The following is a 57,671-nucleotide window of genomic DNA, read 5'->3' as shown; positions in this document are numbered from 1 at the left end:
CTAAGTTTGGCGCAATATGCGCTAATTTTGCTGGATGAACCGACAAACCACCTTGATCTTGAAGGTAAGGAAGCGCTGAGTGAGCAAATTTCCCAATTCGAAGGGGCGCTGTTAGTCGTTAGTCATGATAAATGGTTAATTGAAAATAGTTGCCAGCGTTATTGGTATATTCATAATAATCGCTTGGAAGAGTATCTGGATCTGGAAGAAATTTACCAGAAGATAGAGAAACAATCCGCCTTCTCAGAGAACGAGTTGGAAGAGAGCCAAACCCGTTTAATTTCTGAAAATACACAAGGGGTCATGCCTCATTCTCATGAAGATGACCTACTTGAGCAGCTGTTGGAGCTGGAAGAAAAGTTAGCAGCAGATAAACAACGTAAAGTTGCGCATCAGAAGCCTCTTCTTCAGCAACAGTGGATTGAGGAAATGAAGCGAATTCAAACTTTGCTAGAGATCTAAAATAATAAAGCCCCTAGATGCCAACGTGCACTAGGGGCTTTTCATTGCTTCAATAACAAAACAATACCGTGATAAAATAATACCGTGACAAAATAATTATTAATAAAGTAACGCAAATCCTTATCGGTGAAATGGGGTCAATCACCCTATTTACTCTCATTTTATGAATAACTGTTTTGCCACCTGTGTTACATCTAACTTAATATTTCTGTTTTTTTGCTCGCTTAAAGTATGACATTGGCACACTAGGACAAACTACCTCTTTAAATTTAACCTTACTCTTCGGCACGGAATCTGCCTGTTCTTCTTTTGGCTCAGTTTGCTTATTTTCTTCCGGCTGCATCACTTGTTCTGGCTGCATGGTCTCTTTCATATGAATTTGCTCTTTAACTTGGATAATATGACGGGTTTTTGCCATGTTATTTTCCTTCTACTGCGTTCTTCTCTAAAACGGCATTATTTTCCGAGACTACGTTATTTTCAGAAACTAATAGCGCCTCATTCACTTGCTCAATTCGTTTTACGGCTTGGTTGATAATATCCACCACTTGAGCCGATTCTTGCTTTGATAACTGCTGTAATACAATTTTATGCCGGAGTAATGATTTGAATTTATCTACCGCTAACTCAATTTCATTGGCAAATTGGTTACCCGCTTTCAGCTCTTGCGCATAATTTAGCTTCATTTTAACTTCAGCCAGAATGTCCGCTTTCAAAAGTAAAAAGCAGCGGCCTTCCGGCGTGATAGCAAAGCATTTACGCCCTTTACCCGTTTCTTTACTGGTTGAAATAAAATTCAGTTCTTCCAGTAATGTCAGTGTCGGATAAATCACGCCAGGGCTTGGGCAATAAAATCCAGCTGTTTCCTCACTGATTTTTTTTATCAGTTCATAACCATAATTCGCGCCATCTACGAGTAAATGCAAAATATAAATACGCAGCTGTTTTGGATTAAACATGCGCCGAACACTTTTACCCCCACATAGACATGTATCGAGGGTTTTTGGATTGTCCATTTGGTCTCTCAGTAAATGTGCAAAAAATAAAAACCGATATATCTAATATCATAATCGGTTTTCTGAATAATGCCAGAATTAGATATATCTGTTTTTATCATTGTGTGCTAATGATAACTATTATCATTATGATAGCGAGAAAATTAGCGTCTTAGAGTACAAAAAGTGTTTTTAGTGATCCAAGTAAATGAAAAAAGCCAGTTCTGCGAGAGAACTGGCTTTCTAAATCAAAACAATAACTCGTTAGTGTTAGCCAATATCCGGCAGAACTTTGAAGACAATACCGAGCTGGATGCCGATAACTGCGATACCACACAGGAATACAATCACTAATGCTGGCTTACCACCAAGTACTTGGTATTTGCGAGGGTTAACATGGCGAGATTTCAGAGCCATCGCACTTGGCAGTAATAACGCTAAGATAGACAGCGCGATTGCCGCATAACCCAACGCCATCACGAAACCTTTCGGGTAAAACAATGCGAAAACAAGCGGAGGTAAAAAGGTAATCAGCCCGGTTTGGATACGCCCAGATGCATTATCTTGGCGCTTAAACAAGTCAGCTAAGAAGTCAAACAAGCCTAACGCAACCCCAAGGAATGATGTGGCTAATGCAAGGCTCATAAACATTTGCGCGACGAATTCAGTTTTACCTGACTGCGCAACCGCTTTAATGGCTTCCAATAGTCCATTTAACCCAGAATTCTCAGCTAAAATACCCACAAAGGTATTCATGCCAATACTGCCCAGCGTAGCGATTTGCCATAAAATGTAAGCAACTAGCGGAATCGCACTTCCTAACACAAAGATAATTCGCAGTTTTTTGACATCACCGCCCATATATTTCACAACACTTGGCACACTTCCGTGGAAACCAAATGAGGTAAAGAAGACTGGGATAGCCGCGAGGATCAAAATTTTATCGGTTGGTGCTGATAGTAAATTTAACTGTTCCACATGCGGGAACATCATTGCCAGAATGATCACTAAAAAGACGATTTTCGCAGTAAACAAGATGCGGTTAATAAAATCGACGGATGAGGTACCAAAGCAAACAACCCCACCACCAATGATGGTAAAGACGACAATGCCCATCCAGTCTGCCATTTCAATGGCAAAACTACCTTTCAGATTGGAGGTAATGATTTGCCCTGCTCCCGTCACATAGGCGGCGGTTAAGGCATACATTAAAAACATCATACTAAAACCCGTGATGAACTTCCCACTCGAGCCTAAATAGCGCTGAGCAACGCTACCTATCCCTGTTTCATGGGATTCATGCTGGTAAACTTCCACCAGCAATAACGCGGTGTAGCACATTAGCGCCCACAGACCAAACAACATCACCAAACTGACTGAAAACCCATTACTTCCCGCTGCAATTGGCATTGCCAACATTCCAGCGCCGATCGTAGTACCTGCAACAATAAAAACACTACCAAGTGTGCGATTTTTCATATTGAGATCCTAACAAAATTAATTAAACACTAACTTTTTGAATGGAATGATTACGTTTATTTTCTTCATCAATGAGCTGTTGTAGTTTGTCTTCAAAGATGTTTCTTAATTCATTCCAGTAGTTATCGAAGTGCTGTTTATCGCGCAGGCAATGGGTCATAATTGCGGCCCTTAATACATAAATTGAATGGACTTTGTGCCATTCCTCTTCCTTGAAATTCGCCTCTAGACACAGATTCTGAGGATTATCACCGTACTCTTCATGGGTTAGTGATGTTGACGACGTTAAAAAATCATTTGCATAAGTGCGTCCTGCTGCATAAGAGCAGAGTTCATACAAACGTTTATTTAACTGGTTTTGTTTCTCTAGTGAGGTGTTTCCCGTTTCCCTGAACATAAAGTTGATCATGTGGAAATCCGGTGCAGGCATCGCTGCCAATGTAAACTCACGCCCATCAATCACAAACGGCTCGCTGGCATTGATTTTTTCAATCATCCAATTGGCGGTTGTTACCCCAGCCGCAATGACTTTGCCATACCCCAATAAGTTCAGCGGAACTAACCGATGTGCAGCCCATACCGCCGCTGCCGTCGCACCAGCTTTTGAGCCTTCCATAATCGATGAACCCAGTAATACATTCTGTTGTTTATCGGTTTTACGACTACTTTCTTTCACTTCTTCAAACACATAGGCAGCATGATAGGAAATCAAATCGACAATGCGTTTGTCCTTCATACAAATCGCCCCAGCAGCATAAGGGATAAAACCGACTTTATGCGGATCGACTGTGATGGAGTCAGCTTGGTTTAAAGCTCGGAAACTCTGATAAACATCAGGCTTTGGCCAAACGATATCTGGCGGGAAAACACCTTCGTCATGGTAACGAGCAATAAGCGCATCATATTCAAGGAATTGGTTGTTTTCATCACGGAACATTGCGCAGGCATAACCTGCATACGCCGCATCAATATGCACATAGAATGAAACGCCAAAGCGTTGCTCACATTCCTCGCGTAATTTAATGACTTCAGCGACGTTATCAATAGCACCTGTTTCAGTGGTACCTACAACAGCGACCACTGCAAGAATAGGCTCGCCTTTTTCAATCAATGAGAAAACAATGTCACGCATTTGCGAAACATCCGTGCGATAACGTTTATCAACGGGAAGTTGAACAATGTTTTGCTGCCCTAACCCTAAGATATCCATCGCTTTCATCCACGAATAATGCTTGGATTGCGGCACTAACAATTTACCGAGTTTACCTTGTTCAACACCGGTGCCTCGGCAGGTCAGATTGCGAATTTCTTCAAACAACCCTTGCTTTTTCAACTCATCAATCAGATCCAATACATCACTAGTACGCATATTCAGTAACGCGTTTTCTGAAACATCCGTTAAGAGTTGTTTGGCTTGAGGGTGGGATGCCATGGCTAAAGGTAAGGTTTTAATGTTTCTCGCGACCCATAACCCTTCGTAGTTAGCTACTGTGCCACCCGAGGTAATGTGCCCCCAAGATTTTTGCACGTCATACCCAAACATACCGCATAAATCTAACCCCGCTTCGATTTCTAATACCGTCGTTGTCGGTGAAGATTCTTGTGCGCAGTTATTTGGGTTGTACATCATAGCCATGACATACGCGAGATTGGAGATCATCAAAGTATCCGCGTTCATATGCCCCATGTAACGCGGTGAAAACCAAGGCACTGACGTAGTTTTTAACTTTGAGGAAAGCTGATTAAGGATACCTTCGGTGCGATATAACGTATCCCGATATTCCGGTGCATATCTATCGACGGTAGTAATTAAATCGGGATCTTCAGGATGATAACCAGAACGCCAATGCATATGCTCAGTCACCGCATATTCCATCATTTCTCTGAAAAATACCGCATTTTCAGATTTAGGTCCGAGGAACAATGCATCTACGTTCATGCTTTTATTTTTAAAATTATTCATTATCACTACACCTTCAAACTACAGCTGGCTGGCACCAGCTGCATTAAGTTACTCAACTCATTATCATTGGAAAGTGCAATAACGGGGGGATGTCTGTGTCGAATGACAACTTGTTAATGATATGACTAGACTTATATCCTTAACCTATATTCAGTAGTAGACAAGCCGTTAATGAGCCAACTTGTCTATAGATATAATCCATCTTCATTAAAACATTAACAAACTCATCTTAATTTTGTTCGGATTTGTGGACAGGCACAAAAATTCAAAAATTAATCATCTGTAAAGAGATATTTACGCTCAAAAGACTTGATAATGTAAATTATTTGTTATAAATAACAAATAATACCCTACGTAATTATTATCTAATTATATAAAGATTAAAAAATAGTTAGGTCGTAGCTACCTGTTTACTAAAATAATTTTACCAATCAAATCCCCTGACTCCATATGGTGATGTGCACGTTCCACCTGACACAATGTATATATTTTGTTAATTATTGGTTTTATCTTACCATTCTGTAACATTCCCCAAACTTGCTGATGCAGCTCTTTTGCGATTTGCGCTTTCTCTTCATTGCTTCGAGAGCGCATTGTCGATCCAGTGTGGGTTAAACGTTTTACCATCATTGGCATCATGTTCAGCTGAGTTGGGTTTCCTTTCATCATGCCAATTTGGATAATCCGTCCAAATTTTGCGGCTACTACGTAATTTTTACTGACATAGTCTCCACCAATAATATCGACGACCATATTCACACCATGATGATTTGTATACTCCTGAGTCACTTTAACAAAATCGTCTGTTCGGTAATTAATCACACAATCCGCACCAAGTGATTTCGCCGCTATCGCTTTATCTTCTGAGCCAACCGTCGTTATCACCGTGGCACCAAAGGCTTTTGCTAACATGATGGCGACACTACCAATACCCGAGGTACCACCATGAATAAGTACTGTTTCCCCTTTTTTCAACTGCCCAATCTGGAACATATTCGCCCAAACAGTAAAAAGGTTTTCTGGGATAGCAGCCCCTTCTTCAAAGGATAAATTTCCTAATGGCAAAGCAATATCCTGATGCACTAAGCAGTACTCTGCGTAACCACCACCTGCTACAAGTGCACAAATTCGGTCGCCTATCGCCCACGTTGTTACATCATCAGCTTTAGCCACAACTGTACCTGATACCTCAAGTCCCATGATTGGTGAAGCATCTGGCGGTGGTGGGTATGAGCCTTTGCGTTGGAAAATGTCAGGACGGTTAACACCTGAGGCTTCCACTTTAACGATTAAATGACCAGGAAGGAGTTTAGGGAGCGGAATTTCTATTAGCTGCAGTTCATCCGAAACGCTTGGATCAATAATGTCGACAGCTGTCATTAATGGGGGCAACGACATCAAATTGTTATTCATTATGACCTCTTTTTATAAGTTAATAGGAAAAAATGATATTTTTCTGTTTATTCTTGTGTTAATTTAATGCTAATAAATGACGTAAAATAAAACGTGTTTTTATTAAGTTTTTTGTCCCTCTTTTTATATATTAAATTTATGTATTTAATATATGTCAAATCATGAAATTGCGAATATCCCGTAAATTAGCATGATCTGCTGAATCTATTAGATTGGTAAATTTAGCATTCTTTGCTTTTTTATTTAATAACTCGTTTCTGTCTTATATAGCCCTTACCTGATCAATTATCTTATGCTAAAATTGACTCATATCAATAATTTTAACCTGATTGAGCATTTAATATGATCCCAGAAAAAAGAGTTGTTCGTCGCATCCAGTCTGGTGGTTGTGCTATTCATTGCCAGGATTGCAGTATTAGTCAGCTGTGTATTCCTTTTACTCTGAATGAACACGAACTGGATCAACTCGATAATATTATCGAACGTAAAAAACCTATTCAAAAAGGCCAAGCTTTATTTAAAGCCGGCGATGAATTACGTTCTTTATACGCTATTCGCTCTGGCACAATTAAAAGCTACACCATTACTGAAGAAGGCGATGAGCAAATTACCGGTTTCCACTTAGCGGGCGACCTCGTTGGTTTTGATGCCATTATTCATACACAGCACCCAAGTTTTGCTCAAGCGCTAGAAACTTCAATGGTTTGTGAAATTCCATTTGAAACGCTGGACGATTTATCTGGCAAAATGCCTAACCTGCGCCAGCAAATTATGCGCCTGATGAGCGGTGAAATTAAAGGGGACCAAGAAATGATCCTCTTATTATCTAAGAAAAATGCGGAAGAGCGTTTAGCTGCATTTATTCTTAACCTATCTCATCGTTTTGCTGAGCGTGGTTTCTCACCAAGAGAATTCAGACTCACCATGACTCGTGGCGATATTGGTAATTACCTTGGCTTAACCGTTGAGACAATTAGCCGTCTGTTAGGCCGCTTCCAAAAAAGCGGTATGCTCAGCGTTAAAGGTAAATATATTACCATCGACGATATGGCGAAACTGACTGATATCGCTGGTAAAGTATCCCCTGTTTCTTGCTAGTATTCCTATAAACGGGTCACAAACTTTGTGATCCGTTGTTACTTTTTAATCACATTTCTTGCGTATTTATCCCCAATAACATAGTTTAGAGAGATGGAACTATCCGTTTATTGAGAGGATGTCAGCATGGCTAACTATAAAAATCTTTTAGTAGCAATCGACCCAAATCAGGATGATCAACCGGCATTAAGGCGTGCAGTTTATATCGTGCAGCGTAATGGCGGACGGATAAAAGCCTTCCTGCCTATCTACGACCTATCTTATGACATGACCACCCTGCTTTCTCCTGAAGAACGCAATGCGATGCGCAAAGGGGTGATCAGCCAAAAAGCTGCTTGGATCAAACAGCAAGCCCATTTTTATTTAGAAGCGGGTATTGAGATAGAAATTAAAGTCATTTGGCACAACAAGCCTTATGAAGCCATCATTCAGGAAGTGATCAGCGGTCAACATGACCTTCTACTGAAAATGGCGCATCAAACTGACAACTTAGAGTCCATCATTTTTACCCCGCTAGACTGGCATTTATTAAGAAAATGCCCGTGTCCTGTTTGGATGGTAAAAGATAAAGTTTGGCCAGATCACGGTTCTGTTGTGGTTGCAGTGAATCTTTCTAATGAAGAATCTTACCATGATGACCTAAATATCAAATTGGTTGAGAAAACCCAAGATCTCGCGCGACGGGTTATTAAAGAGCAGGAAATTCATTTAGTTAGCGCTTACCCGATTGCGCCAATGAACATTGCCATTGAGCTGCCTGATTTTGACCCAAGCTTGTATAACAATGCCCTACGCGGTCAGCATCTGATAGCCATGAAAAGCCTGCGGCAGAAATTTGCGATTGATGAGAAATACACCCATGTTCGTGAAGGGTTACCTGAAAAAATCATTCCTGACATGTGTGAAGAGTTACACGCAGGTGTCGTGGTACTCGGTATATTAGGTCGTACTGGGCTTTCAGCTGCATTCTTAGGTAATACTGCTGAACATGTTATTGATAAGCTAAAATGCGATTTATTAGCGATTAAACCTGATGGTTTTGTCTGCCCTATTAGTGCCGCAGATGATTAGTTAAACTGGCAGTAACAATCAAATTTAGAGGCTCATAAATGGAAATATTTATGAGCTTTTTCTATTATCTTTTTAATGACCATTCTTAATTACTCATGATTCGATTAATAATAAAAAACAAAATATTCAGATATAAAAACGCCCTGAATTCAGGGCGTTTTATTTTATATTGTCAATGATAAGCAATTACAGCGCTTTTAAAATTGCATCCACGCTTGCTTTCGCATCACCAAATAACATTTGAGTATTTTCTTTAAAGAACAGTGGGTTTTGTACCCCTGCATACCCTGTATTCATTGAGCGCTTAAACACAACGACATTATTTGCTTTCCAAACTTCTAACACAGGCATACCCGCAATTGGGCTGTTTGGATCTTCTTGTGCCGCTGGGTTCACGGTATCATTCGCGCCGATAACCAGCACCGTATCTGTTTCGGCGAAATCATCATTGATTTCATCCATTTCTAATACGATGTCATAAGGAACTTTCGCTTCCGCTAACAGTACGTTCATGTGCCCCGGTAAGCGCCCTGCAACTGGGTGAATACCGAAACGAACATTGATACCACGTTCACGCAGTTTTGCCGTAATATCATGCACCGGATACTGCGCCTGAGCTACCGCCAGACCATAGCCCGGAGTGATGATCACTGAAGTGGAGTTTTTCAACATTTCAGCCACTTCTTCCGCTGTCGTTTCGCGGTATTCGCCCATCTCTTCTTCAGAACCTGTTGATGAACCATCAGTACCAAACCCGCCAGCAATAACACTGATAAACGAACGGTTCATTGCTTTACACATGATATAAGAAAGGATAGCACCCGATGAACCAACTAAGGCCCCTGTCACGATAAGTAAGTCATTACTGAGCATGAAGCCTGCCGCTGCCGCTGCCCATCCTGAATATGAGTTCAGCATGGAAACAACCACTGGCATATCTGCACCACCGATAGAGGCAACTAAATGCCAACCGAAGGCTAATGCAATCGCGGTCATGATCAACATGACAAACACTTGTAAGCCAACGCTGTCAGTTTTAACGAAAATAACCAGCAAAATAAATGAAACGACTAAGGCTGCAAGGTTAAGCTTATGGCGATTTGGTAGCATCATCGGCTTCGATGACATTTTTCCTGACAGTTTGCCATAAGCCACAATTGAGCCTGTAAACGTGACCGCACCGATGAAAATGCCCAAGAAAACTTCCGTTAAATGAATATTTTCCATCACGCTACTGGCATGACCTTCACTTGCAATAAAGCTGTTGAAGCCCACAAGTACCGCTGCCAAACCCACAAAGCTGTGCAAAATAGCAACCAGCTCAGGCATTTCGGTCATTTCAACTTTTTTGGCTAAACGAATACCAATTACGGCACCGATCACCATTGCCACAATCATCCAACCCACATTCGCGCTATGAGGTCCTAAGATGGTTGCAATCAGGGCAATCCCCATACCGATAATGCCGTATGTGTTCCCTCGTTGAGAACTTTCATGGCGAGATAGCCCCGCAAGGCTGAAAATAAATAGGATAGCAGCAACGATGTAGGCTGCTGTCACAACTCCACTTGACAACATAAGTTACTCCTTATCCCTTACGAAACATTTTTAACATACGTTGAGTTACTGTGAACCCACCGAAAATATTGATGCTTGCGATCAAGATCGCAATAAAGGATAAGAAACTTACCCAGCCACCGCTGCCAATTTGCAGCAATGCACCAACAACAATAATCCCTGAGATGGCGTTAGTGACCGACATCAACGGGGTATGCAGCGCATGGGTGACGTTCCACACCACGTAGTATCCCACCACACAAGCCAGCGCAAAGACGGTAAAGTGCGATAAAAACTCGGCTGGAGCTGAGTTGGCGAACCATCCAAACAAGATGATAGCCAGTGCCATCAGCGCCATTTTGGTTACCGGTGACATCTTTTTCTCTGGCGCTTTCACCTTTTCAACGGCTTTCGGCTTCGCTTGTGGCTGAGCTGAAACTTGAATTGGCGGTGCTGGCCAGGTGATTTCGCCTTGCTTGATAACCGTAACGCCGCGAATGACTAAATCATCAAAATCAATCGTGATTTCGCCATCTTTTTCTTTGCATAACAGCTTCATCAAGTTAACAAGGTTAGTACCATATAGCTGAGATGATTGCGTTGGTAAACGGCTTGGTAAATCGGTGTAACCGATGATTTTGACACCATTATCGGTGACAACCAATTTATCCGCTTGAGTCAGCTCACAGTTACCGCCCGTTTGTGCAGCAAGATCAACCACCACACTGCCTGGCTTCATTGATTCAACCATCTCTTTGGTGATCAATTTTGGCGCAGGTTTACCCGGAATAAGCGCTGTCGTTACAATGATATCCACGTCTTTTGCTTGTGCAGCAAATAGCGCCATTTCTGCCTTAATAAAGGCTTCAGACATCACTTTCGCGTAACCATCTCCACTCCCCGCATCCTCTTTAAAATCTAATTCGAGGAACTCAGCACCCATACTTTGAACTTGCTCTTTCACTTCAGGGCGAGTATCAAATGCGCGAACAATTGCGCCTAAGCTACCTGCTGCACCTATCGCAGCCAGGCCCGCCACACCCGCACCGATGATCATCACTTTTGCTGGCGGTACTTTACCAGCAGCAGTAATTTGTCCGGTGAAGAAGCGTCCAAACTCATGAGCTGCTTCCACAATCGCGCGGTAACCGGCGATATTTGCCATTGAGCTCAATGCATCAAGCGATTGCGCCCTAGAGATACGCGGCACTGCATCCATTGCCATTACGTTGATATTACGGGCTTTTAATGCCTCCATTAACTCAGGGTTCTGCGCCGGCCAAATAAAGCTGACTAAAGTCGCCCCTTCTTTTAATAAAGGAATTTCGTCCGACAATGGTGCATTCACTTTAAACACAATATCCGCAGAAAATGCGCTCTCACGAGAGACAATTTCTGCACCAGCTTGCTCATAAGCTGCATCATCAAAACTTGCTAAATGTCCCGCATTTTGCTCAACACACACCGAAAAACCCAATTTTAACAATTGGGTGACTGTTGATGGTGTAGCGGCAACACGCGCTTCATTGGCAAGTCGTTCTCTTGGTATACCAATTCGCATAATATTCCCTTTTTAAAGCTCGAAGTAATCTATGTTGTAGGTTATTCGCCAAAAAAATGACTGCCTTATCAAAAGGAAAAGTCCTATTTTGTCGTTGAACAGATGTAAAATGTTCTAATAACCTACTGAAATTAGCCTTATTGATCCATAATTGATCACGATTCTAAGACAGTAAATGGAATTCACCGTGGAAATCTTAGTTTTAGGTCAATAAAATACTGGATACTTTAAAAAAACTGGTAAATTTGACTAGTCAATCATTATTTGTGTCTTATAAAAATAAAATAGTGCGACAACATGGGCAGTTACGTGTAATAATCACCGCCATGTGTTACAACTATTATTCAGCATGTTTATAATAAATTGCGCAAGGCGGAAGGATTTTGTATGAAGCTGAAAACTACGGTCATCGCAGCCGCGGTGCTATCATTAACTAGTATAACCGCTACACAGGCGGCTGTTGAATTAACGCCAAAACAGGCTACCGAATTACAACCTTATGAGCGTATAACCGTCACTGGGCGTTTTAATGCTATCTATGAAGCATCCGATGCAGTTTCCCGTAGGGCTGATAAGATGGGGGCTTATGCCTTTTACATTCAAAGCCTTGATGATATAGGTGACAGTGGCAACATGCGTGTTGTTGCTGATGTGTACGCAAAAGATGCATCAAAACGTGAAGAATCTGCTCGCCGAGTTTTCGGTGGTGTTGAAGAAATGTCTAAAGCGGACGCAAAAGTGTATCAGCCTTTTGATGCCGTCACTGTAAGTGGTTTCTACCCATCTGAACCGGACTTATACGAAGCAATCGCGAAAAAAGCCAAAGAAAAAGATGCAGCCTCATTTTATGTGGTTCGCAACGTAGCCATGAATGACGGTGGTAACACTTTAGCAACCGCATATATCTATAAGAAAGATGCACCTAAGCGCCAAATTCAAAAAGAAGAAGCAGTTGTTCCTGCTGATTCAGAGGCGGGTCGTGCGTTATTAGCGCAGGGTGGTGAAGCTGCTGATAAAGTTCTGATCCCTGGCGTTGCAAGCTCAGAAGAACCAACCGAAGCTGTTGGTCGTTTCTTCGAAACGTCCTCAAGCCAGCCGGGTCGTACTAGCGTGACATTACCAAGTGGTTATGTCATTGAAGAAGTGAACAAAACAGCAGCAGCCATGATGGTTCCATTTGATTCCATTACTTTCTCCGGTTATTACACTAATACCCCAGAAGTTCGTTATCAAATCGCCAAACGTGCAGAAGCTAAAGGTGCAAAATACTACCATATCACTCGTGAATGGCAGTCGAATGGTGGCAGCGTCACCATCAGTGCAGACCTGTTCAAATAGTCGATAGCTCTACTTTATTATGAAAGCCAGCTTAAATATTAAGCTGGCTTTTTTTGTTTGCATTGCCCTACTTCCTGATACCTATTCCTGAACAGCTCAAATTAGCACTTTATAAAATGTGAGCCTATTTACCATAAATAGCGAAAGTGAATAAAACATCTTGTTCTGTGCATATTTTCCCATTGCATCTGGCGCATTTCATTCGTAGAATCCACACTCTAATTTAGCAGGTGATCCAACTGGATTTAAAAGCTGTGACAGTGAATCCATTTATAGCATTGCTATCTTAACGTGATTTTAACTTTTGATTGCACAACAACCAGGATATACATTGAAAAATACATTAAGCCTTACTGCACTCACCGCGCTAGTTCTTAGCTCAATGGTTGGTGCTGGTGTATTTAGCCTTCCTCAGAATATGGCTGAAGTGGCAAGCCCATTAGCATTAATCATCGGCTGGTCCATCACGGGCGTAGGGATCTTATTTCTTGCATTCTCTCTTTTACTCCTTTCCAGAATTCGTCCTGACCTGGATGGCGGAATATTTACTTATGCAAAAGTAGGATTTGGTGAGTTTATTGGCTTTTGTTCTGCATGGGGCTATTGGTTGTGTGCTGTTGTCGCCAACGTTTCCTATTTAGTGATTGTCTTTGCCGCGATCAGCTTCTTCACCGATACACCGGATAACATTGTGTTTGGCGATGGTAATACTTGGCAAGCTCTAATCGGTGAATCTATCTTACTGTGGGTTGTGCATTACTTAGTTCTTCGCGGTGTGCAAACTGCGGCGGGGATCAACAAACTCGCCACGATGGCGAAATTAGTCCCTCTTGGGTTATTTATCGTACTCGCATTCTTTGCCTTCAAGCTCGATATTTTTGATGCCGATTTTAGCGGTATTGACCTTGGCATTCCCGTTTGGGAACAAGTAAAAGACACCATGCTGATCACTCTGTGGGTCTTTATTGGTATTGAAGGGGCGGTCGTCGTCTCCGCTCGGGCGAAAAACCGCCGAGATGTCGGTCTAGCTACCATTTTTGCGGTAAGCTCCGCATTAATTATCTATATTCTTGTCACCCTACTATCTCTTGGGATCATGCCTCGTGCCGATCTGGCTGAGATTAAAAACCCGTCGATGGCGACTTTAATGGTCTCTTTAATTGGCTCTAGCGGTGACATCATTATTGCCGCAGGTTTGATTATCTCTGTTTGTGGCGCGTATTTGAGCTGGACAATTATGGCCGCTGAAGTTCCGTATATTGCCGCACAATACCAATCATTCCCTAAAATTTTCAATAAATTAAATAAGAATGATGCACCATCTTCCTCGTTATGGTTCACCAACGGTGCAGTTCAACTATCATTAGTGCTAATTTGGTTAAGTGGCAGTAACTACAATACTCTGCTGACTATCGCTTCAGAGATGATTTTGGTTCCTTACTTTTTAGTCGGTGCCTTTTTAGTCAAAGTTGCTTATCAACGTCATAGCAAAGCCCTGCTCGCGGTTGGTTTTGTTGCTGCTGTCTATGGATTATGGCTGTTGTACGCATCTGGATTGATTAACTTAATGCTCTCTGTAGTGCTGTATGCGCCGGGGATCATTATTTTTCTGTATGCCCGTTCACAGCAAACAGCAAAAGCCCCACTGAAGTTAATAGAGAAAATCTTAGCATTTGGAATTGCAATAGCCTCAGTGCCAGCGTTATATTCCCTATTAGCTTAATCCCGCTCTTTAGTCGCGAGCTAAATTTAACGTATTGAATTTAGCTCGCTTTGTATTATCTTCTTTTCCCCTGACCAACCTCCTCGCTTTTTACAATTATCATCCTTTTGGTGATGTAGTTTTTGAATGACTATTCACCAATACAGAAATTCAAAAAACGATAAGCCCCAAACCACGCTAGCAAGGCAAATATATTGCAGACAACTCAGTTGTTAATGTAGGCATGGTAAAAACCATTAGTATGTTGTAACTAAAATGAGATTGGGTAGTAAAGCTTATCCGTAATTAATAATTTCACAATAAAAAATGCGCGAGCGGTACCGTTACCACATCGCACATTTTTATCTTATTAAACAATAAATTATCCCAGCCTAACGCTATCATTGACCCCTAGCTATAGTTGCTGCGTTAAACTTTCCATGGTTTGAATGATCCGTTTATCCGATATCGGGTATGGCGTTCCAAGCTGTTGAGCGAATAAACTCACTCGTAACTCTTCAATCATCCAGCGAACTTCCTGTACTTCCGGTAACTGCTTTTGTAGTGGCGTTAGTTTACTCATCCACTGCTGCCACATGGTTTGTACGTGTTCAACTTTGCTCATCTGAGCACGGTCACGATTTGGATCGATGGCTAACTTTTCCAATCGACGTTCAATTCCGTTTAAGTAACGCAAAATATCCGGTAATCGCTTCCAGCCCTGCTCTGTCACAAACCCTTTAAATACCAATCCTGACATTTGAGCTTTGAGATCAGACAATGCGAGCGCCATCGAAAAATCAACGCGGCCTTTCAACCGTTTATTGATAGCAAATACAGCCGTTAAGATTTGCTCAACTTGCTTGGCGATATTCACAACCACATCGTTCAATTCCGCTCTCGCATACTCTTTCAATGATTCGAACTGCTCTTCAGTCCATACCGCGCCGCCATAAGTTGCAATCAGCTGATCAATACCGCACGCGATACAGTCATCAATTAGCTCAAGCACTTTACCGTAAGGGTTAAAATAGAGCCCCAATTTGGATTTATTCGGCAGCTTTTCATGCAAATATTTGATTGGCGATGGAATATTCAAGAGTAATAATCGCCGAATTCCGCCCCACATTGCTTGCTGTTGTTCAAATTCGGTTTCAAAAACACGGATCCCCACACTGTTCTTTTCATCCACTAACGCTGGATAGGCTTTAACTGAATATCCTCCGCGTTTTTGTTCATAACGTTGTGGCAACTCTCCGAAACTCCAAATATGCAAGCCACTTTGTTCAATACCATCATCCACAACCTCGGACAGTGTTTCTTGCACTTTTTCCTTAAGGCTATCTTTTAAGACATCCAGATCTTGCCCTTCCGCGACAGTTTTATTTTTGTCATTCACCACTCGGTAGGTCATTTTTAAATGTACTGGAAGTTGGTCTAACTGCCAAGCTTCACGCTCGACCGTAACCCCCGTCATTCGGCGCAGTTCACGTTCTAGTTTATCTAACACGCTGCCTTCTGGGGTCGGAACTCGCTCCAAAAATGCAGATGCATAGTTTGGTGCAGGCACAAAATTACGACGGATAGGTTTAGGCAATGATTTGATTAACGCAACGATTAATTCATGGCGCAGACCCGGTACTTGCCAGTCAAAGCCCACATTTTGCACCTGATTCAAAATAGCTAATGGGATATGAACGGTGACTCCATCGGCATCAGTGCCTGGTTCAAACTGGTAGCTTAAACGGAATTTAAGATCGCCTTGATGCCAATAATTCGGGTAATCAAGCGCCGATACATTTCCTGCATCTTCTTTGATCAGCATATTTTTTTCGAAACTGAGCAAATCCGGTTGCTGTTTTGATACAGTCTTCCACCATTTATCAAAATGGCGAGAGGAAATCACATCATTCGGGATACGCTGGTCATAAAATGCAAATAGCGTTTCGTCATCCACTAAAATGTCACGGCGACGTGATTTGTGTTCCAGATCTTCTACTTCTGATAACAGTTTTAGGTTAGCTCTAAAGAACGCGTGACGGGTATTCCAGTCACCTTCCACCAGTGCATGACGAATAAAGAGTTCGCGGCATAATAATGGATCAATAGAGCCATAATTGACTTGGCGTGAAGCAACAATCGGTAACCCGTATAAAGTCACTTTTTCCGATGCTGTGACAGCACCTTCTGATTTTGACCAATGGGGTTCGCTATAGTGGTGTTTCACTAAATGCTCAGCTAGAGGTTCAATCCATTCAGGATCAATCGAAGCCGCAATCCGCCCCCACAACTTTGATGTTTCAACCAGTTCAGCAACCATCGTCCACTTCGGTGGTTTTTTGAATAAACCAGAACCTGGGAAAATAGTAAATCGCGCATTTCGCGCTCCCGTAAACTCGTGTTTTTCAGCGTCTTTCTGGCCGATATGTGAGAGCAACCCTGCCAATAGCGAGACATGAATACTGCGAAAATCTGCTGGAGCACTGTTGATAGCAAACCCTTGTTCTTTCACGACTTGACGCAACTGCGTGTAGAGATCTTGCCACTCGCGAATTCGCAAATAATTAAGGAAATCCTGACGGCACATTTTTCTAAATTGTGCGTTAGATAATTCTTCTTGCTGCTGTTTTAAATAATCCCACAGATTTAAAAATGCCAGAAAATCCGATTGCTTATCATGGAAACGTCGATGTTTTTCATCAGAAGCTTGCTGTTTATCAAGCGGTCTTTCGCGGGGATCTTGAATCGATAATGCCGAAACGATCACCATTGTTTCGCGTACCGCGCCATACTTTCTGGCTTCAATCACCATTCGCGCTAAACGCGGGTCAACGGGGAGCTGTGCTAGCTGGCGTCCGATATCGGTTAATCGATAACCTTTATCTGCATCTTTGTGAGGTTGGATCCCACCAAGCTCTTCCAGTAATTTGACACCATCTTGAATATTACGCTTATCCGGTGCTTCAACGAATGGAAATGCCGCAATATCCCCAAGTCCGATTGAGGTCATCTGTAAAATGACCGACGCCAGGTTGGTTCTTAGGATTTCAGGATCGGTGAACTCCGGTCGAGATAAGAAATCCTCTTCAGAATACAAGCGGATACAGATACCGTCCGAAACACGGCCACATCGCCCTTTACGCTGATTGGCAGAGGCTTGTGAAATCGCTTCGACCGGTAAGCGTTGTACCTTGGTGCGATAACTATAACGGCTGATACGTGCATAACCCGTATCAATCACATACTTGATCCCCGGAACCGTCAGTGAGGTTTCTGCCACGTTCGTTGCGAGAATAATTCGGCGACCACCATGAGGATGGAAAATTCGGTTTTGCTCACTGTTAGATAACCGTGCAAATAGCGGTAAGACTTCCGTATGGCGCAGCTGTAGTTTGGATAGTGCATCAGCGGTGTCACGAATTTCTCGCTCACCACTCATAAAAATCAGAATATCGCCGGCACTTTCACGCCCTAGCTCATTAACTGCATCGATAATACCGTCAATTTGGTCGCGTTCGCTGTCATTATCGTCCCCCATAATTGGGCGATAACGCACTTCAACTGGGTATGTTCGCCCTGAAACTTCAACAATTGGCGCATGACCGAAGTGTCGAGAGAATCGCTCTGGATCAATCGTCGCTGATGTAATAATGACTTTTAAATCAGGGCGCTTAGGCAATAATTGACGTAAATAACCTAAAATAAAATCAATATTTAAACTGCGCTCATGGGCTTCATCGATAATAATTGTGTCATATTGCAATAGCAATTTATCATTCTGCAATTCCGCCAGTAAAATACCATCCGTCATTAATTTAACTTGGGTGGTATCGCTCACTTGGTCACTAAAGCGGACTTTATAACCGACATTTGTACCTAGCTCACACTCTAACTCTTGTGCAAGTCGCGAAGCCACTGAGCGAGCCGCTAATCTTCTTGGCTGAGTATGACCAATAAAGCCCTTCACGCCACGGCCCAGCTCCAAGCAAATTTTAGGGATCTGCGTGGTTTTACCTGACCCCGTTTCACCAGCAATGATCACCACTTGATGCTGATTAATCGCATCAAAAATAGCTTGTTTTCTTTGGCTAACTGGTAAGTTTTCAGGGTAAACAATTTTCGGCATATTCAGACGTTTTTTCTCAACCTTCTGTTTTGCCTTTTCAATATCCCCTTTGATGACTTCGATAACTGCCATACGAGATTTTTGATCTTGTATTTTTGAGATGCCGTGAAGGCGTTTCTTCAGTTGCCATTGATCACGCAGTGATGTTTGTTCAATGTCAGCATGTAATGCTGATAGAATGGAATCCATTCTTAAATCCTTATTTTTCAATTCATTATAACGCCACTCATCAACCTATAATCATGTGGTGGCTAAAGATAATATTTAGGTTTATTTTATGATTTTAGTTATTTCATACAAATACCATCAGTTTTTTTGAAGTATGACTTCTAAATTTCTTCCTATTAATCTGCCACATACCGAGTATCATCATTATCTGATGAGATAGACACATGAGTTTCGAGGAAAATAATGAGTAAAGTACTACTATTGAAATCAAGCATTTTGGCAGATTATTCACACAGCAATAAAATGGCTGATTATTTTGTACAACAGTGGCAAGAAAAAAATCCCGATGATGAATTTATAGTTCGAGATTTAGTTAACCAGCCGATCCCTGCGATTGATGGCGAAATTTTAGCAGCTTTTGCACCTACTGACACTAAAACTGAGCAGCAACAAGCACATTTAAACCTATCAAATCAACTCATTGATGAGATTAAACAAAGCGATGTTTTAGTGATCACCGCACCGATGTACAATTTTTCAGTGCCTTCTCAGCTGAAACATTACTTTGATTTTATCGCTCGATCTGGTCATACCTTTAAATATACCGAACAAGGTGCTGTGGGGCTATTAACCAATAAGCGTGCATATGTTCTGACTAGCCGAGGCGGGATTTATAAAGATACACCAACGGATATCATGGTGCCTTACATCACCCTATTTTTGAATTTCATTGGCATTAAAAACATTGAGTTTGTTTTCGCGGAAGGCACCTCGTTAGGCGCTGAATCAGCAGAGAAAGCGCAATCACATGCGAAAAACCATATTGATTCACTGATTGCTTAACAGTATGCCTCGTTAAATAACGCTTTACTGCTGGTTCTTAATTTAGCATCGAAAATAATGCGCACTTATTTCATCTAAAATTAAAAATAGTGCGCATTTTTATTTTTTCAGCATCCATTGCCCATTAATACCGCGTACATATTCTCCCGCGGGTGCACGTTCAACCAATTTTTGCCCTGCCATTCTTGCGACATCGTTGGTTTTAAGCCCATTTTTATCTGCAATTTCTGTATATCGGTTTTTTCTTTCAGTATTGATATGTTCAACCAATTGCTTTGCATCTGCACTACTTTGGTCAATTACCGCCAAATATCCTGATAAGGTTTCCCCTATCAGACCGTGAGTTTTACCTTCTTCCACAGTCAGAGCAAATGCAGAAAATATGCTTAATGTGGAACATAACGTGACGACTTTAAACCAGTTCATCATTTTGCAGGTACCTCACCGAATAGATCGCTGTTTTCTTTCAATAACTCTTCGACTTGTCGGTCAGCTTTAATTTGGATTTCATGTTCAATCTTAACATTCATATTGATGTTAATTGGCTTATCTGGCGTAGCGACTTCTACGCGTAAACATGCCGTTAATAGCGATGCCATTGCCATCATCATGATCAATTTTAATGTTTTCACGTTAGTCCTTTTCTCTTCTATATATTCTTTTCAAGCCATTCTTCTAAGCCAGTGCCAAAACGTAAGCTACGCCATAACTGAAAAATATTCTCTTCATGGTGATAATTTAAGTGAACTTCACGTTTCTTGGCTTCTTTGGTGTTATATCCTTCAAGAATAGTCGACATGGTGAGTAATCCCAAGTTGGTAACATTCACATCCGTACGACTGCGTTGAATTTCAAGATATTGTAGCCAACCAATTGCCGATCCCGCTGAAATATTATCTTTGGCGATAGACTCCACAAAATTGGTATCTAAGCGTAATGTCAAAGGCCCACTATTTTCCATCCATCCCCCTTTAATAATCCAATCAGGGTTATTCAGGTAAAATGGCAACTCGCCATTTACTCGACCAGAAACAGCAAATTGTGAGACTTTTAGTTTTGTGAATAATTCGCTAAGTTCCACTTGGTGGACACTTATCGTCGCGGGTTTATTTTGTGGCCAACGAAGTAAATCGAGATTAATTTCACCACCTAACATTTTAAATCCAACATTACTCAGTTGGATCGGATGCGTTTCCGTTGGAGGATATGTTCCCGATAAATCCGCTTTGATATCGGTGAATTCGAATAAGTTCGAGACATGTTTTATTCGTAATTCAACGGGCGATTTTTCACCTAATGTCCACGTACTATTATGTAATTTCCACGGCAAGACAAAATCCAAACCATTAAGCTCACCATCCTTCATCCATAAGCTCGTATTTTGCACTCGCCAATGCCCACCAGCAATAAAACCATTTTCTGGAGTCATGGAAAAAGCGGCTTGAGAAAATAGTTTACCCTCCCGTAATTCAATATTTAGGTCTTTCGGAATTAATGTTTGAAATGCTTTCACTGACTGCTCTGGCCAACGTGCTTCACCACGCAGACGTTCACCGTCCCAGCGCCCAAATATCACGATAGGTCCTACTTGCCTAGTACTTAAATCCCCTTTTAACTGAAAACTGGCTGGGGATGTACCTTTAAGTTCTGCATTCGCCGTAATTTTAGGTAAATAGCTGTCAGCACCAAATAACATTCGATTACTAGTTAATTGCAATGCGCCATAAAAATCAGCTTTTGCTGGGTCTCTCTGCCAAACCAGTGGCGATGTCAATTTAAGGCGTGGAGCAGACATGGAGAGTAAACCATATTTAATTTGGTCAAATCCCGTATTTAAACTATTGAGCGTTAATTGTGTATCTTGCCAATTACCGTTACCTTTCACATCCCAACGAGCGGCTAACGCGGGTAGCTGAGCATTTCCCCAGTAATTCCAGAACCATTTACCTTTATCAATATTAAACTTATTCGCGCTACCATCGAGGTGAATATCAAAATCCCCCCAGTACTGTTCTTTTACTTTTAAAATCGCTTGTAAGCGCCCCGAAATTCCGTCGGCATTTAAACGCGTACCCGCCAAAGGTAAGCGTATTTCCCGTAACAGAATTGTCGGTGAAACCTGCCCATAGGCTCTCATTAATGAGCCGGGCATAAATACAACGGTGGGTGAAACCAACTGACCTGCAATTTTTGCTGGCAAATTGATATCCAGCACCATGTCATCGTATTTCACTTGACCGTTGAGTCTAAAATCAATATTTGCATCGAGGAGATTGATACGGCTAGGTTCAAGGGTAAGAACTAAGTTAGCTTTTCCTTTTTTTGCATCAGTCAACATATTCAAACGTCCTGAAACCACAAACTCACTCAGGGCTTGATTCCAGTTATCAATTTGAAATGCAATTCCACCATGAAGTGGAACTTGTGCATCATCCCAGCGCCATTGACCATCCGTTACGATCACTTGTGATGATGAAACCTGCCATGGAAGATGGAATAATTCTTGTTGCTGCTCAAGATCCGTCACAGTCAGCAATCCTTGGTCGCGCTGCCAATGCAATTTTGTATTTAAGCGTTTATTTAACTCAATAAGCTTAAATTGCGCTTCGATATCTCCCGTTTCGGGCAGTTGAGCCGTCGTCAGAGGTAAAGCCAATTGCGCGGTTAATTCAATATGTTGAGGCTCTTCTTGTGGCTTACGTTGATCCAGTGTTTGCAACTCTTCTAACGCTAATGTGCTCTGAGGTAATGTTGCCGAAAATTGCTGCACAATCAGTTGATTTTGTGAATTAACAAAAGAAGAAACCCGTACATTTTCCCCCTGATAATCCAACATAAGTGGAGAATCAGCGGTACTGCGTAACCATAAACTCCCTTGATATTGTTCCCAAGAATGCAGTGTGATTTTATCAATGACGAGTGAAAATTGAGGGAGTGCATCCAGTATCTCGGTGATATTGATAGGAGAACTTGGTGACTCCTCACTCGTTTTGATGCTATCCAAACATTCCGCATTAACATCAAGCCCATCAATTTTGGCTCTAATCGGGAAAAAAGAGATTCTGGCATCCGTTACTGTGACAAGAGAACAATTATTTGCACTTAATCCCACACTCGGGAATCTAATTTGATGATTAACAAGTTGTGGCTCAGAAAGTGACAGCGTCACTGGCGGCGGTAAAAAATGACTCGCAACAATGGGCGCCCAACGGGTTAATGTTGACCATAATATGATTAGGAGCACAACACTCACCCCTAATAAGAAAAACAGTATTTTTATTGCCCGTTTCATGAATATTCTCTGAGCATCATCTTCATGAAGCAGCGATAAATATCATTGATGATATGGATGAAAATAAAGCGAAAGGATGCATTGGAACGAGCAGTTCAACGACTTGCATTGCGATGTAGGTCATTTCCATAATAACTATCTCCATTCAGATAAATATATTCTAATCTTTTAAAGCAGAAATGAACAACTTAACCCTATGTGTTCACTCCGTTACTTCATTATTTTCAGTCAGTTCTTAGTGAATATGTGATGCTGTATAGTTGGCAATTTCACGAAAACATGATGGTGTATCATGTGCAAATTTCACTTTCTCGGCAAATATCGGATTAGCTGCAAAAAACTCATCCAATCGCTGATCAAAGTGTTTAGCAAAACGCAGCAGTTCTAACGTATTCATCAAGGTTTCTTTTGGTCGCATGCCCTTTAATTGCGATATTAAAAAGCGTTTAATGATCCGAAAAGCGCAAACTCGGTAAGGAATGTTGAGCCGAATGATTAATGAGCAATCGACAAAAAAAGGCGCTAAACGCTTGTCATAAGAGCCTTCCATTATCCACCTTTCTTTAGATTTTATCTCCGAAATCAGTGAGTTCATGGTTTCCGGCGTATTTTTAACGTACTCCATTTGGGTTTTATTCCAATAAATGTCATCGTAGCCATATGCAGGGAGATTAAATTCTTCCGATAACTTTTGAGCGAGCGTTGTTTTCCCTGCTCCTGATATACCAATAATGCAAATTTTCACGCTGCTCCTTAACGTTCTTTGTTCTTTAAAACCAATCTATTCTGTAAAAGAAGAAAAATAAAACTTAACAATGGCATTATTTTAACACTAAAAATGGCCGTCTTTGTTAAAGATAGTGAGCAAACGAAAATCAAACGTAAACAGTAAGATATTTTCTTAATTTAGAGGTGATTTACATCACTAATTGTCTTATTCTGAACGCATATTTTTGTAGGTTTGTTTATTTTACCTACACTTTGTCATTTATTGGTTCCTATAAATTATGGAGTTCCTCTGATGAAAATTGTTTCCTATAGCACCAAACAGTATGATCGCAAACATATGGAACAGGTCAACCAACAATCAGAGTTTAATTTTAATATTGAATACTTTGATTTTCCATTAACGGTTCAGACAGCTAAAAATGCCGTCGGTGCTGACGCAGTTTGCATTTTCGTTAATGATGAAGCAAACCGTGCTGTGCTGGAAGAGCTCGCGGCTCTCGATGTGCATATTCTCGCGTTACGCTGCGCTGGCTTTAATAATGTTGATTTAGATGCAGCCCATGAGTTGGGAATTCAAGTCGTTCGCGTTCCTGCTTATTCTCCTGAAGCTGTTGCAGAACATGCTGTTGGCATGATGCTATGCTTGAATCGCCGTATTCATCGCGCGTATCAACGTACTCGAGATGCTAACTTTTCTCTCGAAGGCCTAACTGGCTTTAACATGCATAACCGCACTGCGGGCATTATTGGTACAGGTAAAATTGGTCAAGCCACATTACGAATTTTAAAAGGGTTTGGAATGCGCCTACTGGCTCATGACCCATACCCAAGCCAAGCCGTCCTTGATCTGGGTGCCGAATATGTCGATTTAGACACCTTGTATCGAGAATCCGATGTTATCTCTCTGCACTGTCCTTTAACACCGGAAAACCACCATTTGCTGGATGAAAACGCGTTTAATCGCATGAAATCAGGCGTAATGATCATCAATACCAGCCGTGGAGCTTTAGTCGATTCGGCTGCCGCGATTAATGCGCTCAAATCCCAAAAAATTGGCGCATTAGGTATGGATGTGTATGAGAATGAAAGAGATCTATTCTTTGAAGATAAATCTAATGATGTAATTCAAGATGATATCTTCCGCCGATTATCTTCTTGTCATAACGTATTATTTACCGGCCATCAGGCGTTTTTAACCGAAGAAGCCTTAACAAGTATCAGCTTAACAACACTGAGTAATATTCAACAAACCAGTCGTGGCGAAAATTGCCCGAACGTTGTGAAGCCTTAGCAGGATCTCGCATCATGAAAAGATTGATCCCTCTAACGCTCTTTGGGTTGTTACTTGCAGCTTGCCAAACCCATCAGGTAAAGGCAGGTAGTAGTCAGCAATCCCTTGAGCAGCAGCTGATGCATCATAATTTTGTCTTAACTGAAGTGGATGGTCAGCGCATTGCCAAAAAACAGACCGCACCGTCCATTTCATTCGGTGAAAAAATGTTTGTCTCTGCCTCTATGTGTAATGACTTTAACGGAATGGGTGCAATTAATAATGCAACACTAAAAGTTAAAACATTAAGTAAAACAGAATTAGAGTGCGTAGATGAAGATCTTTCACGATGGGATACCTTAATTAACCGTATGCTGACAAATGGTGCAACAGTAACATTAACCAAAGATCATTTAACGTTGACACAAGGCCATTATAAACTTGTTTATATCTTGAGTGATTATATGCAGTAATTCTGCTTTTATTGCAAAATAAAAAACCGCCATTCTTAATTTGGCGGTTTTTTTATCTTCCTATATTAGTATTGCTTAAATATTATTTGGCTTGGCTGAATAACAAATTAATTCCTGTCGCTTTTGATGTGCGGTCCATATAGTCATGAATTGTGGTGCTAAAACCTATTTCTTTCACAATACTTAAGCTACGCAACACAGGGAAGATAATAAAATCATTAATATCTACAAGTGCTTTGTTACGCTTTTCTAGCCATACATCTAATAGATCCATATGCGGCTCTAACTCAATCAACAGCGTGTGCGTTTCTTTACGCAGTACAGATAAATCATCTCCATGAAACTTGCTAACACGCTGGATATACGCGGTTTTAGCCGCTTCCGTCGCTATTTCAGGAAACTCAGATTCAGTAAAACGTGGTGTCACTAATTTAGATACCGTCGACGAAACTGCTTTATACCAACTATCAATTTCAGGGCTAATTTCCCCTGCGGCTAAACGAGGCTCACTTAATTGGTCAATATAGCGCACAATATCTAAACTCTCAGGTAAATAGCTACCATCTTCTTTCTCTAGAATAGGTACCATTTTACGCCCTATCATACGTGTTGGGGTTTCGATATCGTTATCCAACAAAATCACTTCTTCTACCGCAACTTTTTTTAAGCCAAAAATCATTCTGGCGCGAACACAAAATGGACAATGATCATAGATATACAGTTTCATATTACCCTCACACACTCAGTGATAAAGCGAATTAAGTTAACTTAAGTATACTTGATATTTATACTTAGTGTAGTGCTAAAGAAATTTCTTTTTTATTATTTAATATAATAAATCTAGTTATATTTAATTATAAAAACAAAAATAAATAAAATTAATTGAAGTTTAATTCACAAAAAAAGTAATACATTGCATTTTAAATTCCTGATTTTATATTTTAATTTAGAATTAAAATGAATAAATTATAGGATAACAAAAATGAAAACCATCCAAAATCAACCCCAACGTTTCATAATGAAACGGTTCAACTAATCTAATTAACATATTAAACAATTAACTAACAAATAAGATAAATGTTGATTTTATTAAACAGACAGGTTTAACCGCGTAATTCTAGCGGGATATTCTTATTGTTATTTTAATTCGGAATATTCAAAATGGCACTACAGAAACAAACGTCGAATTTTTGAATGTGACTATCACAAAATGAAAGACCATCATTGAAAGTTAAATACTTTAATTTGACGTTAATTTTAATTATTAGCTTTTAAACCAGCTTGTAATTTAATATAATATATAGTGAAAACGACTGATAATAACCTTAATAATAAGTTGAGTATGTCATATGGACATTCATAGTGTCATTGGTCTTAGAATAAAAAACCGGAGAAAAGAGCTAGGCTTGTCAGGTGCAAATCTAGCAAATAAGTTACATTTAAGTCAGCAGCAAATATCGCGGTATGAAAATGGTGTTAACAAGATCCCAATTGACCATCTGCTTGATATTTCTGAAATTTTAATGTGTCCTATTGAATGGTTCTTTAACGGTTATAAAAGTGAAATTAATAATAACGATGACCATTCATTCGACATTCCGAATAGAGAATTACAATACGCAGCAGAAAGTGTAATTATTCCATCTAAACATCACGCATAATAATCTTTTTTCGATTATCTAAAAATACCCAGTTAACGCTAATGTAGACCATTAATCTTCATCGATTAAAATTAGCTTTCTGGGTATTTTTTTATTTCTTTTAAAAAATTAAAGCTGCATATTATATATATAATAAAACATCCGACCTCACACCACTGACCAGCATTAATTTAAAAACAAAAAAATCGCATATGTTTTATTAAAAATATGCGATTTCCTATTGAAGTTGAATATGATTTTTAATCGTAAGTGACATTGAAAACTAAGTGTGACCGAACATCACCTGCCGAAATGGCTCTCTCATAAGGAAAATATCGAGCGGTTAAAGGAAAAATCAATAAGTCATCCTGATTATTCACTACCGTACCGACTTTATAACTACGAGTAAAACTTAATGGTGCTTTACTACTTCTTTCTATTACTTGAATACCAACACCCTTTGCACCATTAGTTCCAGCTTCTTCATTTCTTAGTACGCCATTAACATCACTCGCCGACGCATTTCCACGAAAATCAATATTAAATGTAGTTAATCCTGAAGAGGTAATTCCACCGTTACACTCCATGGTAATATCAAAATCAATATCTCCTACAGGCGCTTGATAAGCGGTCAATTGATTACGCTTTATCGGCGCGAGTGTCACATTCTGTTCTCGTCCACCATTGATTAAGCAAGATGGCGATACAATCGTGATCGCATTTCCTTGTAGATACGTTCGAATTAATGGATCCGTATTATGTTTATAACCATATTCGGTGTACTGCCCATTGGCAATTGTGCCAGAACCTGTTTTTCTTGCGGTTTTTATCAACGTTAATGTGAACGTTGAGTTTTCAAGGTATACGCTTACGCCATTTCGTCCGCCATAAATCGTATGAGTACCGGGATAGAGAATATTGACTTGGTTTCCACCTCGTTCAAATTTCATACCTATTCCTGGAATACTGGATTGATAAACGCCATCACCTAAATGACGCAGACCACCCATCACCACTTCAGCTTGAAGCGTATTCGTTCCATAACATGTTAAATACGATTGATAGCCATTAGTACGCATAGGCCATTGTTTTCTCATAATAACCCCTCCAACAGGAAGGTTTGGATCAACAACAACATTGCCTAAGGTCATATTGAGATCTATGGGTCTTACATTCTTGCGATAACAAACATCTGCATACCCGAAAGCTAATGCATACTGAGTAGCAAGGAGAACACCAGCACCAATTAGCCAGCGCCATTTTTTGATCATTGACATAGACTCTCCTGACTATTTTCCGTCGTTAATGGGAACGAACACTCTCCGCCTTCCCACTTCACTGTCGCAAGTTTAGATTCATTATTACTGATAAAGACTGTCCCACCTTGCCCTACAACACCAATGTAATTCCCTTGAGGATCCAACACATTGGCACCGAATGGCAGCGCTTTACTGTTCGGTCGAACGACGCTATACACTGCGTTTTTCTCAACTTTCGTATCAAAAACAACTTTTACAACGCTACCTTCATACGGTACAACTTGCGCTGTGGTACTGTTAAACACGATATCTTCAGGGCTACCTTTCGGGTCAATGTCGACATTATTAATACGATAAGGGCGAACATAAGGCGCTAACGCATACCCATGGCTATCAATTTTGGTGTTCTGTGACCCCATGACAGAAGCCCCTTCGGCCCCCTTCGCTTCTATTAATGCAATCGTTGAAGAGGTATTCGGCGAGAATGTGACTCCACCCTCATGCACCACCATTGATCCATTAGCAGAAGCACCATATTGACGATAACCATTACCTTGGCTGTAGTTAGCATTCGTATTCACAACCGAAGTTTGATATCCCGTATTCAGTGCAAAATTACTATTACCATGTTCTTCAAACGACGTATTTAAACCATAAGTCCAATTATTATCTGTATCAATTGACCCATTAACTCCCACTTGTGAAGAACCAAATTTATCATTATTAAAGATGGTGTTTGAGGTAATGGCAGCGTAATTGCGATCCCCGAAATAGAGAGGGAAGTTCACATTTAAACTCACACGGTCATCTTGCGTTCTTTGCGTATTATCTGAATAGACTCGCATAAATGAGATGCCATACGAAAAACGTTCAAATTGGTTGTTGTAATTTAATTGGTACTGTTTTTCGATACCGCTACGGTTCCAATAACTTGAAATACGTCCAGTGAAATAGAAACTACCTAAGTCGTACGGTAAATTTTGGTTAATTGTGTAGCTAAAACCGTTTTTCTCACGCCCTAATGAACTATCTATTCCTTTCTTATCCGCATCAATCGTGTAAATCGCATTAGAAAGACTGTAATAATCTTCTGTTGAATAACGGTATGCCGCTAATACAAGGTTTGTGTCAGTATCAGAAAATAACTTATTGAAAGTAAATCGATAACTCTGCCCCATATCCGTTTTTTGATTGAATACCGTTCTTGATTGGGTAACATCGACGGCAACCGCACCAATAACCGTATTCACACCCGCACCTAGCAAATAAGCCTGATAGTCATCAAATGCCGTGATTCCACCATACAGTGTGAACGTGTTATTTAAACCGTGCTGCAAAGTACCTTGCATAATGAACGGTTGGTTACTGATGCCTTTAGCATCTGATTTACCACCTGACAGTTGATAACGGGTATAACCGGGACGTAGTAACTGTGCCATAGACGTGTAAGGCACACTAAAAGAAGATTCACTTCCATCTGCCTCTTTGATAGTCACAACAAGGTCATTACCATAACCAGATGGGTACACATCATTGAGGTTAAATGGCCCGGGGGAAACCGAGGTTTGATAAATAACGACGTCATTTTGTTTGACGGTAACAAGGGCATTACTTTGTGCAACACCTCGAATTTCAGGTACAAAAGAACTCATGCTATCAGGATACATTGTATCGTCAGTGGCAATTTTAGCCCCTAATAAACTGATACTGTCGAACATATCCCCGTCAGTATAAAACTGACCTGCGGTTGCTTTAGATTTCAATCTAACAATAGGACGTTGTAAATAGGTTTGGTTACTATGCCAATTAGCACCCTCTTTACGTTGCCAATTTAAATTTCCAATATGCTTTAATAACCAACCGTCATAGCTTAATCCTGCATTTAATCCGAGATAAGCACTCGCATTATTGTTACCATTTGAGCGACTATCATAATAGTTACTCATATACCCCAGATTCAACGCAGGGACTCCAGTTTCCCAAAATTGTTCAGAGACATAGCCACGAGATGATTTCTGCTCATAAATTTGAGGAACAGAAATATCAACTCGTAATGTTGATGAGTGAAATGTGTCACTAACATCAGGATCACTATTCCACTGAGTTAAAAAGAGACACTCTTTGCTATCGGGTTTCGCCGTCGGGGCAAACTTTTCGACATTAATACCCAAGTCAGATAACAGGGCTGGGGTATAGCAGGTTCCTAACTGTCCATTTTCTTTGGCGACGAAATCAAGGTCGTATCGCCCTTTCCAACTCCCATTGGTATATACATCAACGGAATATTTTCCTGGGCCAATCCCTGTTGTATTAAATCTGTCAAAATCAACGTTTTCTTGGCTACCTATAATGAAACCGCTGTTAAATTCATACGTGGTATCTTCTTCACTCCAAGCATAAAACGACGGTAAAGCACAGACTGTGACTAAACCTGTCACTGAGAGTAAGTTTGTATATTTATTTTTTAACTCTCTCTGCTTCATTCTAAATCCTATTTAACGGTAGTTTTTACCGCTACATCTGAGCCGTAATCGTTGATATTGTTGATAATAATTTTAGTTCCTGACGTCAGTGCTCGCTTGAGTGTCACTGTCGACTGGCTTTTAGGCTCTAAAAAAATTGTTTCATTATTCAATCCGTTAGAACCATCAGTAGAAATTTTTGTAATAGTAATAAAGTATGGCGACGGGTTGCCGATATTAAGTTTGCTGCCATCTGCTTTAACAACGAGTTGCTCAGGAGCAAGCTCTCGGCTACCTAGGCCTGATGGGCGATAGAAAAATTTAAAACGAGAACGGATAGCCAATTGCAGCACATTTTGATTTTCTTCTGCTTTATTTTTGACCATTGGTGGAATGTCTAACAAATTCAGCCACCATAAGGATTCTCTGTCTTGTGGTAAGGCGGATTTATCCATCAGCTTAATGCGGATAGTTTGTCCACCTTTTGCTTCAATTCGGGAAATCGGTGGCGTGAGTTGAAATGGCGTTTTAATCGTATCAGGTGTTTCAGATGCATCACCTGTATCAAGCCATGCCTGGGCCATAGCCGGGCGGTCAGCCGTATTATTTAATTGGATAGTGATTTCTTTCTCATCGCTAGGATAAACAAAACGAGTACCGTTAACGATGATGTTATTTGCAAATGCTGTCATACTCGACAGTAAGCAAAGGCTAAATAGAATGGCTTTCATGTAGGCCTCAAAGCAAAAAGCGGCAGTTAGCCCACCGCTTACTAACTCATGCTTTTATCGAAAATGTCGATAAAAACTGACTGAAAAATTAGTTATAAGTAATTTCGTAAGTCGCGTAGCTTTGGATTTCACCCGCGCTTACAGTGTCAGGAGTTGCTGTTGAGTAACCAACATAGTAAGTGAAACGGGTATTGCTACCGTTTTTCTCACCAACTGCTTTTGGTTGGCTTGCTTGACCTGGGAAAATTTTAGTGGTTTTTTCACCGTCAATAGACAGTGCTAATTGGATGTTTTTAGCGCCATTAACAACAGTGTTAGCTAAGCTACCGTTAGTATTAGCAGCTAAGTTACCACCAGTCCAACGCACGCCTAAGGCTGCAGTATCAGTAACAGGTTTGCCGCTTTGTGCACAATCACTGATTTCGATAGCGAAAGTTTTTGGTTTTAGAATAGTATTAGCGCCACCGTTTTTAACTTCTTGTAAAGAAACAGGTGCTAAATACACAGTTGCATCGCTGCCTTGACCATCAACAGAAACGTTACAAGAAACATCCATAACTTTACCGTTAAAGTTAACTTGGCCACCGCCAACTGAAGTTGCTGCATTTGCTGTTGTGAAACCAAGAACTGTTGCTGCGATAGCAGTCAGTAAAACTTTTTTCATTTTCAATTCCTAAGATGAGTTTTTTATTTATTGCTTATACAAATTATTAAGAGGTCTTTTATTCAGTCTTGGGTAACAGCAAAAACAGAGCTCGACCGTATTAAAATACAGCCAGAAGTCAGCATATTTAAAGCTTCTAACAGATCCCTGTAATGCACAAATCAAAAGTAGCTCAGTGCATTCTGTTTTTGACCAACAACTTGTATGACCATCTAATTCGAAGCAAAGAATACATAAAAACTTATGTGTCATTAAATCGTTTTTACCTTAGCTTATTAACATTTTGATAGGCATAGACTATTGCAAATGATCTATTAATCGAAATGGTCAATATATTAATTACACTTAATAAGTCATATTTAGAGGCTGAATAAGCATATTCAAAAATAAATATTTAAATTTATAAAATTTAATTTCGATTTTATAAGATATAAAAGATTTTTGTGAATATTTTAAATTTGAGATATAAGTTAAATTTTGTATTTTTATTTACATTTAGACACTTTTTCTAGTCTTTTGATTACAAAATAGAGTCACGCTATACGTGTTAAAAATACGTAATTGATAAATTTTTCTTATTAAAATAACCCATGTTCATATTGAAACATTTGCCAATAAATAAAATTAAATATCGAATTATTATTCCAACCCACAAATTAACTCTCATTGAGAGTAAACGAATTATCTATAACTTTATTGCGCATTAGGGCAAAGTAAAAAGTTATATAACAACAATTTTTTAGTGACTACCACTATCGTAGAGGGAATAGAAAAAACACAGTAAAGAAGCGGGGAGAATATTTATGATAAAAAATCATAAATACCGCAAGATAATGCTCCTGTCATATAATAAGACTTTGACAATTTAATCTTATTAAGAGTATCAGGGTGTGAGGCTATGTAAGCGGAAATAATCATTTCTGATCTAACAATACTAAATAAGTGGTACTTTTTAACCAAAAACTTGATCTGTATCAAAATTTGGCGAATTTGCGTAATTCAGTGATATATAAGGTTATTTGCCAATAATAACAGTTCGACCAAATTTATAAAAATTGCCTAAAAAATGCATATTAGGAATATTCCTAAAAACGCATTTTGTGAGTTTTTGATTTGTCTTATGTCTTCATTTTGAACAAAAAAGCATTTAAAGCTAAGTGCTAATCGATTTTAACACTACCTATTCTACCCATCTTTTCAGTGAACTAACGTGACAATAACGTTAATAATAGTTCTATTTAGATAACATTGACTCATTAAATTAGCTCTTGAATGACAATATGATATTTGAGTGAAATAAGACAGAAAAAGTATATTATTTCAATATGCTATGAAATATCACTTAAAATCACCATGTGTGTGAATTAGGCTGACTGAATATTATTTAAATATCACTCTACTTTTTATTAAAGAATATTTAACATTTGAACATTACTAAATATAAACCAAGTTTGTTCTCATTTATAAGTAATCTATTTCAATAGGTTCCACAAAGTACAAATATCTTCTTTGTAATAAAAAATCTTGACAGGTGATTAAGAGTGGTTGTTTTTTGTTCGATTTGTCATTTTTAATCGAATTGATGGCGTTGGATCTAATGAGGGCGTAAGGATAAAAAACCCGCTCAGTGTAAATGAAGCGGGTTTTTAGAAGAGTCGATTAGTGATGCATTATCTGTCGTTTGGTCGGTTCATAATATGATCTTCCCACTCTACCACATCAATTTCTCGTACTGCGATATGGCGAACTGAAATACCTTCATTATGCATTGCAGCTTTTGAACCAGTTTTCAATGGATGCCATGCAGGAAGCGGCTTTCCTTCCATTAACAAACGGTATGCACAGGTACTTGGTAACCAAGCGAATGTTTCCAGATTATCCCGAGTCAGTTTTATGCAATCCGCTTCATATTTGAAACGATCTGCATAATGTCTGCACTGACAGGTTTTAATATTTAACTGGTTGCAAGCCACATTAGTGAAATAGATCTCATCGGTGTCTTCATCCATTAATTTATGCAAGCAGCATTGCCCACATCCATCACAGAGAGATTCCCACTCTTCATCGGTCATTTCATCTAAGGTTTTAACCTGCCAGAAAAACTGAGACATAATACTGCAAAATCCTATACTTAAATGACTCTAGTGGTCAGTGAATTATCATTAATCGTTAGCTTTAACATATCCCCAGAAGCCAATGGCCCCACACCTTCCGGTGTGCCGGTTAAGATAACGTCTCCAGGACGTAGGGTAAAGAAACGGGACATATAGCTAATGAGCGGTAAAACAGGCGTGATCATATCACGGGTCGAGCCAGACTGACGAATCTCGCCGTTGATTTCTAAACTCAGTGACATATTTTGCAGGTCACTGGTACCACTAACGGGAATAAATCCTGAAATTGGACATGAACCATCAAAAGCTTTGCTTTTTTCCCATGGCTGCCCTGCTTTCTTAAATTTCGCCTGTAAATCCCTTAGGGTTAAATCAAGTGCGACTGCATAACCGGCAATTGCACGAGCAACCCTATCTTCATCCGCATTTTTAAGAGGCATACCGATCAAAATCGCCATCTCAACTTCATGGTGAACCGAGCCTAATTCTTTAGGAATAACAATTGGCTGGTTTACATCACACAGGGCAGTTTCCGGTTTAATAAATAAGACAGGTTCCTCAGGTAATGCTGAACCCATTTCTTTAATATGTTTGGCATAGTTACTGCCCACACAAACTACTTTATTGGCAGGGAAATCTAATAAAGCACCTTGCCAGTCGCGATGTTGATACATATCGGTAACTCCTATTATCGTTATTGTATTTTTGCAGCGATACCATCCGCCATCATACAAACACTTAATGCGAAATAATATGAACGATTCCAATGCATAATCGTGCGGAAGTTTTGGGTCACTAAGAACGTTCGACCTTCAGGGTCATCAGGAATAACCACCCATGTTTTTAAATCTGGCGATAGTCGAGAAAATGCAGGTAATTTAACCCCTAATTTTTCCCACTCCTGAACGGTTTTTCCTTGTTCCGTTTTAACCCCTTCTAAGCTACGGTTAAAATCAGCTGGTAGTGAAACTTGATAGCCCCATGGTAATGCAGATTGCCATCCTTCCGTGGATAAATAGTTGGCAACTGAAGCAAAGACATCGGCTTTGTTATTCCAAATGTCCATTTTGCCGTCACCATCGCCATCTGCGGCATAGGATAAATAAGACGTTGGCATAAATTGGCTCTGCCCCATCGCCCCAGCCCATGAACCTTTCAGTTGCTGATCTTCAGGAATATAACCTTTATCCATGATTTCCAAGGCTGCTAATAATTGCTTACTAAACAGTGCTTCACGACGCCCTTCAAAAGAGAGTGTGGCAAGCGCTGAAATTACATCTTCTTTACCCTGTGAACGACCAAAACCACTTTCGAGTCCCCATAAAGAGACAATGTACTGTGGCGGTACACCATATTTCTGGCTAATTGCGTTCAATACCGCTTGGTTTTCATAGTACTTTTCAACACCCGCATTAATGCGAGATTGTGGTAAGACATTTTTTAAATAGCTGGCTAACGTCACTGTTGCGCGTTTTTCAGGTTGCCCTTTATCCGCTTTTACGACACGTTCAAGGAAATAAATGTTAGCAAAGCCACGATCAATCGTAGACTGTTTGATACCTTGAGCCGCAGCATGTTGTTTCAGCAATTCCACATAGGCAGGAAATTGTGAAGGCTCACGTTGTTCAATTGGAAAAGCTTTATCTAGTGCGATAACTTCTTTCTCAATCGCAGCTTCTTGTGCCGTTGTCAGAATTCGAGTTTCGTTTGCTTGAGTTGCAGCTTTTTGGGTTTGCGGAGCACTGCAACTTGCTAAAAGTACACCAGCGACTAAGGTATATAATAACGTTGGCTTCATTTTTATCCTCCTGACGATAATGGCTTTTTAAGGATCATCCTAAATTGTCTTAGTCGTTTAATTCGCGATATTCAGAAAGTAAATTTTCAACCGGAGGTGGAAATTGCAAGTAGTAGCCAACGTCTTGAAGATCAGCTCGAACTCGCTCAATGTCCGCATTTGCTAGCTTTTCACGTTTATCCAATGAAATTAACATTGAAAACTGTGGTTTGCCAAATTGCTTCAGGAGTTCTTCTGGTACGCGTGAAAAGTCATCTTTCTTTTCGACATATAAATAAGTTTGATCACGGTTCGGGCTTCTATAAATTGCACAAATCATTATATTTAACTCTTTTTCTTAGTTCGTAAGCTTGCTTGAAGTATGCAGTAACTATAACATGCTATTGTTTTACTGAGTATCTTCACCCGAGGATTGTTTCGGAAATTTTAATTTGCTGAGTCTAGATAGATGCCACAATCGCCAATAGAACTTAAAGGCAGCAGTTTTACTCTTTCAGTCATTCACTTACACAGTGAAGAGCCTAAACTCATCAAAAAAGCGCTGCAAGACAAGGTCAATCAGGCTCCTGATTTTCTTAAAAATGCCCCAGTTGTTATTAATGTTGCGGAATTAACTCACCATGCGGATATGTACAGTATCCACAAAGCGATTGTCTCTGCAGGTCTTCGAATTGTGGGTGTCAGCGGCTGTACTGATCCACTGTTAAGACAAAAGATCAATGAAGCGGGCTTACCAGTGCTTATTGAAGGTAAAAGCAAAAAAGCGCCAGAACCATCAACGGATGACGTTACTTTTGCGAAATCGGATATTGCCCCACAACCTGCTCCAATTGAATCTGCTTATCGCAAAACCCGTATTATCAATACTCCTGTTCGTTCAGGTCAGCGTATTTATGCGCCAAATAGTGATCTCATCGTCACAAGTAATGTTAGTGCAGGTGCAGAATTATTAGCAGATGGTAATATTCATATCTATGGCGTTATGAGAGGTCGTGCCCTTGCTGGTGCCTCAGGTGATATGGAAAGCCAGATTTATTGTACTCATTTGCAAGCAGAGCTAGTGTCCATTGCAGGCGAGTATTGGTTGAGTGATCAGATACCTACTGAATTTCTCGCCAAAGCAGCTAAACTTTGTTTAGTTGATAACAAACTTAATATTGAATACTTAAATTAGACCTTATTTACAAGGAATTATTCATGGCACGCATAATTGTTGTTACTTCTGGTAAAGGTGGCGTTGGTAAAACCACTTCAAGCGCGGCCATAGCTACCGGCCTAGCTCAAAAAGGGAAGAAAACCGTAGTTATCGATTTCGATATCGGTCTGCGTAACCTTGACCTAATCATGGGGTGTGAACGTCGAGTAGTCTATGACTTCGTTAACGTTATCCAAGGTGATGCAACTCTTAATCAGGCGTTAATCAAAGATAAACGTACTGAAAACCTTTATATTCTTCCTGCATCACAAACTCGTGATAAAGACGCGCTGACTCGTGAAGGCGTTGAAAAAATTCTTGATGAACTCAGCAACGAAATGGCGTTTGACTTTATTATCTGTGACTCTCCTGCCGGTATTGAAAGTGGCGCATTAATGGCGCTTTATTTTGCTGATGAAGCCATTATCACAACTAACCCAGAAGTCTCTTCTGTTCGTGACTCAGACCGTATTTTAGGGATCTTATCCTCTAAATCTCGTCGCGCAGAACAAGGTCAAGACCCAATTAAAGAGCGTTTATTATTAACTCGCTACAACCCAGGTCGAGTGACTCGTGGTGATATGCTGAGTATGGAAGACGTTTTAGAAATTCTGTGCATTCCATTAGTGGGTGTGATCCCAGAAGATCAGTCTGTTTTACGTTCATCTAACCAAGGTGAACCTGTCATTCTGGACTCTGACTCTGAAGCAGGACAAGCATATAGCGACTGTGTAGAACGTATTTTAGGTGAAGATCGCCCTATGCGTTTCATTGAAGAAGAGAAAAAAGGCTTCTTAAAGCGTCTATTTGGGGGATAAATAATGGCTTTATTGGATTTCTTTCTGTCGAGAAAAAAGACGACAGCAAATATCGCAAAAGAGCGACTGCAGATCATCGTTGCTGAACGTCGCCGCGGTGATAGTGAGCCAGCTTATCTTGCTGATATGAAGCGAGATATTTTGCAAGTTATTTGCAAGTATGTTCAAGTTGACCCAGAAATGTTATCCGTACAATTTGAACAAAAAGATGATGATATTTCTGTTCTCGAATTAAACGTCACCCTTCCTGAAGCGGAAGAAGGTAAAGACGTTAAAGAAGCAAAACCAGCAGAACAGTAATATTGTACAATGCCGCTATATCGCTATATTTATATAACGCCATAGCGGCTTGATTTTGTTAGCGATTTCAGTATTAGTCTAACTTGAAGTTAATTTTTAATATCATTTTTCTGTTCATATTTTCAGGCGGCTTACCGAGTGGCTTGCAACGCTTAATCGCATCCAATATTGCCTGCTCGAAAAATTGGCTCTTTTCTGAATCCACCACTTTCGCATTGACCAACTCACCTTTCTCTGTGACATCAAACTGAACTTGAATATCCCCTTGTATACGCATTTTGCGTGCTCGTCGCGGGTACTGTTTATGTCTATCAATTTCCCGTTTGATCTGGTCTAAATAGCGCTGTTTGGCATTGATGCTATTTTCACCATCAGAAAAATGAGCGAGATCACCTTGCTGCCCTGCTGCTAAAGAATTTGCTGTGTTTTCTCCTTCTTTAGCTCTTTGGGTTTGCAAATCATCTCGAAGGCTTTCTTTCTTGGTTTTTTCTTCCGGCTTAGCCTTATTTTTTACAGAACTACGTTTTTCAGATTTCACTTCTTTGGGTGTTCTTTCAGCGACGGTATTTGAGGTATTATCTTGCTGGTTACGCTGCTTTCTGACCTTGATATTGGCGTACTCAAGCTCCTCAATAACATTGAGTTCACCGCCAGTTACCGATTGGCTTTCTTGGGGGATGCTCACTTGTTGCTCAACTAAAAACTGGGTTAACGCGACGGTCACTACTGGCGAAATTAACGGTGCTGTCATTTTGAATGACAATGAATTGAATGCAAAAAAACAGAAATAAATAATGGTGCCGTGTAATAAGCCAGAAAGCGGTAATCCATAATAAATTCGAAAATAATTCATGGCGATATTCCTAATCAGCCCCAGCAAATGTGCTTTGCTGGGGCTGAGCCTTAGAAGTGACTGGTCACACTTAAACGAAGGGATCTCCCCGGTGCTGGCATCATGCTACGTGTCAGCGGGTCAATGTAATATTCGTTTAATACGTTAGAGGCTAACAATTCCACTAACAGGTTCTTATTCACTTGATAAGTGACATAGGCATCCGTGACAAATACCGCATTCCAACTCATCGGATTATTGTTTAAAGGTGAATAGGAAGGGCCAAACTTGCTCGCCATCTGTGCTTCATCTTTATTTTCTGTTTTGGCGTGATATCGCACCCGCCCGCCAACTTCCAAACTTTCATTAAAGAAGCGCATACCAAGATTAGTATGGATACTGTATTTAGGTTGCAACTGGGTTCGGAGATAACCGAGTGGAAAGCCACCTTCAGTACAAATTGACCCTTTGAACTTGTTCAACGGGTCTAAGAGAACCATCGAAGCATCATCACAAACTTCATTTTTCAGTCGGAAATCTACCCCTAAATCGCCAAAGAAACGCCCATTATCATAGCGGGCTAACACTTCTAAACCGGCGGTTCGGTGCTGATCCATTTGCGCAAAAACCAAATTACCATCACGATCAAACGCATTATCGATAATATTATGGTAGTAATTGATTCTAAAATCGGCGGCATTTTCTGCTTTCAACCAACTTTGCAAATTACGTACATAACCGATTTCAAAAGTATGGCTACGTTCTGGCTTAAAGGGGTGATGCCCTATAGTGACTTTACCTCCGCCAGAAAAACCGATGGTATCTTCAAAAATACTTGGCATTCTAACGGTTTCAGCATAACGAGCAAAAACGCGATCATTTTCTGAAAGGTAAATTGAACCTCCCAGTGATGGGCTCCACGCTGAGTTAATACGTTTACCCGGTTTTTTATACTTTTCATTCTCACTGACTAAAATATAGTCCCATTCTTTATTTGGAGCACGATAGGCTATAATTGCTTTCACTTTTTTCTGGCTAATCGGGTCAATCACTTCTTCTGATAGGTCAATTTTCCCATTATAGAATGGGTTTTTCTCTGTAGTGAGTTTGCCATCTTCATCCACCCGCCATTTGATATAGTCGAATCCGGTAATACGAAATCCCTCATACTCTTCATGGATTGTAGAATAGTGCTCGGCTTTTTTTAGGGAATACTTAGGAAGTGATAATGCTTCTGCGACAAACCACTCAATTTTAGAAACACCAATGGTACTATCCGGCCAGAGCCCTGTCTTATTGTAACCATCAAAAGTACGTCCTTTGTTATCCACATACTCTCTCACTTTACGCGCTTCCTCTTCCGTTAACGGCCGAGAGTATTCAAAGTTCATAGCTGTCTCAATTTGATGCATAGCAAAGCACTCATCTTTTACTTTTAATCGGCGTTCTCTTAATAAATCTCGCGACCAATAATTTTGATACTGAATACCTGCATTGACATTTAGCCAATCCGTTGGTCGCCAATCCAATCTAATTGCTCCACTGTACTCTTGGCGCTTTCCTTCACGTGGGATAGCCCGAAATGAGCTGTATTTAGGTATTTCTGCGTTAGGGTCATAAATATCATCATGACTGTGAATTTTCTCATTTGTAAAGTTACCAATGAAAGTCACATCAAAGCTAGGCAGTAATTGGGTCTTATTAGATAAGGAAATACCTTGCCTATCATTGAGTTGACTCAGTTTTATTCCATCTACTAATTTCCCGTTAACATGTGGATTTCTACGATTACCATTTACATACCAGTCATACTCCATCGCTTGCCTAGGCAAGTCACCCGCCGTATTAGAATTTAAATCCATTTTTGTTAGCCAATAACTTAACTGAAAATCAAAAAACGGCTGGTCGCTGGGTTTAAATCCATAGTTAACATAGAGAGAGCCTAAACTAAGATTTGCCAACGGCCATTGGGGAATTTCCCCTGCCAAATCATGAAAGCGAATTTGCGAGGGCATAATTTCCCCATAATGGCTTTTGGTATGCACATAGCCGAAGGAGACACTCTGGGATTCAGAGAGCTGCACATTCATTTTTTGCAGAAAAGTTTCGATATTACTGGAAGTATTACCTACTTCTTTAGTTGGCAAGTAAACATTGGCAACAAAAGGGATATTAGGATCTAACGTTTTTTCTGAGTATTTATTGTCTCGAGGAATAATTGGTTCTCGGAAATAGTTTGCGCCATGACGCCCCGCAAAATAGTTACCTTGGTTTCGGTGGCTATATGCAAATAACAAGTCAAATTTGTCTTGCCGTAACCCCAGTGCTACTCGCATTGCACTGTCTTTTAAATTAAAGAAATTGGAACTTCCTGGTTGGTCTGGCTCTACCGTTGTCTCTGGGTCTCGGAACCTCACTAACGACAGAGAGTCATCATAGTGATTAAGCAAACTATCCATGAGCATAGGGTTATCTCTATAATCGCTTCCAAGATGTAATTGATTGATTCGAGGCTTTGTTGAATTAGTTCGTGTTTCAAGTTTAAGATCGACAGAAAAACGTTCATCTGATGGGACAATATCATCAATGCTGAGGGTTTTTACTGCCACGCCACCACCAATAGAGGTACGAATATCACGATCTAACATCGGGCTTTTTACTACGGTGATACTGCTGATCATATTGGGGTCTACATAGTTTCGGTTATTAGCTCCGTTGTAGCCACGCCACACGGTGATGGCTTGCTCCGTACCATCCACCGTAACAGGTACACGCCCTTGACCTTGAATGCCTCGAATATTTGGGTCTAACGCCCCACTATTACGTGCATCACCGCTATAAACACCAATGCCATGATTCAAAATATCGGCGGGGTTAGTGCCTTTATAACGCTCGACCGCTTCTTTGCTGATATAGATATTTGATTCGTCTTTATCATATTGGTCATCAGCACCCTTTTGATCCCGTATTTTAATCGTATCAGTCTGGTCTTTTACTTGTATATTGCCCACCTGTTCCCTTGAGCTGGCATAAGACGAAAGTGAAATGACACCCATCGTTAACCCTGTGGCAATTTTCATTGCTACCACTGCTGTTACTTTCATATTAAATCTCAATACGAACTAAAACGTTTTACTTAAATTTAAACCCACTTCGCTTTTATTATAGGAATAGCTTATTTTTGCACTGCTATCATTGAATTTATAATTAACATACAGTGTTGGTGTTAATGATAAAAATGTGTGGCCTAATAGGGTTATTTGGCTATTTAACTCCCATGATTCATCGTGTCGCTTTGTATTAAGTGCACTGTCAAAATCAAAAAACTTATGATTACTACTTGTTAATTTATTGACTAACTTATTCGAGCTAAATACATTGATTGAGCCCACAGTTAACCCTGACACTTGATAACTGTCACTTTTATATTGCTCAATGTTTTTACCACCATATAAATTTGAAAATAAGCTCCATTGTGGATTGACCGAATAAATTGCCGTTATACTATAATTAATATCATAACCTGATCGCGATACTCGTTTCCCAAAGAAAGCTTGATTTTTATACGTTAGATTGGATAGCAAATAAAGCTTATTACTAGGGGAGTATGCCCCTGTAATGCTCGCGCCGACACTGTAATGGTCAAACAAATGCCCTCGCCAATTAATATCTACAATCGGTGAAAAAGCGATCTTTTTATTCCCATAAAGATACTGATAGCTTACTGATGAATAACTTGAAAAACGCCTTTTTACTGAGCGATGTGGGTATTCCCATACGTATCCACCAAGGCTGGCCAACAGTGAATGTCCTCGATTCTGCCAAAGGACTTTATTGGCATTTCCTGAAAAGCCATACACCAAACCGGATTTGATTTCGCTACCTTGCATACACCACATCGAATTACATTGCTGTTCCTTGTTACCGTGAGCCTCGGTATAGTTTGTGTCATACTTTAAATCCGCATTGAAATTTCCCTGCCAATTAGCTCGATTTTCTAATGCTGTAATTTCACTGTCTATCTGTTTTATTCGCTCTTCAGGTAAACCTACTCGATATTTATTCTTTATTTTTCCGTATAAAACTAATGCTTCACGATAATAACTATTCTTTATATAGATATGAGCCAATTTCATTTCAGCAAACACTGAGTTAGGGTTTCCATTAACTATTTTTAAATATAATTTTAGCGCTAATGGATAATCACCATTAAAATAAGCCCTCTCTGCTGAAATATAATCCACCATACCTTTGTCGTGATTTTTATCATTTAGATATTCAGGCAATATTTCATCGATTTTTTGGAATTGCTGCCGATTGACTAAATCATAAAGAATAAAACCAAGGTCGTCGACATTTTTGTTTATTTTAAGTGGAATTATATTTGACGAATTATTTCTTGTGTTATTTATTTCAGTTAAAAATCCGATTATTTGTTCATATTGTTTTTGCCCATATTGTTGACCGCCATAGCTTTGCTCAGAAAATGAATTTACAGAAAACAATAATAGAATTAATACCTCAATCTTGCTGATTGTTTTTTTCATCCGTCTTCCTTTTTTTTCCCATAAAAATACAGGTAGGCAAAATAACTTTTGCCTACCTGATAACAATCATATTGCTAAACAAAGAGTGTTAAATAAAGAAATTACTCTTCGGTTTGGCTACCACCAAAGGCAGTATCATGTTTGTGATTATCATTAAATACCAACACACCACCAACATGTTCCGCATTCTCACCAAAGAAGCGCCCATAACTCAAACCTGTATTCTGCTGAGTGTTTTCGAGATTTTTAACAATGGCATCCCCAGAAAACGAACCTCCATCCATTATTTTTCCTTTAAAATCATAACTATGTGCAGTTCCTTGTAATGACCCAGTATAATCTTTATCCCCAAAGTTCGCCTCAAAACTACCTGGAAGCTTTTTCTCACCATCATATTGGTTAATTCCTGCAATGGTGTAAGTGGCTTTACCTTCGGTTGGTACCGCTGTTGTTGCATCTTGGCCAGAGAAGAAAGCGGTATGCTTAGCATCGTCTTCCGTTCCAGTTTGTGACCAATCCCCATAATAAACTTCTGCATCCGCGATTTTAGAAAATTGGAATTTTCCCATATCGACTTCATGCTGTGGAGTTCCAGGGACAATATAAACATTACCTTCTTTAGGGAGCATCACAATTCTCGCTAAACTCGAGAATGATATTTTTTTCCCATTAGCTTTATCACGATGACCAATACCCGGAGCACCTATAGAACCACCATATGGCCCATGAGCGCCTTGTGTTCCCCCAATTGTTACATCCGACCTTTCTGTTTCATACGTTTGGCTTTGTGCAGATTCCGTTACCGCACTCGCACAAGTAGAAACCCCCACCAACATAGCAATTAATGTAAATTTAGTGCTTTTATTCATATTCAATTTCCTTATTTTGAAAATAAAAAATTAAAAGGAGATGATGCTTTTTGCTCTGTGATCTTGGACGTATTTGCGGGCCCACAAACTGGAAATGATTTTATGAGAATGAGTTTTATTTACAAATGGAGATTTTATAATTCAATTAAAAATCATTGTATTAGAATGATTTTTTCTTTTTATTTTTCAATAAACTATAAAATAACCCTCCCCATACAAATGTTAATCATCGCTGTAATGGGTTATTTTAAGTTCGATTTTTATTTATATTGGCTATTTTTTAAGAGTAATTACAGAATTGAAATGCATTAAAGTGAGGCATTAATATTAGAAAGAAACATTATTTTTAGATTGGCGATAAATAATAATCTTCATTATTTAAAGAATAATAAATATTGAATATTGGCAGAATGAGAATAAAACTTATTGATATGAGTAACAAATTACCGAAGAAAAAAGTACTTTAAAAATGGGATAAAGGCACAAAATCATCGCTATTTTGTGCCTTTATCATAATTATGCTTGGCTAAGTAATTGGGTTAATGGCGCTTCCAGTAACCGACCTCGCCAACCAGCAAGCAGTTCAGGCTGGCATGATTTCTCTTTTAGCCCCCAATGTACCGCTAATAACTGGTTAATTTGTCGACGAGATGCTAATAACTCTGGGTTGAATTTTTCATTCTCGGCGATTTCTTTCACCACCCCTTTGATCTCTTTAAAAATGCTTTTGTATTGGCTCTGTTCAGTAATATTAGCAACAGGCGCCGGATACTGGCTGGCATCCAGTTTCTTCGCGTCTTCGACAATACTTAACAAGCGGCGACCATGACAGCGAATTTCTTGCCCAGATAAACCGAGGGCATCCAACTCACCTAAAGAGCTCGGTAAATAACGTGCGACTTTCCACAGATTTTCTTCTTTAATCACGAAATTGATCGCCATATCCCGCGCTTTGGCTTGATCCAAACGCCATGCCGCCAACAACTGTAAGCAAGCAAGTTGTTCATCGCGTAATTGCCATGCATTCGTGATATTTAAGTAGGCTTTTTCAGGCTTAACTGTTTTTTGACGGCGAGCAACCACACGCTGACACTCGTCTTGGGCATCGGCCAAATAGCCAGCTTCCGTCACTTTTTCCATCAAAATTTTAGCCAGCGGCAGTAAATAAAGTACATCCGCCATTGCATAATCACACTGCTTCGAACTTAAAGGACGCGCGAGCCAGTCTGTTCGAGATTCACTTTTATCTAACTCAACTCCCAAATGTTCCGCCACTAACGTAGCGAAGCCGCAAGAAATGGGATAACCCAAAAATGCCGCTACGATTTGGGTATCTATCATCGGCTCTGGCACACAACCAAAATCATGCATAAACACTTCTAAGTCTTCACTGCCTGCATGTAAAAATTTCAATTGGTTTGGATTGGTTAACAGCGCCTTAAATGGGCTAAAATCCGTCATTAATAGCGGATCAATCAGTGAAACCTGTTTTCCATCATACAACTGCAATAAGCCCAGCTGTGGGTAATAGGTTCTAGTGCGAACAAACTCAGTATCTAATGCTAACCACGGCGCATCACTGGCCTCTTGGCAGACTTGGGCTAATTCGCTATCTGTTGTGACTAAACGGTAATTCAAAACAAGTTTCTCTTTATTATAATTTGGTTAAGTGTATCTGACTGACACAGTAACGCCGGTAAAAACCGGCGTTACACACATTGCTTTTGTTAATTCACCAGCTAGTTGGCTATGACGGTGATTTTTCTCGTGCTTGCTGCTCTTCGGCTCGTAATTCTTTTCGTAGAATTTTTCCTACGTTAGATTTCGGCAACTCATCACGAAACTCAAAAATTTTCGGGACTTTATACGCCGTTAGCGAACGGCGGCAGAATGTTTTTAGATCTGCTGCGGTCAGCGCTGAATTTTTGGTAACCACAAAAACCTTCACCGCTTCCCCAGTACTTTCGCTTGGCACCCCAATTGCAGCACATTCGATAACATCAGGATGCATGGAAATAACATCTTCGATTTCATTCGGATAGACATTAAAACCAGAGACAATAATCATATCTTTTTTGCGGTCAACAATACGAATATAGCCTTCGTCATCTATTTCTGCGATATCGCCAGTCGCTAACCAACCATCGATAAGCACTTCACTGGTCGAGTCGGGACGATTCCAATATCCTTTCATCACCTGCGGGCCTTTTACCCACATTTCCCCAGGAGTACCATGAGGAACTTCATGCCCATCATCATCTAAAAACTTCACATCGGTTGATGGAACAGGTATCCCGATACTACCACTATAAGCGGTTAAATTATATGGGTTACCAGAAACTAATGGCGAACATTCCGTTAAGCCATAACCTTCGAGTAAATGCCGCCCCGTCAGCGCTTGCCACTTCTGAGCAACCGCTTTATGGACAGGCATTCCGCCTCCAACAGACAGCCTTAAACGGGAAAAATCAAGCTTCTGAAACTCAGGGTTTTGCAACCATGCATTAAAGAGCGTGTTAACACCCGTGATCGAGGTAAATGGATAGCGGGATAATTGTTTCACCGTATCTGGCACATCTCGCGGGTTGGTGATAAGCAGATTCACGCCACCCACACTGATAAACAATAAGCAGTTTACGGTCAGCGCAAAGACGTGATAAAGCGGCAGTGCCGTTACCACATATTCATGTCCAAAATGTAAAACAGGACCATACGCAGCTTTAGCTTGGGCGATATTCGCAAGCATATTACGATGCGTTAACATCGCACCTTTGGCTACCCCAGTCGTACCACCGGTATATTGTAAGAATGCTAAATCTTCGCCAATAATATTCGGCTTGATATATTGCATTCGATAGCCTTGATGCATAGCGCGACGAAACGAAATGGCATCCGGCAAATTGTATTTTGGAACCAACCGTTTTACATATTTCACCACAAAATCCACAATTGTGGCTTTCGGGCGCGGTAGCTGATCCCCTAAGCGGGTTAAAATAACGTGTTTAACTTTGGTATTAAAAACGATTTTTTCTAATGTATGTGCAAAGTTAGAAACGATGACAATCGCTGTCGCCCCGCTATCATTTAACTGATGCTCTAACTCTCGCGGGGTATACAGTGGGTTAACATTAACCGCTACCATACCCGCACGTAGGATCCCAAACAGTGCAATAGGATACTGCAACAAGTTTGGCATCATTAAAGCAACTCGGTCACCTTTTTTAAGACCCAATCCATTTTGTAGGTATGCGGCAAATGCGCGGCTTCTCTCTTCAAGTTTACGGTAGGTCATCACTGCGCCCATATTAATGAACGCTGGCTGATCCGCATATTGAGAAACGGCGTTTTCAAGTAACTCTGCTAATGACGCGAAGTCATCAGGACTTATTTCTTCAGGTACATCAGCAGGATAGTTTTTTAGCCAGATTTTTTCCAAAATGTTACTCCTGAATTTAGTGAGTTATTATTTTACACAACCCTTTAACAAATTATTAACTCATTGTACCAGTTTGAAAATTAGACAATGTTAAGGTTGAGAGCTATATCACTAAATAAATTTCATTCCTTCGAGATAAAAATAAGGCGGTCAATACCGCCCTATCAACTTATGATTAATTCACCAGAACTTTAGTCTGCTTATAACCTGTAATTATACACTGCTGGCAGGAATTTTTGGAGAATTAAGCGATTAATAGTCCACTCATGCTCAGTTTTTTTATAAAAAAAATCCTAGCTTAACTAGGATTTTTAGCAGAATAATACTATTGCTTAATCTTCCGTTAAATACGTCTGTACTTGAGCCGGCCCCACTGGATACCCATAGCCCCATCCCCAAGGATGATTATAGTAATATGGGGAGCCATAATACCCGTACCCCCATGGACCCGCAGGCGGTGGCATCATCACGCTTTGTGCAATGCTCCAACGTTGGAAGCCTGTGACATTCATTGTCACATATTGATAAGGTACCTCTCCGATTTTCCCTGCTTGTTCTCCAGTTATGTTACCCACAACAGTGATATAGCGGTTTTTAAAATCGTTTGGCTCAACAAACCCGTTAATATAAGCGTAGATTCGACCAAGCGATGCGGAGTTTAATTCAGGCGCAGCGTCATATTTATTTAACGTCATGACGGCTATCTCAATCCGCGTTCTTTTCGGCTCATTAAAGACAGATAACACTTTACCGCCAAAACGCGCTTCTTGACCAATATACATCTCCGGCGCATTTTGCACCGACTTAAGATTATCTGCAGGATTAGGTACTGATCCCTTAATAGACTGAGGGATAGATACACAACCTGCCAGCGCTAATATGCCCGCAAGTAATAGAGTTTTCATTGCCGAGCGGTAGCTAAATTGAATTTTCATTTACCACCTCCAATTAGCAGTCATTATAAAGTGAGATAGTACGTATTAAAACTGCTGGTATTCCTTATCACATTATATGTGCAATCCAATTTTTATTAACGCTTATTTATTCAATAATAGCTCAATTAAACACCGATTCTATATCTTAGATTAAAAAAATAGCTATTGGTTTTACCCTGATAGCTATTTTTTCATTCGACAAAAATCATGCTGATTCTATTTATTCGCGACCCGGTAATTTTTTCCAAGTCACTTCATTACGCAAATAAGTCGGTTCGACATTCTCAACCGCAGTCACTTTACCTGCTAACCACAGCTGCTCAGCAATTGGCAGCATATCTTGCGCTGCAGGTAACGTGATTAGGCTGTCACTTAAGGACAAGCCTTCTAATAATTCAGGATAAGCAGCCCAGCCCGTTCCTGCATGACTCCATTGCCCTTCTAATTCAGTGAATTTTAATTTGAAATCAGCAGGAAGCATCACAGCTTCAGTTTCTTCACCTACCCAAAAACCCTGCTCATCGCGTTGATATTGCGCACAATATATTTCGGACATTCGAGCATCAATCGCCACCAACACACGGGAACTATTCGTTGTTCGATATACACCTTGTGCCAGCGTCATCAGCGAGGAAACACCGATCATGGGTAAATCGGCGCCCAGAGCTAAGCCTTGAGCAATGCCCACACCAATTCGAACCCCAGTAAAACTACCCGGTCCACGCCCAAATGCTAATGCATCTAATTGATTAAGTTTAATGCCTGCTTGCGCTAATACTTCTTCTACCATCGGTAATACTTTTTGAGTATGTTCGCGAGGAGAGATTGCAAAACGCGAAATAATTTCACCGTCGCACAGTAATGCAACAGAACAAGCTTCAGTGGCTGTATCAACAGCTAGAATACGACTCGACATGCCTAAACTCCGGCAAATATTAGGTTTTTTGTTGTCGCCTTATGACGGCAACCTGAAAGATGGGCGGTATCTTAACATAAACCGCCCACAGGATTGCATAAAATTAGTGTTTCTCAATCGCTTCCGCGCGCTTAGTTGCCAAAAATTCAATCGCTTTATTCAGATCTCGCGTACGAGGCGAAGGTGGTAAGCTTCGCAAAAACACCTCTCCATAAGGGCGAGTCACGAGCCGATTGTCACAAATCACAATCACGCCGTAATCTTTAGTATCACGGATCAAGCGTCCCACCCCTTGCTTTAATGTGATGACGGCATCGGGCAGTTGAACATCGGTAAATGGGTCTCCCCCTCGAAGTTCACAGTCTTCAATACGAGCACGCAATAACGGGTCATCCGGCGCGGTAAACGGGAGTTTATCGATGATCACGCAGGTCAGTTCATCGCCCCGAACATCAACGCCTTCCCAGAAACTGCTCGTAGCGACCAAAACGGCATTTCCTGCCGCAATAAACTGTGCCAGCAATTTATTTTTACTGCTTTCCCCCTGCATAAGCACAGGCAATGTCAGCGACGCTTTAAACTCTTCAGCTAATTCCCTCATCATTAAATGAGAGGTACATAAAAAGAAGCATCGACCTCGGTTTTTTTCAATTAACGGGCGTAACATATTGGCAAGCTTTTGAGCGCTACCCCGTTGATTAGGCTCCGGTAAAAAGCGAGGCACACACAGCAAAGTTTGGCTTTCATAATCAAACGGGCTTGCGAGCAATAATGTTTTCGCAGAGCTGAGACCTAAGCGGTCAGTAAAGTGGCTCAGTTTTTCGTTAACAGAAAGGGTTGCTGACGTGAACACCCAACTAGCCGGCGTACTAGCAATCATTTCACTGAATTTATCCGCGACAGTGAGTGGTGTTAAGGCTAATAAAAAGTGACGTCCGTAGCTCTCAAACCAGTAACTATAACCCGGTATGGTGACATCCTTTAAGCGGTTAAGACGGTTGCGGTAAATCGTCACGCGCTCAAAAATAGAATCCAAACTTTGGGAACGCCCTAATGACGTTTTGATGACTTCATAACAGAGTTCCAGTGCATCATCCAGTAGCGTTAACGCTCGCTGAACTTCGGATAACTTCAGTAATTCCCGTAAATTCCCTCTAAAGCTGTTTTCCCCTAAGTTAAGGCGAAAATCCAGTGTGCTTTGCGTCAGTCGATCGGCACTTTTTTGCAATTGAGCTTGGTCTTTTAGTTCTGTACGATACGTCATTATCATATCGCGAGCTAAATCTAACAGTTGCCGGCTACTGAGTTGCTGACCAAAATATTGGCTTGCAATATCAGGGATTTGATGGGCTTCATCGAAAATCATCACATCCGCTTGGGGGATCAACTCCCCAAAACCTGTATCTTTCACCACTCTGTCAGCCATAAAAAGATGGTGGTTAACGACCACCACATCTGCATCAAGGGCTTTACGACGCGCTTTGAGTACAAAGCACTCTTGGTAGCGGGGGCAATCACTGCCTAAACAGTTATCGTTGGTACTCGTGACTAACGGCCAAACGGGGCTATCTTCAGCAATATCATGGCAAGTACTGGTATCCCCCAGTTCTGATTCGATGGACCAACTGCGTAATCTGACAACCGCTGAGAGGATCTCGGGTTCAAGGCTACCTCCACCGAGGGATTGCTGATCTAACCTTTCAAGACACAGATAATTTGAACGCCCTTTTAGAAGCGCCGTTTTACCCGTGTAGTTCATCGCATCGATAATCGTAGGTAGATCTCGGTGATAAAGCTGGTCTTGTAGTGCTTTCGACCCTGTAGAGACAATCACTTTTTTGCCACTTCGTAATGCAGGGACGAGATAAGCGTAGGTTTTCCCTGTTCCTGTACCCGCTTCAGCCACCAGCACATGCTGCTGCTCAATAGATTGAGTAACCGCGTCAGACATGGTGACCTGCGCAGCTCGAGGTTGGAAACCGGGAATTGTTTTTGCTAGAAAGCCATCTGCTGAAAAGTCGTTAGACACTACGAACCTATATTGCTTACTGTTGATGAGCACACTTTACCATGAGTTCAAGATGGCTGCTGAGCTAATTATCGTTTCATCAATGAACTGATTTTCATCATAGTAGCAAACTGATATCCTTTGTTAGCATTGATAATAAGGAACAATTATGACTATTGAACGCATTGACCCAGATACCCGTTGGTCTGAAGCTGTTATCCACAACAACGTGGTCTATTACACTAGCGTCCCAGAAAAACTGGATGGCGACATTATTATTCAAACCGCAGATACCTTAGCCGCTATTGATGTCATGTTAGGCCGAGTGGGTTCAGATAAAAGCAAAATTTTAGATGCGACTATCTTCCTTGCAGATAAAGCGGATTTTGCTGGCATGAACCAAGCGTGGGATGCATGGGTTGTTGCGGGTAGCGCACCTGTTCGTTGCACTGTTCAAGCGGCTCTGATGAAGCCTGAATATAAAGTTGAGATCAAAATCGTTGCGGCGATTGATTAGTCTTGATTGATACTTGAAAAAGAACATCAGCTTAATGCCGTCACTTGAATTGAGCGGCATTATTTTTTAACGTGATGTTTTGACCTTTTATTTTCTCACTTCTCTTACTTCTTTTCTGTCTCACTACATACCATAGCATGACGATAGTAGCTAATTTTTGGCTCCTATTTTACAGATCTATTTGATTTATTTATTGAAAGTAAAAAAATGTATTATTTAGTGCCTTACTGTTTGCCCATCTTCTTTTTTCATCTCAAATGAAATTTGTATTCCTCTACACAGTAGGAAATAATAAATCTTTACATGACAATAGGAATGAATATTATTATCACACCATGTGAAGTAGGAATTCTAAAATGTCTTTTAAGATCAATTCAAGTTTAGCTTTTATTATTACCATATTACTGGGAGCTGTTCCTCTCTCTGCTATATGGTTACACATGATACCCAACATAGTAATAATCAGTATTAGCAATTGGATAGATGAGATACCTGTGATTTATTCAGATTATTATCGAAATGAAAGCTATCTATCCGCTTTATACTGTAAAATCGCACCTGTATTTTCGATTCCATACTATTTGGTTATATGGAATTCTATAAAAATAAAAAAAGAACACTTTAAATTATATAACAAAGGGATAATTACAACTATATTTGGTTATTTTAGTATAATTTTAATCATTTCTATGATCACCTATATTAATTACTTCTTAAACTATAACATATCAAACGGAAACAGAAATTTGCGAACAATTTCCGCTTTTGAATTTACTTCATTTCTCTATTATTACGCCATCTTTATATCAATCTTTACCATTACTTGCGCTGCAGTAAATGCATTTATATTTCTACCTATTAAGTATAAAAAATAAAACATAAATCAATTCATAATTATAAATTTAAAAATATACTTACGGAATGATTTCTTTATTTATTGCATCAGCGAAATCAGCATCAATATAAGAGGTAATCACAGCAGTTAATATGATAGCAGATACAGATAAAAGTGTAGCTGAAATAGTAATCGGTAATAATAAGCTTAGGCTTGCTGATGTAAATGCTAATACAATAGGAGATGCAACTCCTGCTAATACCATAGCTTCAATTTCTAAAACTAAAGGTCTCCAACTTTCCGTTTCAAACCCCTCTTCAACCTTATTTTTTATTTTTTCAAATTTTAAAAATTTATCCGCAAGCTTAAAAGAGCTACCTAGTTTATATAAATTCTCCGATAGCTTTTTTCCATCTATAAATTTTATAGCCTGAGAAATGGCAGGAAGATCTTTCTTATGAACTTTAAGATATGGATTATTTATTGTTTTTTCTAATATTTTTAGCGCATCACTTGAATTTTTAATTTTTTTGCCTTTAAAATCATTTAATTCATTAATTATTTTATCAGATGCAACCTTGTATTTATCCCCAATGATTTTAGATGTTTTATCACCAATATCTGAAATTATTTCTGATGCTGTCTTAATAGCTTCATTTATTTGTAATTTCATTATCTCCTCTTTGGCTTTACCTTGTATTTTCTTCAATTCCTCATCAACTTGCCTTTTGGCTATTGCTTCATCAATAATAGTATCTAATGCTAAATAACTTTCTAAATCTTTAGGCATCATTTTGTAAAAGCTTTTAGAAGCTCTATTGAAATCATTTTTTCTCAAAGCATCTATCATTTCAGGGTAGTTTTTAATATTTCTAGTAGCATCTAAAGTATTTAAATATGTTAAGACTGCAGATGTTTTAGAATTAATCTTACTAAAAATTGAACTCTTAATATGTTTATCAATGTATATTTCCTTTCCATTTACCACCTTTCTATTCAGCATATCAAATAAATTCATATACTTTGAAAACATTTCTCGCCTAATCTTTAGTGTTGGAACAATGCCATTTCTTTTAAGAGCACCAGCGAGTTGATTTTCAACTTTATTACGATACTCATCAAAAACCTTTGTAAATGGAACTCCTATCGTTTGGCTTTTAACCATTATTTTTTTAAGCTCTTTATCATTAGGCTTTTTTAGTAAATCATCGCACAGCCTTTTGAAATAGACACAATTAACCTCACCACACACAGGGCAAATCATATCTTTCTTCATGCAGTATATATTTACTGCATCACTTAATAAAATATTACCATATTCTGTAGAAGCCATTCCATCATAAATCAATCTATCGCGGAAACTACTGTGTGGAGTTACTATCATTACATCATTCATGATATTTCCTTTCTATGAGCATAAAAATGAATATATTTATTAAATAAAATAAAAACCAATCTCATGCAATATATAAAACATAACAACCTTCATTATAAAAATGTAAACATTATCTTTATTGCTGACTTTTAAAAATAAATATACCTTTTCAGTCATTCCATTTAAAATATAATAGATATAAATAAATTTTCTACTCTGAAGGATTTTATGCTTTTTTTCATAAAAATGAATTAATACAATAAAGAGAGTCTAATTTTTCTCAAAAACTAGTGAATACTGTAGTAAATTCATTTTTGGAAATGACGTCGTGATTGAATTGTAAAATAGCCACTACAGCTAGTGTCTTTATAATTAATAGATATATCAGAAAGTTGAGTAGACTGAGCTATTGAGATGCTATAATCCACACTTAAACGCCCTTGGTAACCTTTAATTGTTGCGTTACCTTGCCCATAGGCTGCCTAATGGCGGCCATTCAAAAAATAAATAGAGATAAAATTATTTTCATTAACGAATGAATAACCATATATTATTCTATGAAAATTAGTTCAATATTTTAAATATATTACTTCACTGAAAGTATTAATTTTAGATGTAATTATATATTGAAAAGCTATTAGTACTATATTGTAGAATAAACACTAATAGCTTTAAGAATTGTATTGTCCGTTACGACATTTTAATCAGCACCATACCGATAAGTAAGAGGACTAACCCACCCCAGCCTTTATAGTTTAGGCGTTGATTAAACAGGATCCAGCCAGCAGCAACTGTGGCGATTAAACCGAATGCTCCCCATAATGCATAAGCGACTGACAGTTCAATTCCCTTCACTGCCTGCGCCAGTGCACTAAATGCCCCTAATACGGCGATGAGAGACAAAATTCCTAACCAATAACGTCTAAAACCATCTGACATTTTTAAAAATACGTTGGCAAGAATTTCCAGTACCACTGCGAGGATCAAAAATGCCGCATGCCACCATTCAAATTGACTGGCCATACTACACCTCCGATTTAGCGGTCTTTGTCACTAAAGCTCGGGCTTTGGCGGAATCAACCGCATTTTTTGCAGCTTGTTTTACTTTCTGAGCTGATTGGCTAACAGTCGCTTTTTTGGTGCCTGATTTGATCAATGCAATACCTGTGATCAGGAAAACTAATCCACCAACTTTCATTGGTGACAGTGATTCTCCAAACCACAATACGCTGAACGTCGTAATTAGCAGAACACCAACACCTTCCCACATAGCGTAAGCAACACCCAGTGCCACTTTTTTTACCGCAACCGCCAGTAAAATATAGGAAGTCGCAATCATCACATACATCACAGCCATACCAGTGAAATCACCGCTTACACTGGCATGTTTCATTGATAACGTACCAATGACCTCAGTCACGATAGCTAATGCTAAAAATATCCAATAAATCATTATAGTATCCCTCTAGATACAGCTTCGCCATAGCCTGTTTTTTGAACAAGACAGAAAGGCAATTAGCTTAATGGCTAAGCTTTAAGCTGTTTAAAATTCAAATAAAAATAAAAGAGTGCTGATTTTATTCAGCGAATTGAATAATCTAGAAGGACGCTATAATGCGCCACACCAGTGATACTCACTGGAAAGAATAGCGGAAAGGAAAAGCTTGTGTGTTGATCTTCTTTGGGACTTACTGATCTTTATGCTAGTCACGCTAAGCATGATATCTCATTCATTTCATCGGATGGACATCCATCCAAGTTACTCCGAACCCTCATATAATTGTTAGTTTCAAGCTATTTCTACCACGCCAAAATTATTAAGTCAATGAATACAAACGCTTTTTGAATCCGTCATATTTATGCATAAATATTCATTAATATGCTAAGCAATACAGTGCCAGCGTCTATTTTGCGAATAATTCTGTAATTTTCCTCGCATTTATTTTTAGAGGATCTGAGCAAAAAAAAAATTTTTTTACCCTTTTTTATGCTGCTAACATCCCATTCAATATGAATTTTTTCGGTTACGATTGACAATTAACGCCAACACGCTTCTTATCGTGTTATCCGTTAGAAAATAGCAATAACGAACACCAAATAAGAGAGAGTCATGGATACCTTTACGCTAACGTCAAATAGCTTTCAAAACGCCGCCGATGCCACCCCGCTTCCTTATGATGTCGTCTCCATTCAATCACAAGTTGTCTATGGCAGTGTGGGTAATAGCATCGCTGTCCCCGCATTGACCAAACAAGGATTACGCGTTGCTGCAGTTCCCACCGTTATTCTAAGCAACACGCCCCACTATGCCACTTGTTATGGTGGAGAATTACCCGGTGAATGGTTTCGTGGCTATTTACAAGGCTTTGTTGAACGTGGCAGTTTAAACAGCATTAAAGCCATTTTGACGGGTTATTTAGGTTCCCCAGATAAAGCTCACGACCTTGCAAATTGGCTTGGCTCTGTGCGCGAGCAACACCCTAAAATGCCTGTCATTGTCGACCCTGTCATGGGAGATGAAGATAGTGGCTTTTATATTCCTCCAGCGATAGCTGATGTTTATCGTCATGAAGTCATTCCACTCGCGACAGGGATTATCCCGAACAAATTTGAACTTTCCACACTCAGCGGGCAAGAGATAAACAATCTAGACGATGCCACCCGTGCAGCGCGTTCGTTACTCAAAGGTCACACGCAGTGGGTCATCATTACGAGCGCTTTCCAACCTGATGAGGAAAGCATTGAAGTGGTTTGTGTGACTAAACAGGATGTCGCCGTTATTCGCCATAAACGTTACCCTGTCACACCAAAGGGCACTGGAGACCTATTCGGCGCTGAGCTTACCGCTCAATTATTAGCCGGATTATCGGTTCCTGATGC

The 57,671-nt window shown here is 39.9% G+C and carries 48 protein-coding genes (1 of these 48 running past the window's edge); 15 read left to right on the top strand and 33 right to left on the bottom strand.

Annotated features, from left to right (window positions below):
* On the top strand, positions 1–462 hold the 3' end of the coding sequence (locus tag GKR71_RS04800; RefSeq protein WP_036948130.1) for an ABC-F family ATP-binding cassette domain-containing protein. 1,284 nt of this gene lie to the left of the window's left edge; the window shows 462 of its 1,746 coding nt (coding positions 1,285–1,746); the start codon falls outside the window, past its left edge; it ends in the stop codon at positions 460–462.
* Between the two features lie 199 nt (positions 463–661).
* Here GKR71_RS04800 and GKR71_RS04795 read toward each other — a convergent pair whose 3' ends face one another.
* The 5 genes from GKR71_RS04795 to GKR71_RS04775 all read right to left on the bottom strand — a co-directional run bounded on the left by GKR71_RS04795 (position 662) and on the right by GKR71_RS04775 (position 6,312).
* Positions 662–880, bottom strand: coding sequence for a hypothetical protein (locus GKR71_RS04795; RefSeq protein WP_036948133.1), 219 nt, complete (start codon positions 878–880; stop codon positions 662–664).
* Position 881: 1 nt separating this feature from the next.
* Positions 882–1,421 (bottom strand): PadR family transcriptional regulator, encoded by a 540-nt coding sequence (locus tag GKR71_RS04790; RefSeq protein ID WP_230082446.1) that lies wholly within the window; start codon positions 1,419–1,421, stop codon positions 882–884.
* A gap of 306 nt (positions 1,422–1,727) precedes the next feature.
* A complete protein-coding gene (gene tyrP / locus GKR71_RS04785; RefSeq protein WP_230085024.1) occupies positions 1,728–2,876 on the bottom strand; it encodes a tyrosine transporter TyrP in 1,149 nt (382 codons plus the stop codon).
* An 82-nt stretch (positions 2,877–2,958) separates the two neighbouring features.
* On the bottom strand, positions 2,959–4,899 hold the full coding sequence (locus GKR71_RS04780) for a pyridoxal phosphate-dependent decarboxylase family protein (protein ID WP_036948139.1): 1,941 nt from the start codon (positions 4,897–4,899) through the stop codon (positions 2,959–2,961).
* A 402-nt stretch (positions 4,900–5,301) separates the two neighbouring features.
* Complete coding sequence (locus GKR71_RS04775; RefSeq protein WP_195848376.1) at positions 5,302–6,312, bottom strand: NAD(P)H-quinone oxidoreductase; 1,011 nt, start codon at positions 6,310–6,312, stop codon at positions 5,302–5,304.
* Between the two features lie 342 nt (positions 6,313–6,654).
* Here GKR71_RS04775 and GKR71_RS04770 point away from each other — a divergent pair, with 342 nt between their 5' ends.
* On the top strand, positions 6,655–7,410 hold the full coding sequence (locus GKR71_RS04770) for an FNR family transcription factor (RefSeq protein ID WP_006659880.1): 756 nt from the start codon (positions 6,655–6,657) through the stop codon (positions 7,408–7,410).
* 126 nt (positions 7,411–7,536) lie between these two features.
* A complete protein-coding gene (gene uspE / locus GKR71_RS04765) occupies positions 7,537–8,481 on the top strand; it encodes a universal stress protein UspE (RefSeq protein ID WP_036948142.1) in 945 nt (314 codons plus the stop codon).
* A gap of 186 nt (positions 8,482–8,667) precedes the next feature.
* Here uspE and pntB read toward each other — a convergent pair whose 3' ends face one another.
* Both pntB and pntA read right to left on the bottom strand, forming a co-directional pair.
* The gene (pntB, locus tag GKR71_RS04760; protein ID WP_036948336.1) at positions 8,668–10,056 is read right to left on the bottom strand and encodes a Re/Si-specific NAD(P)(+) transhydrogenase subunit beta; all 1,389 of its coding nucleotides are present in this window, start codon (positions 10,054–10,056) and stop codon (positions 8,668–8,670) included.
* 13 nt (positions 10,057–10,069) lie between these two features.
* Entirely contained in the window at positions 10,070–11,599 is a 1,530-nt protein-coding gene (gene pntA, locus GKR71_RS04755; RefSeq protein ID WP_154599294.1) for a Re/Si-specific NAD(P)(+) transhydrogenase subunit alpha, read from the bottom strand.
* 387 nt (positions 11,600–11,986) lie between these two features.
* Between pntA and ydgH the strand changes: the two genes are divergently transcribed.
* Positions 11,987–12,937, top strand: coding sequence for a DUF1471 family protein YdgH (gene ydgH / locus GKR71_RS04750; protein WP_036948148.1), 951 nt, complete (start codon positions 11,987–11,989; stop codon positions 12,935–12,937).
* 331 nt (positions 12,938–13,268) lie between these two features.
* Positions 13,269–14,660, top strand: coding sequence for an amino acid permease (locus tag GKR71_RS04745; protein ID WP_036948151.1), 1,392 nt, complete (start codon positions 13,269–13,271; stop codon positions 14,658–14,660).
* Positions 14,661–15,054: 394 nt separating this feature from the next.
* On the opposite strand, the gene hrpA is transcribed toward GKR71_RS04745, so the two are convergent.
* On the bottom strand, positions 15,055–18,954 hold the full coding sequence (gene hrpA / locus GKR71_RS04740; protein WP_036948154.1) for an ATP-dependent RNA helicase HrpA: 3,900 nt from the start codon (positions 18,952–18,954) through the stop codon (positions 15,055–15,057).
* Between the two features lie 222 nt (positions 18,955–19,176).
* On the opposite strand from hrpA, the gene GKR71_RS04735 reads away from it, so the two are divergent.
* Positions 19,177–19,776: an FMN-dependent NADH-azoreductase gene (locus GKR71_RS04735; protein ID WP_036948157.1), complete on the top strand. Its 600-nt coding sequence runs from the start codon at positions 19,177–19,179 to the stop codon at positions 19,774–19,776.
* Between the two features lie 99 nt (positions 19,777–19,875).
* Here GKR71_RS04735 and GKR71_RS04730 read toward each other — a convergent pair whose 3' ends face one another.
* From GKR71_RS04730 to GKR71_RS20015, 4 genes are all read right to left on the bottom strand, one after another.
* Positions 19,876–20,205: a YdbL family protein gene (locus tag GKR71_RS04730; protein ID WP_154599296.1), complete on the bottom strand. Its 330-nt coding sequence runs from the start codon at positions 20,203–20,205 to the stop codon at positions 19,876–19,878.
* On the bottom strand, positions 20,202–20,387 hold the full coding sequence (locus tag GKR71_RS04725) for a YnbE family lipoprotein (RefSeq protein ID WP_036948339.1): 186 nt from the start codon (positions 20,385–20,387) through the stop codon (positions 20,202–20,204). The genes GKR71_RS04730 and GKR71_RS04725 overlap by 4 nt, the downstream gene beginning before the upstream one ends.
* Positions 20,388–20,425: 38 nt before the next feature.
* Positions 20,426–23,068, bottom strand: a complete 2,643-nt coding sequence (locus GKR71_RS04720) for a YdbH family protein (protein ID WP_154633996.1) — start codon at positions 23,066–23,068, stop codon at positions 20,426–20,428.
* Positions 23,069–23,303: 235 nt separating this feature from the next.
* A complete protein-coding gene (locus tag GKR71_RS20015) occupies positions 23,304–23,813 on the bottom strand; it encodes an AAA family ATPase (RefSeq protein ID WP_230083116.1) in 510 nt (169 codons plus the stop codon).
* A gap of 276 nt (positions 23,814–24,089) precedes the next feature.
* On the opposite strand from GKR71_RS20015, the gene GKR71_RS04710 reads away from it, so the two are divergent.
* A complete protein-coding gene (locus GKR71_RS04710; RefSeq protein ID WP_154633995.1) occupies positions 24,090–25,088 on the top strand; it encodes a 2-hydroxyacid dehydrogenase in 999 nt (332 codons plus the stop codon).
* A 14-nt stretch (positions 25,089–25,102) separates the two neighbouring features.
* Positions 25,103–25,540 carry an META domain-containing protein gene (locus GKR71_RS04705; RefSeq protein ID WP_108478170.1) on the top strand — a complete coding sequence of 146 codons (438 nt, stop codon included), beginning with the start codon at positions 25,103–25,105 and terminating at the stop codon, positions 25,538–25,540.
* Between the two features lie 82 nt (positions 25,541–25,622).
* Here GKR71_RS04705 and grxB read toward each other — a convergent pair whose 3' ends face one another.
* Positions 25,623–26,267, bottom strand: coding sequence for a glutaredoxin 2 (gene grxB / locus GKR71_RS04700; protein WP_036948175.1), 645 nt, complete (start codon positions 26,265–26,267; stop codon positions 25,623–25,625).
* Positions 26,268–26,889: 622 nt separating this feature from the next.
* Between grxB and GKR71_RS04695 the strand changes: the two genes are divergently transcribed.
* The gene (locus tag GKR71_RS04695) at positions 26,890–27,201 is read left to right on the top strand and encodes a helix-turn-helix domain-containing protein (protein WP_036948178.1); all 312 of its coding nucleotides are present in this window, start codon (positions 26,890–26,892) and stop codon (positions 27,199–27,201) included.
* A gap of 239 nt (positions 27,202–27,440) precedes the next feature.
* Here the strand turns inward: GKR71_RS04695 and GKR71_RS04690 are convergent, their stop codons facing one another.
* The 8 genes from GKR71_RS04690 to GKR71_RS04655 all read right to left on the bottom strand — a co-directional run bounded on the left by GKR71_RS04690 (position 27,441) and on the right by GKR71_RS04655 (position 36,527).
* Positions 27,441–28,457 (bottom strand): fimbrial protein, encoded by a 1,017-nt coding sequence (locus GKR71_RS04690; RefSeq protein WP_154633994.1) that lies wholly within the window; start codon positions 28,455–28,457, stop codon positions 27,441–27,443.
* Positions 28,448–30,922: a fimbria/pilus outer membrane usher protein gene (locus GKR71_RS04685; protein ID WP_154633993.1), complete on the bottom strand. Its 2,475-nt coding sequence runs from the start codon at positions 30,920–30,922 to the stop codon at positions 28,448–28,450. The genes GKR71_RS04690 and GKR71_RS04685 overlap by 10 nt, the downstream gene beginning before the upstream one ends.
* An 8-nt stretch (positions 30,923–30,930) precedes the next feature.
* Positions 30,931–31,632: a fimbrial biogenesis chaperone gene (locus GKR71_RS04680; RefSeq protein WP_036948187.1), complete on the bottom strand. Its 702-nt coding sequence runs from the start codon at positions 31,630–31,632 to the stop codon at positions 30,931–30,933.
* An 88-nt stretch (positions 31,633–31,720) separates the two neighbouring features.
* Positions 31,721–32,296 carry a fimbrial protein gene (locus GKR71_RS04675; RefSeq protein WP_154633992.1) on the bottom strand — a complete coding sequence of 192 codons (576 nt, stop codon included), beginning with the start codon at positions 32,294–32,296 and terminating at the stop codon, positions 31,721–31,723.
* A gap of 1,670 nt (positions 32,297–33,966) precedes the next feature.
* Complete coding sequence (locus GKR71_RS04670; RefSeq protein WP_196231028.1) at positions 33,967–34,410, bottom strand: YcgN family cysteine cluster protein; 444 nt, start codon at positions 34,408–34,410, stop codon at positions 33,967–33,969.
* Between the two features lie 17 nt (positions 34,411–34,427).
* Positions 34,428–35,084 (bottom strand): fumarylacetoacetate hydrolase family protein, encoded by a 657-nt coding sequence (locus tag GKR71_RS04665; RefSeq protein ID WP_036948193.1) that lies wholly within the window; start codon positions 35,082–35,084, stop codon positions 34,428–34,430.
* A 20-nt stretch (positions 35,085–35,104) separates the two neighbouring features.
* Positions 35,105–36,208 carry a lytic murein transglycosylase gene (locus GKR71_RS04660; protein ID WP_036948195.1) on the bottom strand — a complete coding sequence of 368 codons (1,104 nt, stop codon included), beginning with the start codon at positions 36,206–36,208 and terminating at the stop codon, positions 35,105–35,107.
* A gap of 49 nt (positions 36,209–36,257) precedes the next feature.
* Complete coding sequence (locus GKR71_RS04655) at positions 36,258–36,527, bottom strand: YcgL domain-containing protein (protein WP_036948197.1); 270 nt, start codon at positions 36,525–36,527, stop codon at positions 36,258–36,260.
* Positions 36,528–36,656: 129 nt separating this feature from the next.
* Between GKR71_RS04655 and minC the strand changes: the two genes are divergently transcribed.
* Genes minC through minE form a run of 3 tightly spaced genes read left to right on the top strand, consistent with a single transcriptional unit; the run spans position 36,657 to position 38,521 of the window.
* Positions 36,657–37,382: a septum site-determining protein MinC gene (gene minC, locus GKR71_RS04650; RefSeq protein ID WP_036948199.1), complete on the top strand. Its 726-nt coding sequence runs from the start codon at positions 36,657–36,659 to the stop codon at positions 37,380–37,382.
* A 23-nt stretch (positions 37,383–37,405) separates the two neighbouring features.
* A complete protein-coding gene (minD, locus tag GKR71_RS04645; protein WP_036948201.1) occupies positions 37,406–38,221 on the top strand; it encodes a septum site-determining protein MinD in 816 nt (271 codons plus the stop codon).
* Between the two features lie 3 nt (positions 38,222–38,224).
* Positions 38,225–38,521: a cell division topological specificity factor MinE gene (gene minE, locus GKR71_RS04640; protein WP_036948203.1), complete on the top strand. Its 297-nt coding sequence runs from the start codon at positions 38,225–38,227 to the stop codon at positions 38,519–38,521.
* 73 nt (positions 38,522–38,594) lie between these two features.
* Here minE and GKR71_RS04635 read toward each other — a convergent pair whose 3' ends face one another.
* From GKR71_RS04635 to GKR71_RS04595, 9 genes are all read right to left on the bottom strand, one after another.
* Positions 38,595–39,374 (bottom strand): energy transducer TonB, encoded by a 780-nt coding sequence (locus GKR71_RS04635; RefSeq protein ID WP_154633991.1) that lies wholly within the window; start codon positions 39,372–39,374, stop codon positions 38,595–38,597.
* A 50-nt stretch (positions 39,375–39,424) separates the two neighbouring features.
* Complete coding sequence (locus GKR71_RS04630; protein ID WP_154599302.1) at positions 39,425–42,457, bottom strand: TonB-dependent receptor domain-containing protein; 3,033 nt, start codon at positions 42,455–42,457, stop codon at positions 39,425–39,427.
* An 18-nt stretch (positions 42,458–42,475) separates the two neighbouring features.
* Complete coding sequence (locus GKR71_RS04625) at positions 42,476–43,900, bottom strand: surface lipoprotein assembly modifier (protein ID WP_154633990.1); 1,425 nt, start codon at positions 43,898–43,900, stop codon at positions 42,476–42,478.
* 101 nt (positions 43,901–44,001) lie between these two features.
* Positions 44,002–44,769, bottom strand: coding sequence for a Slam-dependent surface lipoprotein (locus GKR71_RS04620; RefSeq protein WP_154599304.1), 768 nt, complete (start codon positions 44,767–44,769; stop codon positions 44,002–44,004).
* A 516-nt stretch (positions 44,770–45,285) separates the two neighbouring features.
* Positions 45,286–46,407, bottom strand: coding sequence for a ribonuclease D (gene rnd, locus GKR71_RS04615; RefSeq protein ID WP_036948213.1), 1,122 nt, complete (start codon positions 46,405–46,407; stop codon positions 45,286–45,288).
* A 109-nt stretch (positions 46,408–46,516) separates the two neighbouring features.
* Positions 46,517–48,205: a long-chain-fatty-acid--CoA ligase FadD gene (fadD, locus tag GKR71_RS04610; RefSeq protein ID WP_036948216.1), complete on the bottom strand. Its 1,689-nt coding sequence runs from the start codon at positions 48,203–48,205 to the stop codon at positions 46,517–46,519.
* A gap of 332 nt (positions 48,206–48,537) precedes the next feature.
* On the bottom strand, positions 48,538–49,140 hold the full coding sequence (locus GKR71_RS04605; protein WP_154633989.1) for a Slp family lipoprotein: 603 nt from the start codon (positions 49,138–49,140) through the stop codon (positions 48,538–48,540).
* 220 nt (positions 49,141–49,360) lie between these two features.
* The gene (gene tsaB / locus GKR71_RS04600; RefSeq protein ID WP_108478182.1) at positions 49,361–50,056 is read right to left on the bottom strand and encodes a tRNA (adenosine(37)-N6)-threonylcarbamoyltransferase complex dimerization subunit type 1 TsaB; all 696 of its coding nucleotides are present in this window, start codon (positions 50,054–50,056) and stop codon (positions 49,361–49,363) included.
* 103 nt (positions 50,057–50,159) lie between these two features.
* Positions 50,160–52,085 (bottom strand): ATP-dependent DNA helicase, encoded by a 1,926-nt coding sequence (locus tag GKR71_RS04595; protein ID WP_036948222.1) that lies wholly within the window; start codon positions 52,083–52,085, stop codon positions 50,160–50,162.
* 148 nt (positions 52,086–52,233) lie between these two features.
* Here GKR71_RS04595 and GKR71_RS04590 point away from each other — a divergent pair, with 148 nt between their 5' ends.
* Positions 52,234–52,581, top strand: coding sequence for a RidA family protein (locus GKR71_RS04590; protein WP_036948225.1), 348 nt, complete (start codon positions 52,234–52,236; stop codon positions 52,579–52,581).
* A gap of 356 nt (positions 52,582–52,937) precedes the next feature.
* On the top strand, positions 52,938–53,456 hold the full coding sequence (cui, locus tag GKR71_RS04585; RefSeq protein WP_148444739.1) for a colicin immunity protein Cui: 519 nt from the start codon (positions 52,938–52,940) through the stop codon (positions 53,454–53,456).
* Positions 53,457–53,495: 39 nt separating this feature from the next.
* On the opposite strand, the gene GKR71_RS04580 is transcribed toward cui, so the two are convergent.
* From GKR71_RS04580 to mdtJ, 3 genes are all read right to left on the bottom strand, one after another.
* The gene (locus GKR71_RS04580) at positions 53,496–54,812 is read right to left on the bottom strand and encodes a colicin-like pore-forming protein (RefSeq protein WP_154633988.1); all 1,317 of its coding nucleotides are present in this window, start codon (positions 54,810–54,812) and stop codon (positions 53,496–53,498) included.
* A gap of 669 nt (positions 54,813–55,481) precedes the next feature.
* The gene (mdtI, locus tag GKR71_RS04575; RefSeq protein WP_036948232.1) at positions 55,482–55,814 is read right to left on the bottom strand and encodes a multidrug/spermidine efflux SMR transporter subunit MdtI; all 333 of its coding nucleotides are present in this window, start codon (positions 55,812–55,814) and stop codon (positions 55,482–55,484) included.
* Position 55,815: 1 nt separating this feature from the next.
* Positions 55,816–56,244: a multidrug/spermidine efflux SMR transporter subunit MdtJ gene (mdtJ, locus tag GKR71_RS04570; RefSeq protein WP_036948234.1), complete on the bottom strand. Its 429-nt coding sequence runs from the start codon at positions 56,242–56,244 to the stop codon at positions 55,816–55,818.
* Between the two features lie 657 nt (positions 56,245–56,901).
* On the opposite strand from mdtJ, the gene pdxK reads away from it, so the two are divergent.
* On the top strand, positions 56,902–57,671 hold a 770-nt coding region (gene pdxK, locus GKR71_RS04565; RefSeq protein ID WP_154633987.1), incomplete at its 3' end, for a pyridoxine/pyridoxal/pyridoxamine kinase.

Source organism: Providencia sp. wls1922, assembly GCF_009706505.1.
GTDB classification, from domain to species: Bacteria; Pseudomonadota; Gammaproteobacteria; order Enterobacterales; family Enterobacteriaceae; genus Providencia; species Providencia lanzhouensis.
This window is presented reverse-complemented; position numbering and strand designations above follow the sequence as displayed.

What these genes read in the sequence shown, in the direction of transcription:
- mdtI (WP_036948232.1), bottom strand. Translation starts at nt 55,814, where the DNA reads ATGGCCAGTCAATTTGAATGGTGGCATGCGGCATTTTTGATCCTCGCA.
- GKR71_RS04695 (WP_036948178.1), top strand. Translation starts at nt 26,890, where the DNA reads ATGGACATTCATAGTGTCATTGGTCTTAGAATAAAAAACCGGAGAAAA.
- tsaB (WP_108478182.1), bottom strand. Translation starts at nt 50,056, where the DNA reads ATGTCGAGTCGTATTCTAGCTGTTGATACAGCCACTGAAGCTTGTTCT.
- GKR71_RS04775 (WP_195848376.1), bottom strand. Translation starts at nt 6,312, where the DNA reads ATGAATAACAATTTGATGTCGTTGCCCCCATTAATGACAGCTGTCGAC.
- minC (WP_036948199.1), top strand. Translation starts at nt 36,657, where the DNA reads ATGCCACAATCGCCAATAGAACTTAAAGGCAGCAGTTTTACTCTTTCA.
- ydgH (WP_036948148.1), top strand. Translation starts at nt 11,987, where the DNA reads ATGAAGCTGAAAACTACGGTCATCGCAGCCGCGGTGCTATCATTAACT.
- GKR71_RS04720 (WP_154633996.1), bottom strand. Translation starts at nt 23,068, where the DNA reads ATGAAACGGGCAATAAAAATACTGTTTTTCTTATTAGGGGTGAGTGTT.
- GKR71_RS04680 (WP_036948187.1), bottom strand. Translation starts at nt 31,632, where the DNA reads ATGAAAGCCATTCTATTTAGCCTTTGCTTACTGTCGAGTATGACAGCA.
- GKR71_RS04790 (WP_230082446.1), bottom strand. Translation starts at nt 1,421, where the DNA reads ATGTTTAATCCAAAACAGCTGCGTATTTATATTTTGCATTTACTCGTA.
- cui (WP_148444739.1), top strand. Translation starts at nt 52,938, where the DNA reads ATGTCTTTTAAGATCAATTCAAGTTTAGCTTTTATTATTACCATATTA.
- GKR71_RS04770 (WP_006659880.1), top strand. Translation starts at nt 6,655, where the DNA reads ATGATCCCAGAAAAAAGAGTTGTTCGTCGCATCCAGTCTGGTGGTTGT.
- GKR71_RS04730 (WP_154599296.1), bottom strand. Translation starts at nt 20,205, where the DNA reads ATGATGAACTGGTTTAAAGTCGTCACGTTATGTTCCACATTAAGCATA.
- grxB (WP_036948175.1), bottom strand. Translation starts at nt 26,267, where the DNA reads ATGAAACTGTATATCTATGATCATTGTCCATTTTGTGTTCGCGCCAGA.
- hrpA (WP_036948154.1), bottom strand. Translation starts at nt 18,954, where the DNA reads ATGGATTCCATTCTATCAGCATTACATGCTGACATTGAACAAACATCA.
- GKR71_RS04665 (WP_036948193.1), bottom strand. Translation starts at nt 35,084, where the DNA reads ATGTATCAACATCGCGACTGGCAAGGTGCTTTATTAGATTTCCCTGCC.
- GKR71_RS04580 (WP_154633988.1), bottom strand. Translation starts at nt 54,812, where the DNA reads ATGAATGATGTAATGATAGTAACTCCACACAGTAGTTTCCGCGATAGA.
- pntA (WP_154599294.1), bottom strand. Translation starts at nt 11,599, where the DNA reads ATGCGAATTGGTATACCAAGAGAACGACTTGCCAATGAAGCGCGTGTT.
- GKR71_RS04685 (WP_154633993.1), bottom strand. Translation starts at nt 30,922, where the DNA reads ATGAAGCAGAGAGAGTTAAAAAATAAATATACAAACTTACTCTCAGTG.
- tyrP (WP_230085024.1), bottom strand. Translation starts at nt 2,876, where the DNA reads ATGTTGGCAATGCCAATTGCAGCGGGAAGTAATGGGTTTTCAGTCAGT.
- GKR71_RS04625 (WP_154633990.1), bottom strand. Translation starts at nt 43,900, where the DNA reads ATGAAAAAAACAATCAGCAAGATTGAGGTATTAATTCTATTATTGTTT.
- GKR71_RS04660 (WP_036948195.1), bottom strand. Translation starts at nt 36,208, where the DNA reads ATGAAGCCAACGTTATTATATACCTTAGTCGCTGGTGTACTTTTAGCA.
- GKR71_RS04635 (WP_154633991.1), bottom strand. Translation starts at nt 39,374, where the DNA reads ATGAATTATTTTCGAATTTATTATGGATTACCGCTTTCTGGCTTATTA.
- GKR71_RS04655 (WP_036948197.1), bottom strand. Translation starts at nt 36,527, where the DNA reads ATGATTTGTGCAATTTATAGAAGCCCGAACCGTGATCAAACTTATTTA.
- GKR71_RS04710 (WP_154633995.1), top strand. Translation starts at nt 24,090, where the DNA reads ATGAAAATTGTTTCCTATAGCACCAAACAGTATGATCGCAAACATATG.
- GKR71_RS04725 (WP_036948339.1), bottom strand. Translation starts at nt 20,387, where the DNA reads ATGATGATGGCAATGGCATCGCTATTAACGGCATGTTTACGCGTAGAA.
- GKR71_RS04780 (WP_036948139.1), bottom strand. Translation starts at nt 4,899, where the DNA reads ATGAATAATTTTAAAAATAAAAGCATGAACGTAGATGCATTGTTCCTC.
- minD (WP_036948201.1), top strand. Translation starts at nt 37,406, where the DNA reads ATGGCACGCATAATTGTTGTTACTTCTGGTAAAGGTGGCGTTGGTAAA.
- uspE (WP_036948142.1), top strand. Translation starts at nt 7,537, where the DNA reads ATGGCTAACTATAAAAATCTTTTAGTAGCAATCGACCCAAATCAGGAT.
- GKR71_RS04735 (WP_036948157.1), top strand. Translation starts at nt 19,177, where the DNA reads ATGAGTAAAGTACTACTATTGAAATCAAGCATTTTGGCAGATTATTCA.
- GKR71_RS04620 (WP_154599304.1), bottom strand. Translation starts at nt 44,769, where the DNA reads ATGAATAAAAGCACTAAATTTACATTAATTGCTATGTTGGTGGGGGTT.
- GKR71_RS04705 (WP_108478170.1), top strand. Translation starts at nt 25,103, where the DNA reads ATGAAAAGATTGATCCCTCTAACGCTCTTTGGGTTGTTACTTGCAGCT.
- GKR71_RS04690 (WP_154633994.1), bottom strand. Translation starts at nt 28,457, where the DNA reads ATGTCAATGATCAAAAAATGGCGCTGGCTAATTGGTGCTGGTGTTCTC.
- GKR71_RS04795 (WP_036948133.1), bottom strand. Translation starts at nt 880, where the DNA reads ATGGCAAAAACCCGTCATATTATCCAAGTTAAAGAGCAAATTCATATG.
- minE (WP_036948203.1), top strand. Translation starts at nt 38,225, where the DNA reads ATGGCTTTATTGGATTTCTTTCTGTCGAGAAAAAAGACGACAGCAAAT.
- mdtJ (WP_036948234.1), bottom strand. Translation starts at nt 56,244, where the DNA reads ATGATTTATTGGATATTTTTAGCATTAGCTATCGTGACTGAGGTCATT.
- GKR71_RS04630 (WP_154599302.1), bottom strand. Translation starts at nt 42,457, where the DNA reads ATGAAAGTAACAGCAGTGGTAGCAATGAAAATTGCCACAGGGTTAACG.
- GKR71_RS04590 (WP_036948225.1), top strand. Translation starts at nt 52,234, where the DNA reads ATGACTATTGAACGCATTGACCCAGATACCCGTTGGTCTGAAGCTGTT.
- GKR71_RS04675 (WP_154633992.1), bottom strand. Translation starts at nt 32,296, where the DNA reads ATGAAAAAAGTTTTACTGACTGCTATCGCAGCAACAGTTCTTGGTTTC.
- GKR71_RS04605 (WP_154633989.1), bottom strand. Translation starts at nt 49,140, where the DNA reads ATGAAAATTCAATTTAGCTACCGCTCGGCAATGAAAACTCTATTACTT.